The following is a 55,472-nucleotide window of genomic DNA, read 5'->3' as shown; positions in this document are numbered from 1 at the left end:
CAGAGGTCACCGTAGGGGTTGTCCTCGATCAGAGGGATATCCAGTTCTTTGGCCTTTTCCACCAGAGCCTGGCGGCGCGCATCGCTCATAGTGCGGCCGGTGGGGTTCTGGAAGTTGGGCAGCACATAGGCCAGGCGGGCCTTGTCGGCGCCACTGCCGATCTGCCTGGCAAAGTCCTCGATCAGCATGCCTTCGTCGTCACTGTCCACGCCCACGGCCACGGGTTCCATGGGGGTGAAGGCCTGCAAGGCGCCGAGGTAGGTGGGCTTTTCAACCAGCAGACGGCTGCCCTTGTCCAGGAACACCTTGCCAATCAGGTCCAGCGCCTGCTGGCTGCCGGTGGTGATCAGGATCTGCTCGGGATCGACACTCCAGGGCAGGAAGTCGGCAATCGCCTGACGCAGCGGGGCAAAGCCCTCGGTGGTCGAGTACTGCAGGGCTGCGGCACCGTCACGCTGCATCACGGTCTGGCAGGCTTCGGTGAATGCGTCCAGAGGGAAGGCCTTGGGGGAAGGCAGGCCGCCAGCCATGCTGATGATGCCGGGGCGGTCGGTCAGCTTGAGGATCTCGCGGATGGCGGAGGAATTCATCTTGGCAGCACGTTCTGCCAGCGTCCATGTTGTCATAAAACAGTACTCGATCTCTACATTGCCAGCCCGGGCAGGGCTGGCCGGTGTGCATTCTCACGCCGTTGTCGGGCATGTGCCGGCCTGAGCTTGGGGCTCGGGATGCAATCGCTGCGGCGCACAAAGCGCTGCAACCATGCACCAGCAGGTGGGCTTATTGTGTCGCGGCCGGTTTGCCTGTGTGGGCTGGCGGGCAATTGCGACGGTGTGGTCTGAAGTCGGTGAGACCGCAGACCGTGACCATAGCCCTGTGTGGAGGGCGGCCAAGAGAGGTTGATGGACTCAATATACGCTTGAGACCATTACAGTACCTATACAGACAGTCTCACAATTATGGCTTCTGTATTGGTGTCCGCTTCAATACAGTTCGCTGCATATCACCATGTCCATCTCCCTGTCCCGCCAGGCGGCCCTGACCCTGACCCAGCAACTGGCCGAGCGTCTGGCCGAACGCATACGCACCAGGCTGCTGCCCGCAGGCGCGCGCCTGCCTTCGGTGCGTGAATGCGCGCGCCAGCAAGGCGTGAGCCCCTACACGGTGGTGGCTGCCTACGACCTGTTGCAGGCCCAGGGGCTGGTCGAGGCCAGGCCGCAGCGCGGTTTTTATGTGCGCGATATTGTGCAAAATCCGCTTCAAATGCCTGAAGGTAAAGCGCATATAGCTATCAATGAAGGAGCAGTCAATACCCCGGTAGGCATCCCGCCGGGCACGCGTATCAACGCCACCATGCTGATTCGCGGCATGTTTGTGGAGAGCGTGGCCGGCAAACCCCAGCCCGGTGCCGGTGTGCTGCCCGCCGAATGGCTGGATGCCGGCTTTCTGGTGGCCGCCATGCGCAAGGTCACAAGCGGGCAGGCGCTGCGCGAATCACTGGTGCGCTATGGCGAGCCCATGGGCGACAGCCGGCTGCGCGAGGCGCTGGCGCGGCGCCTGCAGCGCATAGGCATTGCGGTGGGGACTGGCCAGATCATCACCACCCTGGGGGCGACCCAGGCGCTGGACATCGTGAGCCGAGCCTTGCTGCAGCCCGGCGATCCGGTGATGGTGGAAGAGCCGGGCTGGGCCGTGGAATATGCGCGCCTGGCCGCCATGGGCATGCGCGTTCTGCCCGTGCCGCGTGGTCCCGAGGGGCCGGACATGGCGGTGATGCAGCGCTATTGCGAGACCATGGCCCCCAAGCTCTATGTGAGTGTCAGCGTGCTGCACAACCCCACGGGCTACAGCCTGAGCGCGGCCAGCGCCCATGAGGTGCTGCAGATGGCGCAGCGCCATGGCTTCTATGTGGTGGAGGACGATAGCTACTGCCATATTGCGCCCGATCACGCTCCGCGAGTGTCGGTACTGGACCGGCTGCAGCGCAGCATCTACATCAGCGGCTTTGCCAAGGTGCTGGTGCCTAACTGGCGTCTGGGCTACCTGGCGGCGCCGCCCGAGCTGGTCGAGAGACTGCTGGACACCAAGCTGCTGTCTACCCTGTCCACGCCGACCCCCATGGAGCAGGCCCTGGCCCTGTGCATGGAGCAAGGCCAGCTGCGCCGCCATGCCGAGCGCCTGCGTCAGCATCTGGCCCAGGCGCGCACGCGCAGCGTGGCGCTGGCCCAGGCAGCCGGTTGCCGTTTTGTGGCCGAGCCTGCGGGCATGTTCGGCTGGGTGGATACCGGTGTGGATACCGAGGTGCTGACTCAGCTGCTGCTGGATCAGGGCTACATGATTGCCCCTGGTGCCATGTTCCATGCCAGCCGGGGCTCCAGCACCTGCATGCGCATCAATTTCGCGACCACGCAGGACGCCGCCTTCTGGCGGGTCTTCGAGCGCGTGGTGACCCAGATGCGGGCCCAGGCACAGAAGCTTTAGCCCAGCTGGACGGAGCCCTGATGGATATGGCAGTCGGTGCGCAGCAGCAGCTCGCCAAAGGCGTCGGACATCAGATAGTCGAACTCCACGGGGCGCTGCCTGCCGATGGCATCGCCCTGCACCACGCAGCGGACTAACCAACTGGCCATCTGTTTGTCATAACTGGCTGTACTGGGGCATCAAAGCCATAGACGCAGGCAAAGCCATGATTCATGGGGATGTCTGAAGGCGCTGCGGTCAGGAGGCGGGCCACCGCTTAGCGGCCGGCGCGGTTGAGCGCGCCCAGAGCATCTCGTGCCGGGTTGCCCGTGTTGCTTGGAGTTTCCGCATCGAGCCTAGCTAGCTGCGTGATAAATGCGTGCGCGCCCCGTCTGCGATGCGCCGCGCAGGCTGCTTTCGTAGGTGCTGTCTTCGGCAGCAGGCACCAGGGCCTTGGTGCGGCGCTGGTTGAGCACGGAAAGCCGCGCCAGCTGGTCGCGGACCAGGGAGATTTCGCGGTCCAAGTGCTGTGCGCGCTCGCGCAGTGCAGGCGTCCAGTCATCGGCCGAGACGCGCTTGACGAGCTGGGAGAACGCCACCATGGCGTCACGCAGGCGGGTGCTGGACTGCTCCAGCGCGGATGAGTCCGGTGACTGCAGCGATGTCGAAACGGTCTGAATCACCGCATCCAGCGAATCGAGCATTTCCTGCAAGGTCATCGGGTCAGCCTTTGTTCGTGAGTTCAGGCGCGGGCGCTTCAGCCGCGCGCGTGAACCAGGAATTCTTCGGTATTGGCCAGCAGCTTGTCTGCCACGGCCTCGGCGTTGACGCGGAAGCTGCCATTGGCGATGGCTTCGCGCATGGCCTTGACGCGATCAGCATCAAAGTCGGTGTTGGTGCGGCTTTGACTATCCAGGGCGCGGGCCGAGGACGAAAAGGACACGGGCACGCCAGCGGCGCGCTCGGACAAGCCTTTGGTCGATTCCTCGGTGGCAACCGTGGTGGCGGATTTCGGGGCCTGCTTGGCGGCTGCAGCGGTCTGCTGCAGGTCCGGTTTATTGCCTATCTTCATGCTGGTTCTCCAATCGCCCTGTATCGGCGTAGGGCGCTGTAGCCTTGCTTTCGACAACGGCGCGTAAAACTTGAGGAATATTTGGCATGGTCTTTAAAGTGAGTGTGCACTCTCTTGTTATTGAACCAGAACCACGCCATTGGCATTGACCGTTCCTGTGACAAGGCGGCCATTATCCATGCGAACCCGTACCTGTTGTCCTTCTCCGGCGGCAGTCATCGCCTTGCCCGAGCCGGCAACGCTGAAACCGCCGCCGTTGACCATCACCTGAACGGGCGATCCCGCCGTGAACAAGGCTGGCGGGCGCACCATGTTCTGGCGCAGAGCCTGCCCCGATGTCAGCGCACGCGCCGCGACCATGCCGATGAAATCCTGAGCATTGGCGAAGACGGGAGCGCTGTCCTCGGCCCAGTCCACTTCTGCGGGGACTGCGTCCTCAGCGCTCAGGGTCTTGCCGGCGGGAATATTGCCTTGCGCCACCCAGGCCGGGCCGTAGGCACGCACGGTGATGGGCAGGAACACGTTCCAGGGCACGCTACCCTGCACGCAGCGCAGACCCAGTCGGGTGCGGCCCCACAGGCGGCTGCCTGCAGGCAGATAGGGTTCGACCTTGGCGCAGGCCGCCAGACGCAGGCGCGAGTCCAGCTGACCCATCTGAACTTCCATGCGCAAAGCCATGCCGTTGCCGGCCTGCACGGTCTCGGGCGATGGCTGGTGCAAAGCGGCGTCGACAAAGCGCTGTCCGATCTGGCTGAGCTGCGCCGCGCCATCCTGGGCTTGTGCGCCGGCCGTCAGCAGCAACGCGCCCAGACCCCATGCCGTAGCCAGGCCCCGAGAGGGGCGAAGGCGCAGAAACAGGGAAAAGCGGCCAGACATGCATTAATCCTTTGAAGTATCCGCAGTCACGAGGCTGCAGACGATGCTGGCAAATATAGGCGTGACATGGCTTGCGCAATGGCTTGAAGTGCCAGCGCAATACCGCTTTCTTCGCGCTTTAGTTTGCGCTGCCGATTTTCATAATCCTCGCATGCCGCAGTCCGTGGGCTCCGGCATCCCCGAATTCTGAAAGCGAGGCCGCAATGCTGAACAAAATGACCGAACGACTGGACTTCCAAAGCGAGGCGCTGCTCTTGCGCGCCGAGCGCCAGCGTGCCATTGCCAGCAATATTGCCAACGCCGACACCCCTGGCTATGTGGCGCGCGACTTCAACTTCCGTGAAGCCTTGATGGCCGCGACCAGCGGGCCCAAGCCCTTGACCCAGGCCAGTGTCACGACGGCGGGTCATATCCCGCTGCAGGCGCAGATGTCGGACGAGGCACTCAAGGCCAAGCTCGGCTATTCGGTCAATTCCCAGCCCAGTCTGGACAACAACACCGTGGACCTGGATCGCGAGCGCGCCAATTTCGTCGATAACTCCGTGCGCTATGAAGCCACGCTGCGCTTCATCAACGGCCAGGCCAAGACCATGCTCAGCGCCATTCAAGGCCAGTAAGCCCAGGAGCTAAACCATGTCCATGTTTTCCATCTTCAATATCTCGGGCAGTGCGGTCAGCGCCCAGTCCCAGCGTCTGAACGTGGTGGCCTCCAATCTGGCCAACGTCGATGCCGTGGCCGGCCCCGACGGCAGCGTCTACAAGGCGCGTCAGGTCGTGTTTCAGACCGTGCCCATGGGCAATGACGGCAGCGCAGGCGTCAAGGTCAATGCCATCAGCGAGGACAACACGCCCGGCCGTCGCATCCACGACCCCAGCAATCCGCTGGCCGATGGCGAGGGCTATGTCACCCACTCCAACGTGAGCGCCGTGGACGAGATGGTCAACATGATCTCGGCCTCGCGCTCCTATCAGAACAACGTGGAAGTCATGAACACGGCCAAGACGCTGCTGCTCAAGACTCTGCAAATGGGCCAGTAAGCCCGGGAACACTCACATGATCTACGGCGCAAGCAGCGTGGACGGCACCACGACCAACACCACCAGCAAGACCAAAAACTCGGTGACGGACCCCAACGAGGCCCAGGACCGTTTCCTCAAGTTGCTGGTGGCCCAGCTCAACAACCAGGATCCCATGAATCCCATGGACAACGCGGAAATGACCTCGCAGATGGCGCAGATCAATACCGTAACTGGCATTCAGCAGCTGAACCAGACCATGGCCTCCATGTCCAGCCAGTTCTCCGCCATGCAGGTGCTGCAAGGCACTTCCATGATCGGCCGCACGGTGCTGACCGAAGGCAACACCTTGGGCGTGGCGGCCAACGGCACACATACCGCGGCCTTCGATCTGGAAAACCAGGCAGCCAGCGTCAAGATCCAGATCACCACGGCCAGCGGCGAGCTGGTGGACACCATCGATCTGGGTGCCGGCGCGGCAGGCCGCAACTACTTCACCTGGGAAGGCAAGGACAAATACAGCGGCGATGCCTCGCAACTGCGCTACAGCGTGGTCGCCACCAATGGAGCGACCGCCGTGGCATCCACACCGCTGGCGCCCCATGCCGTGATCGCGGCCAGCTCGGCCAACGGCGCGCTGTCACTGGAGCTCGATAACGGCGAGAGCGTGGCTTATTCCGGCATCAAGGCCGTTTACTGATTGAGGAGCACATCATGGGTTTTCAACAAGGTCTCTCGGGCTTGAACGCCGCCAGCAAGAATCTGGACGTCATCGGCCACAACATCGCCAACTCCAACACCACGGGCTTCAAGGCTTCGCGCGCCGACTTTGCCGAGATGATCGCCAGCGCCATCGGCTCGGCCAGCGGCCAGAGCAGCGGCATCGGCGTTAACGTGGCCTCCGTGTCCCAGCAGTTCAGGCAGGGCTCCATCACTTCGACGGGCAACAACCTGGACATCGCCATCAACGGCAACGGATTTTTCGTCGTCAAACAAAGCGACGGCAGCATCGCCTACACGCGCGCCGGCAACTTCGGCCTGGACAAGGAGGGCAACCTCAAGACCGTGGACAACGACAATGTCATGGGCTATGTGGTGGATCCTGCGACCGGCAAGATCCAGTCGGGTGCCACGCCTGTGCCGATGAGCTTTCCCACAGGGCAGCCGATTCCCGCCAAGCAGACATCCAAGGTGAATGTGGAGCTGAATCTGGATGCGCGCGCCACGGCGGCCGCCGGCGACGCTACAGCCACGCCTCCTGTTGCTGCCACGCCGCGGGCCACCTATGGCACCTCGCTGAATGTGTATGACACCCAGGGCACGGCGATCCCGGTCAATCTGTATTTCGAGAAAGACGCCACAGGCAACACCTGGAATGTCTACAACTCGCTCGATGCCACGGCCACGCCCATCGGCAAGGCCGTGTTCGACGCGAGCGGCAAGCTCACCAGCGTCACCCCCAATGCACCGACCACAGGTTCGGGCACTACGCTGAATCTGAGCGTCAGCGGCGGCACGGCTAATCCCAACGGCCTGCAGCCCTTCAATGTCGCATTCGATTTCGGCGGTCTGACTCAGTTCGGCACCAAATTTGCCGTCAGCAGCCTCAAGCAGGACGGCTATACCTCGGGCGCACTGACGGGCATCAATGTGGGCCGCGACGGCTCCATCGTGGCCTCCTACTCCAACGGCGTCACGCGCACCGAAGGCCAGATCGCTCTGGCGGCCTTTACCAATACCCAGGGTCTGGGCTCCATCGGCAACAACAAATGGGTTGCCACCTCCGACTCCGGCCCTGCGCTCAATGGTTCGGCCCAGACCGGCACCTTCGGCTCGCTGCAGTCGGGCGCGCTTGAAGAGTCCAACGTGGACCTGACAGCCGAGCTGGTCAACATGATGACGGCGCAACGCTCCTATCAGGCCAACGCCCAGACCATCAAGACGCAGGATCAGGTGTTCTCCACACTGGTGAACTTGCGATAACAGCTAAGCCCCTGAGGCGCTTTGCGCCGGGGCTGCAAAAGCGATTGATTTGACGGAAGGAGGGTCAGCATGGACAAAATTATTTATACGTCGATGACTGGGGCCAATGCGGCAGCCCAGCGTCAGGCCGTGCTGGCTCACAACCTGGCCAATGCGGGCACCAACGGCTTCAGGGCCGAGATGTCCACCTTCCGTTCGGTGCCGCTGCAGGGTTCGGGGGCCGGCACGCGCGTGTTTGCGCTGGAGGCAACCTCTGGCTATCAGGACACCCCCGGCCCTGCCCAGCGCACCGGCCGGGCGCTGGACGCCATGGCCATGGGCCGTGCCTGGTTTGCCGTGCAGGGACTTGACGGTCAGGAAGCCTACACGCGCAACGGCGTGTTCGAGATCTCGCCCGAAGGGCAACTGGTCAACAGCAACGGCCAGGCCGTGCTCTCCGACGGCGGCGCTCCCATCGACATCCCGCCAGAGTCCACGATTTCCCTGGGCTCGGACGGAACGCTGACCGCCAAGATGGGCAATCAGCTGCCCGTGGCCGTGGGGCGCGTCAAGCTGGTCACGCCGCCCGTCGACGAGCCTCTGGTGCGCGGCGATGACGGCTTTTTTCGCGCGGCCCAGGGCGATGCGCTGCCCAACGATGAAACAGCGCGCCTGCTGTCGGGCTCGATCGAGGGATCGAATGTGAACTCCGTCGAAACCATGGTCGGCATGATCGCGGCCTCGCGCCAGTTCGAGCAGCAGATGAAGCTGCTGCAGACCGCTGAAACCAACGATAAATCCGCCAGCCAGCTGCTGAGCTTGAACGGCTGATAGCCAAAGGAATACGTCATGATCAATTCGCTGTTCATTGCCAAGACCGGCATGGAAGCCCAGCAGACGCAGCTGGACGTGATTTCGCACAATCTGGCCAACGTCTCCACCACCGGCTACAAGCGCGCGAATGCGGTCTTCGAGGATCTGATCTATCAGAACCTGCGCCAGTCCGGCTCCCAGACCACCGAGCAAAATCAGCTGCCCACAGGCCTTCACCTGGGCCTGGGCGTGCGCACGGTGGCCACCAGCCGCAACTTTCTGCAGGGCAGCCTGCAGCAATCGAGCAATGCGCTGGATGTGGCCATCAACGGCAACGGCTTCTTCGAAGTCAACATGCCCGACGGCACGATTGCCTATACCCGCGACGGCTCGTTCGAGGTCGATTCTCAGGGCCAGCTGGTGACGTCCAGCGGCCTGCCCGTGGCCAACGGCATCACCATCCCGCAGGGAGCGACCAAGGTGTCGATCAGCCATGATGGTGTGGTCAGTGTCACCATGCCCGGCCAGGCCGCGCCGCAGCAGGTGGGCAATATTGCGATGAGCCAGTTCATCAATGCAGCCGGCCTGGAGCCCCGCGGCCAGAATCTCTATGTCGAGACTGCCTCCTCGGGCCAGCCCCAGCAGGGCACACCCGGCACCAACGGCCTGGGCACGATTCAGCAGGGTTATCTGGAAGCCTCGAATGTGAACGTGGTCCAGGAGCTGGTGACCATGATCCAGACGCAGCGTGCCTACGAAATGAATTCCAAGGCGATCCAGACCTCCGACCAGATGCTGGCCAAGCTGGCACAGCTCTGATTGATCACTATGTATTGAGGAGCGTGCTGCGCCTTATGTGTATGGTTTTCAGATAGATTAAATGCTGATTTCCATGAATAGAAAGCGCTATATGCTCCTATTTAAGTAGCGTGCATTGCGCACGCAAGGGCACAAGGGGCCAAGCGCCTGACTGCCAAGGACTTGCCGCCATGTTCAAAGCCATTGTTTCCCATTGCCCGTCGCTCTGTGCCCTCACTGCGGCCCTGCTGACGTCGGGCTGCGTCACGCTCAATCCGCCGCCGCCCGTGGACATGCCCTCGACGGCCCCCCCCGTGCTGCAGCCGCGCGAGCAGACGGCCCAGAATCCCACCGGCAGCCTGTTCAACGCCAGCCGTTACCGCCCCATGTTCGAGGATCAGCGTGCCCGCATGGTGGGCGACTCGGTGACCGTGCAGATCGTCGAGCGCGTCTCGGCCAGCCAGAGCACGGACTCCAAGGTCGGGCGTGCCAACGAGCTGAGCACGGGCATCACCTCGCTGCCTCTGCTCAGGGGTGGTGCCGAGAAGACGGTTGCCGATGCGCTCACCCTGGGGGCCGAGAGCAAGAACGACTTCAAGGGCTCGGGTGCCACCAGCAGCAACAACACCTTCACGGGCTCGATTGCCACCACCGTGGTCGACGTGCTGCCCAACGGTCATCTGGTGATTGCCGGCGAGAAGCAGATCGGCGTGAACCATAACGTTGATGTGCTGCGCTTCACGGGCACGGTGGACCCGCGCTCGCTGCGTCCGGGCAGCACCGTGGCATCGACCCAGGTGGCCAATTTGCGCGTCGAGTCGCGCAGCCGTGGCCAGGCCGGTGAAGCCCAGTCAATTGGCTGGTTGTCCCGGTTCTTTTTGAACGTTATGCCGTTCTGATTCTTCCGAGAATGGGCAGTATGAAAGTACTGTCCACGCTCCTGTCACTGCGCCCTGCGCACACCGCCTTGCTGGTGGTCGCAGCCCTTGGCGCCAGCGGGCTCACCCTGCCTGCGCATGCCACACGCATCAAGGAGGTTGCCGCCATCCAGGGCGTGCGCAGCAACCAGTTGACAGGCTACGGTCTGGTGGTCGGCCTCGACGGCACGGGCGACCAGACCACGCAGATGCCCTACACCAAGCAGGCGCTGGCCAATTACCTGGAGCAGATGGGCATCGCCCTGCCGGCCACGGGCAATGCGGCCCAGCTGCAGCTCAAGAATGTGGCGGCGGTGATCATCACGGCCGAGCTGCCGGCCTTTGCGCAGCCGGGCCAGGCCATCGACATCAATGTCTCCTCCATGGGCAATGCCAAGTCGCTCAAGGGCGGCACGCTGGTCGCGACACCGCTGCGCGGCGCGGACGGCGAGATCTATGCACTGGCCCAGGGCAATGTGGTGGTCGGCGGTGCCGGGGCTGCGGCCGGCGGCTCCAAGGTGCAGGTCAATCACCTGAACGCGGGCCGCGTGCCGCAGGGTGCGCAGGTGGAGCGTGCAGTGCCCACTCCCGTCAACCAGGGCAACACGATCACGCTGGGCCTGAATCAGACCGATTTCCAGACCGCCGACAAGATGGTGCGCGCCATCAACCAGCGTATGGGTGCGGGCACGGCCATGGCATTGGACGGCCGCACGGTGCAGGTCAATGCCCCCATCGATCCGGGCTCGCGCGTGCGCATGATCGCCGAGATCCAGGAGATGCCCATTGAAACCTCCAAGCCGGCGGCCAAGGTGGTCATCAATGCCCGCACCGGCTCCATCGTGCTCAATCAGGCGGTGACCCTGGGTCCCTGCGCCATTGCGCACGGCAACCTGTCCATCACCATCAGCACCACGCCGGTCATCAGCCAGCCCGCACCGTTCTCGCAAGGGCAGACCGTGGTGGCGCAGAAGTCCGATATCCAGGTCAAGCAGGAGCCCGGCAAGGTCATCAACATGCCCAATTCGCCCCAGCTCACCGATGTGGTGCGGGCGCTGAACTCACTGGGCGCCACGCCGCAGGACCTGCTGGCCATCCTGCAGGCCATCAAGGCCGCAGGTGCCATGGACGCGGAGCTGGAGGTGATATGAGCACGTCGCTGCCCCATTCTTCATCCCTGGCGGCCAGCAATGCCCTGGCCGTCGATGCACGTTCGCTCAATGCGCTCAAGACGGCTGCCGGCGAGAACAGCCCCCAGGCCGCGCGCGAGACGGCCAAGCAGCTCGAGTCGCTGTTCATGCGCGAGATGATCAAGAGCATGCGCGAGGCGACCATGAAGTCCGGTCTGCTCGACAGCGCGCAGGGCAATCTCAGCACCGATCTGCTGGATCAGCAGCTCTCGGTGGCCATGGCGGGCCAGCCGGGCGGCCTCACCGATGCCATCAGCAAGCAGCTGGCGCGCAGCATGGGGGTCGACGCAGCCGAGGACGCCGAAATTGCCGTGCCTTCCACGCTGAGTCTGAGCCGCAATGCCTGGCGCAATGTGGGCAGCAACGGCGCCTGGAGCGGCAGCCGCAGCCAGGCTGCGCAATCGATCAATGCCTATGCACCGGCTCCCAAGGGGCGCGACAACTTCGTGACGGCGCACACCGGCGCGGCGCAGCGTGTGGCCAGCGAGAGCGGCATCCCGGCCCACTACATGATCGGCCAGGCCGGGCATGAGACGGGCTGGGGCAAGAGCGAGATCCGCAACAAGGATGGCAGCAACTCGTTCAATCTGTTCGGCATCAAGGCCGGTGGCAGCTGGACGGGCAAGGTCGCCGAAGTCACGACCACCGAATACATCAATGGCGCGCCCAAGAAGGTGACGGCCAAGTTCCGCGCCTATGACTCCTACGAGGAGTCCTTCCGCGACTACGCACGCCTGATCGGCAGCAATCCGCGCTACGAAAAAGCCATGGCCCAGACCGGCTCTGCCCAGGCCTATGCCAGCGAGCTGCAAAAGGCCGGCTACGCCACCGATCCGGCCTATGCGCAAAAGCTCAGCCGCGCCATCCAGAGCGTGGCCCAGGTCACAGTCGCGAGCGCCAGCAACAGCAGCGCCAATGTCGCAAGCCGTCTGGGCGCCAGCGCCCGTGCAGCCCAGATCAACAAGATCACCGAGAACCAGTCATGAGTCTTCTGAACGTGGGCGCGCGCGCCCTGATGGCCAACCAGATCGCCCTGCAAACCACGGGGCACAACATCGCCAACGTCAACACCGCTGGCTATTCGCGCCAGAGCGTGGCCTTTCAGACCTCGGCGGGCCAGAACATCGGCAATGGCTATATCGGCAATGGCGCCGATGTGACGACCATCTTGCGCAACTTCAGCGAGCTGCTTAACCGTCAGGCCACGGCGGCCACCGCCGCCAGTGCCGCAGACTCCGCGCGCTCGAACTCGCTCAACCAGTTGCAGGAAGTGTTCTCCGGCGGAACCAACGGCCTGGGCGCGGCCATCAACGACATGATGAATGCGTTTGCCGATGTCAGCAGCGCGCCTACCGACTCTTCGGCACGCCAGGTGGTGCTGACGCGCATGAGCGAGCTGGCCGCGCGCTTCCGCTCGGCTTCTGCCCAGCTCGACGAGATGGACTACAGCACGCGCCAGCAGATGAGCAATGACGTGAATGTGGTCAACAGCTTGTCCCAACAGGTGGCTGCGCTCAATGGTCAGATCAGCAGCGCCATCGCCACGGGCCACACGCCCAATGACCTGCTCGATCAGCGCGACCAGCTGGTTCGTGACATCAACAAATACGTGCAGACCTCGCAGGTCGATGCCGGCGATGGCTCCATCAGTCTGTTCGTGGGTGGCAGCCAGCCGCTGGTGCTGGGGCAGAGTGCGGCCAAGCTCAGCCTGCAGGAGTCCACGCAGTACCCCGGCAGCGGCAAGATGAGCCTGTATTTCCAGCAGCAGGGCGGGCAGTCCGTGGAGCTGACTCCAGCCATGGCTGGTGGCGGCGAGATTGCCGGTCTGCTGCAGTTCCAGAACAACGACCTGAGCGAGGGGCGCAACCTGCTGGGGCGCATGGTGATCTCGATCGGCGATACGCTCAATACGCAGAACCAGCTGGGCCTGACCTTGTCGGGTCAGAAAGGCGGGGCGCTGTTCAATATTCCGATGACGACCACGGGCTCCACCACGGGGGCTCAATGGGTACAGCCCGATACGCCCACGGTCACGGTCAAGGACTCGAGCGCGCTCAAGGCTTCGGATTACAAGATCGTTTTCGGCAACGATGCGCCCAAGGGCAAGGTGGTGCGCCTGTCGGATGGCCAGACCACGGCCTTCAACGATCTGACGGACTTGCGCAGCATGACGATTGACGGTCTGCAGTTCGATCTCAAGAACGATGGCCAGGCTGGCCAGTCCGTGCTGTTCAGTCCTGTGGCATCGGCGGCGCACGATATTCAGACCATGGTGCATTCCGGCAACGATCTGGCGGTGGCCAATCCGGTGTCGGCCAAGATCAACTCGCTGGGCGATGCGGCCGTCCGCATGTCCAGCCTGAAGGTGGGAAAGGGCTTCGATGCCTCTGCCTTTCCTGCAGGAACCACCCTGTCTTTCGCTCCTGATGGGGCGGGCGGCATGACCTACACCATCACTCCTGCCCCCAGCGGCGTGGCTGCGACAGGCGCCTATATCTCCGGGCAGGCCATTGAGCTGGCTCCGGGGCTCAAGGTGACGCTCACCGGCACGCCTGCAGTGGATGGTGCCACCAGCGATACCGTGAGCTTCGGCCCCAACAGCTTCTACAGCTCGGATACGGGCAATGCCAGCTCCTTCCTGTCGTTGCGCGACGCCGTGATCTTCGATGGCGCGACCACGCTCAGCGATGGTTTTTCCACCGCCATGGCGCAGATCGGCACACGCACGCAAAGCGCGGCCTACGCAGCCAAGCTGTCCGACTCGATTGCCAAGAATCTGGAGGGCGATCGCACCGCAGTGTCCAGCGTCAATCTGGATGAAGAAGCCGCCAAGCTGCTGCAGTACCAGCAGTCCTACCAGGCCTCGGCCAAGATGCTGCAGGTGGCTCAGGGCATTTTTGACAGCGTGATCCAGGCCGTTGGCCGTTAACCCCCTACAGCCGGAGAACAAGCATGAGCATCAACCGCATTGGCACGGCCAATATGTATGACAGCACCATCAACAACCTGGGCTCGCGTCAGAGCAGCCTGGTGGACCTGATGGAGAAGACCACGGCGGGCAAGCGCGTGCTGCGCGCCAGCGACGATCCCGTGGCTGCGGCCCAGGCCGAGCGTGCGCGCACGCGCATCACCCGTTCCGAAAATGACCAGCGTGTGCTCGGTGCCCAGCGCGATGTGATCGCTCAGGGGGAGTCCGAGCTGGGCAAGGCCTATGGCGCGTTGCAGGATTTTCGGGATCTGCTGCTGGGTGCTGGTAACGGTTCGTATGACTCGGTTGCGCGCGACGCCCTGGTCCAGCAGCTGCAGAGCCTGCGTGACCAGGTTCTCGGTTATGCCAATGCCAAGGACTCCAACGGCTTGCCGATCTTTCGCGGGCTGGGCAGTCCCGATACACCGCTGCTAAGCACGCCTCCGGGCTCGAGCAGCCAGCTCAACCCCGGGCAGAACACCGGCAGTGACAACGGCCTGCCCATCTCCCTGGATGGCCATGCGGCCTGGCTGAACGTGCCTACCGGCAATGGGGTGTTTGTGGTGAACGGCGCTGCCTCCAATTCCGGCAAGGCCTGGGCGGATGCGGGATCGGTCACCGACCCGAGCAAGGTCACAGGCGATAGCTACACCCTGGTATTCACCAAGGATCCGACTACCGGTGAGGTCAGCTACGAGATCAACTCCAGCTCGGCCACGGCGACCAATCCCGTGGTTCCGTCCACGCCCTACAAGGAAGGGCAGGCGATTACCGTCGGCGGTCAGCAGATCAGCATCAAGGGGGCTCCGGCCGACGGCGACAGCTTCACCATGTCTCCAAGCACACGCACCGATATTTTCAGCGTGCTGGATCAGGCCATTGCCACTGTCAAGGGCGGCACGGGGGGATCGACCGCATTGCAGCAGGGTCTGGGGCGCGCCTTGAGCGAACTGGATTCGGGCATGAATCGGGTGCAGGCCATGCGCAGCTATGCTGGCGACCAGCTCAAACGTGCAGACGGCCTGGAGTCCGACATGAAGGATCAGGCACTGACACAGGAAGGAGCGCGTTCGCGTGCCGAAGATATCGATATGATCACGGCGCTGTCGCAAGTGGAGACGCAGAAGGTGGGCTTGCAGGCCGCCCTGCAGTCCTATGCACAGATGCAGAAGCTCTCGCTGTTCAACTACATCGGCTGATTTACGCGGGCCTTGCCTGTCCTGACATCTCGTTGTTTACCTGTCCAAATCCTCCATGACGCAGTCTGCCCTCAGTTCCTTGACTCTTGGTTATCGGCCGCTTTGGGGACGTACGCGACGCCTGGCAGGGATTCAGCTTTATGTCCACGAGGACTCGGGCTCCTGTGCCGACATGGCGCATTTTCTGCGCACGGTGGATGAGATCTGGAGTCGTCAGGCCCCGCCGCTCTTGATATCGCCGCAGTCCCGCCAGGTTCTGTGCAATCTTCTTGAACATGCACCTCAGGGCAGTCCCTGGATAGAGGTGCGCGGCGACTGGCTGCAGCAGGATGAAGGTATCTACGAACTGGTGCAGAAGGCCAAGGCACGCGGGCTGATGCTGGTCTGGGGAGGATCGCTGGCCGATGTGCCAGATGCAGATGCTGCGCGCTGCTTTGCCAGCAGCCTGCTGAGCCTGCCGCCGGAAGGTGCCGCTGGATTGCCCAATGCCGTGCGCTCCGGCCAGCCGACAAAAGATGCGGATAAGGAGAGTGCCTCGGGCTTTTTTGCCACTCAGCCCCTGAGTCTGCTGGACGGCCAGATGTACCAGAGCCTGCAGAGCCTGGAGCTGGCGCGCTCCTGTCTCGACGAGCATGAAGCGGCGGCCGTGGCCGGCTGGCCCGTTGCAGACACCATGCAGGCCTTTCGGCTGCAGCAGCCCCAGCCCTCGCGCGATGCGCTTTTCAGGCTCATGAAAGCCATCGACAAGGAACAGTCCCTGGATGTGATGGAAGAGATCCTGGGCTCGGACCCGGTGCTGGCCTATCGCTTTTTGCTCTATACCAACTCGGCCGCACTGGGCCTGCGTCGCGGCGTGGACTCGCTGCGCCGCGGGCTGGTAATGCTGGGGCTGGGTACGCTGGAGCGCTGGCTGGCCGACCAGCTGCCCCACGCCTGTACCGAACAGGACCTGGTGCCTCTGCGCACGCAGGTTGTGCTGCGCGCCAGACTGGCCGAGCAGTTGATCGAGGCCGGGGTGAGCCTGGACCTGCAGCGCGAGATGTACTTGTGCAGCCTGTTCTCGCAGCTGGATTTGCTGCTGCATGAGCCGGTGGCCACCATCTTGCGACGCACGCCGCTGAACGAGCGCATTTTCGATGCCATCGTCACGCGCTCCGGTCCTTATGCGGCCGTGCTGCAGATGAGCCAGGCTCTGGAGAGTCGTGACCCGGCGCCTATCCGGCAACTGCGCGAGCAGGAGGATTGGGAGGCCGAAGACCTCAACCGGATGCTGCTGCGCATGCTCAGCGAACTCAAGCTGGGCATGCCGCAGGCTCAGAGCTGAGTGTCTCGGTGAAAATTCGCTAAGAAAAGGCTCCATCGCCTGACAGGAAAGCGCAGGCAGCTATCAAATTGCTGGATGTGCCGTGAGGCCGAGTCGTGCATAAGCAGGGCTTGGCTGCCGCTTATCCGCGCATTGCCAGGGCGCCGGATTCGGACAATTGGGATATCCAATCCGTCCGTGCGCCATGTCCGAATCCCAAGACAAAAACCTGCCCGCCACCGAACGCAAGCTGCAGAAGACGCGTGAAGACGGCCAGGGTGCGCGCTCGCGCGATCTGTCGCATCTGGCCATTCTGGGTACGGGCGCATTGCTGATGCTGATGGGCACGCAGCCCATGATCAATCATCTGCGCGAGGCCATGGCCCGGCAACTCGTGTTCAACGCGGCGGCGGCCAAGACTCCGGCGCTGATGCTGGAGCGCTTTCAGTCCATGCTGTTGCTGGGTCTGGGCATTGCCGTGATCTTTGCCCTGGTGACCACCACGGCCTCGGTGCTGTCCGGCGTGGCTGCCGGTGGCTGGATCTTCAGCTTCAAGCCCATTCAGCCGCGCTTTGGCAAGCTCAACCCCTTGTCGGGTCTCAAGAATCTATTTTCCAAGCAGCAGCTGACTACGGTGGTCAAGATGGTGTTCATGACCATCGTGCTGGGCTTTGTGGCCTGGAAGTACATGAGCGCCAATATTGCCGAGATTGCGTCGGTTTCAGCCCAGCCATCGCCCATGGCGCTTGCCATGGTCGGTTCCTGGCTGACCACGGGCATCACCTTGCTGCTGATCGTGGTGCTGCTGGTGGCCCTGATCGACGTGCCGCTGCAGGACTTTCTCTTCAAGTCACGGCTCAAGATGAGTCATGAAGAAGTCAAGCAGGAGCACAAGGAGTCCGAAGGCAATCCGCAGCTCAAGGGCAAGATCCGCCAGAAACAGCGCGAGATTGCCGACCGGGCCAGCGTCTCGGCCGTGCCGAAAGCCGACTTTGTAGTCACCAATCCCACCCACTATGCCGTGGCGCTGCGCTATGACGACGCCTCCATGGCCGCTCCCCAGGTCATTGCCAAGGGCACGGATCTGGTGGCGCTCAAGATTCGCGAAATCGCGGGCGCGCACCAGATACCGGTGCTGGAGTCGCCCATGCTGGCGCGTGCGCTCTATGCGCATGCCGATCTGGATCAGGCCATTCCTGCCGCGCTCTACACCGCTGTGGCCCAGGTGCTGGCCTATGTCTATCGTCTCAAGGCTGCACTGAGCGGCCAGGGGCCCATGCCCGATGCCCTGGGAGAGCCCCCCGTGCCCGTGGAGCTGGATCCGCACCGTGGCCGCACCCAGCCTGCGGCGGTCGATGCTGCTGCGCAGCAAGAAGGTAATCTGTGATGTCGTCGAATCCTCTGCAACTGTTCCAGAAGTGGTCTGGCTCCAATGCCGGTGCCCTGCAAGGGATGACTGCTCCCATTCTGGTGGTGGCCATTCTGGGTCTGATGGTGTTGCCTGTGCCGCCCTGGCTGCTGGACACCTTCTTCACCCTCAACATTGCCGTGGCGCTGATGGTGATGATGGTGGCGGCCTACATGATCAAGCCACTGGATTTCGCGGCCTTCCCTTCGGTGCTGCTGCTGACCACGTTGATGCGTCTGTCGCTCAACGTGGCATCGACGCGTGTGGTGCTGATGGAGGGCCACACCGGCCCCGGCGCCGCGGGCGCGGTGATCGAGGCCTTCGGCCACTTCCTGATCGGCGGCAACTTTGCCGTGGGTCTGATCGTGTTCAGCATTCTGGTGGTCATCAACTTCGTGGTGATTACCAAGGGTGCCGAGCGCATTGCCGAAGTCTCGGCCCGCTTCACGCTGGACGCGATGCCCGGCAAGCAGATGGCCGTGGATGCCGACCTGAACGCCGGGCTGATCGACGAGAAGGAAGCCAAGCGACGCCGCGCCGAAGTGGGCGAGGAAGCCAATTTCTTCGGCTCCATGGACGGTGCCAGCAAGTTTGTGCGTGGCGACGCGATTGCCGGCATTTTGATTCTGGTGATCAACGTCATCGGCGGCCTGATCATCGGCATGGCCCAGCACGGCCTGTCCGCGGGTCAGGCGGCCGACAGCTACATCCTGCTGGCCGTGGGTGACGCGCTGGTGGCTCAGATTCCTGGTCTGCTGATCTCGGTGGCCTCGGCCATGGTGATCTCGCGTGTTGGCAAGGATTCCGACATGGGCCGCCAGATTGTGCAGCAGCTGTTCATGTCGCCCAAGGTGCTGGGCATCACTGCCGGCGTGATGATCTTGCTGGGTCTGATTCCCGGCATGCCGCATCTGGTGTTCATCAGCATGGGCGCCTTGCTGGGCTGGGGTGCCTGGGTGCTGGACAAGAGGGAAAAGGCCCGTCTGGCCGCCCAAAGCAGTGCCCCTGCTCCTCAGCAGCAGGCTGCGCAAAGTGATGGCGAAGCGACCTGGGACGATCTGCAGCCCGTGGACTTGCTGGGCCTGGAGCTGGGCTACCGCCTGATCGCGCTGGTGGACAAGAGCCGCCAGGGCGATCTGCTGACGCGCATCAAGGGCGTGCGCCGCAAGTTTGCGCAGGAGGTCGGCTTTCTGCCGCCGGCCGTGCATGTGCGCGACAACCTGGAGCTCAAGCCCAGCGCCTATCGCATGACGCTGCGTGGCGTCATGGTGGGCGAGGGCGAAGCCTTCCCCGGCATGTTCCTGGCCATCAACCCCGGCGGCATCACCACGCCGCTGATCGGCACGGCCACGACCGATCCGGCCTTTGGTCTGCCCGCGCACTGGATCGACGAGCGGCAAAAGGAAGCGGCACAAATGGCCGGTTTTACCGTCGTTGATTCGGAAACCGTGATGGCGACGCATTTGTCACACTTGATGCAAGTGCACGCGGCCAAGCTGTTGTCTCGTACCGAGACGCAGCAGCTCGTTGACCATGTGGCCAAGCTGGCCCCCAAACTCATCGAAGAAGTCATCCCGAAAATGGTGCCCATCACAACGTTCCAGAAAGTGCTCCAGCTGCTGCTGGAGGACTCTGTGCACATTCGTGATATCCGCACCATCATCGAGACGCTGGCCGAAAACGCCACGCAGACGACCGACCCGGTGGAGCTGGCGCGTCGCGTGCGCATTGCGCTGTCGCCTGCCATCGTGCAGCAGATCTACGGTCCGACCCGCGAGCTCAATGTGATTGCCATCGAGCCCGGCCTGGAGCGTCTGCTGGTGCAGGCACTGTCGAACCCCAATGCGCCATCGCTGGACCCCGGCGTGGCTGAAATCCTCACACAAAAAGCGGTCGATGTGGCCAACCAACAGGAAGAGCTGGGCCTGCCCGCCTGCCTGCTGGTGCCGGACGCGATCCGCAACTCTCTTGCCAAGCTGCTGCGCCGTGTGGCGCCGCGTCTGCAGGTGCTCGCGCACAGCGAGATTCCCGAGACGCACACCATCCGCATCGGCCCGATTCTTAAAGGTGCAACCGCATGAATATCAAACGCTTTTACGCCCCGACCGCCCGTGAGGCCCTGGCCAAGGCGCGCATGGTTTTTGGCGACGGCACCCTGATTCTCTCCAACCGCCAGACGCCGGACGGAGTGGAAGTCATGGCCACGGCCGAAGAGACCCTTCAGGACATGGATGCCGGCATGCAGACCGGCTCGCCCCTGCAAAAGGCTCTGGAGCGCCGCGCAAGCGACGAAGGCATGAGCCTGCGCAAGGGGCACTCGCCTCTGGCCCCCGCAGCGGCCAGACGCAGCCCGGGCGGTGAAGCCATGAGTACGCTGGAGCATGTGCAGGCGCGCCAGACGGCCAAGGAAGAGCAGGCCCGCGAGATGCAGGTTCAGGCCAAGCCGGTCAAGGCCATCAATGAACTGGCCCAGCATTCCGTGCAGGACGATGTGGAGCAACTGTCCATGAGCACGCTGACTTTCCAGGACTATGTGCGTGAACGCATGCTGCGCCGTCGCCATGAGTCGTCGGTGGACAGCAGCGAAGCGCTGCCCACTTTTGCACAGCGCGTGCAGGAGCGCAATAACGAGCGCCCCGCCATGGCAGCCAAGTCTCAGGCGGCCAGCGCTGCGGTGGTTCGCCACAATCCTCTGCGCCCCGAGAAGATTCAGCTCAAGGAAAGCGCCAGGCCCGCCAGCGTGGCTGCGCCTCAGAACTTCATGCAGGAGATGCAGTCCATGAAGGATCTGATCGAGGAGCGCTTCAATACGCTGACTTGGCTGGGCCAGACGCGTCAGAACCCGATCCAGTCCAGCCTGATGCACAAGCTCATCCGCGCCGGATACTCGCCCGCACTTGCGCGTGCACTGATCGAGAAGCTGCCCGAGACGCTCTCCGCCGGCGACGCCGTGCGCTGGCTGATGCAGGTGCTGGAGCGCAATCTGCGCACCGATGCCGCCCAGCCCGCCATCTACGAGCAAGGCGGGGTGTTTGCCCTGGTCGGCGCGACCGGCGTGGGCAAGACCACGACCACGGCCAAGCTGGCTGCGCTGTGTGCGGCCAAGCACGGTCCCGCCTCCGTGGGCCTGATCACGCTGGATACCTACCGCATCGGTGGTCATGACCAGCTGCGAACCTATGCACGCATGCTGGGAATGGTGGCCCATCAGGCCCATGACAAGGCGGCGTTGCAGGACCTGCTGGGCCTGCTGCAAAGCAAGAAGATGGTGCTGATCGACACCACCGGCGTGGCCCCACGCGATCCGCGCAAGGACGAGATCATGGATGTGCTGGCCATTGACGGCGTGCAGCAGTTGCTGGCTGTCAATGCGGCCGCGCAGGGCGATGCGCAGGACGATGTCATGCAGGCCTTCAAGGCGCGCGGCTCGCAACATGCCATCCTCACCAAGGTCGATGAAGCCGTGAAGGTCGGCCCCTCGGTGGATACGCTGATTCGCCATCAGATCCAGCTGCGCGGCGTGACCAATGGCCAGCGCGTGCCCGAAGACTTCGAGCGCGCCAATGCGCAGCTGCTGGTCTCGGCCTCCATGCGCTCGGCTGCCAAGTCGGCCTTTGATCCTCAGTCGCTGGATCTGGACTTCTTCTTTACCCCTTCGTCCGCCAGCGGCGCAGAGGCTGCCCATGCTTGAGCGCCGCTCGCCCCTGCATCAGGGCATGGCTTTGCATATGAGCGATGCCAGCACCGCCGGCTTGCGCGTGCTGGCCGTGCTGCACAGCACGTCGGGTGCGGCTGCCGAGCAGGCCGTGCTCTGGCCGCTGTGCGCCCAGCTGCAGCGCCTGGGCCAGAAGGTGCTGGTGCTCGACGGCAGCCAGGCCGAATCCTTTCACACGCCGGGTCTTGCCCAACTGCTGGCGAAGCATGCCTGGCAGGCTCAGGCAGGACTGCGCACCAGCGTCGGTGATGCCCAGTCGGTGGCCAGCCTGCCGGCGCGGATGGGCCTCAAGCAGCTCAAGGCCTCGGCCGACGAGATGGGGCTTGACGTGCTGACGGCCCTGCAGGCCTATGTGCGCGGCTACACCACCGTGATCATCTATGCGAGCAGCGAAACCTTGACGCCGCTGCTGCAAGGCCAGGGACTGCAGCCGCTGCTGGTAGTGCCGCCCGACTCCGAGCATCTGCTCGAAAGCTACCGTCAGCTCAAGCATCTGGCCGTGTTTGCCGGTGTGGAATGCACGATTGCCGCGCTGGAAGCGCCGCTGACAGCAGACGGCCCACAGAAATACGACTGGAGCCGCAAGCAGAGCAGCTCGCAGACAGCCAAGCAAAACGCTCAGACACGCCTGCAGCGTCTGAATGCGCTGCTACAGTGTTCGCAGCGCCACCTGGGCGATGCCCCGGTGCTCATGCGCCTGCGCTGGCGCCAGGCCGGCGATCTGCATCAGCTCACGCTGCACATGCTCAAGACGGCCTGCATCCTGCCCATGCATGCCCAGCCCACGGCGGCTGCCGCACCTGAATCTCTTGTCTGGAGCCATTGACTGCCATGTACACCGCCAAAGGCCAACTCGACCGCGACGCGCTGATTCGTCAGCATGTGCCGCTTGTGCGTCGGATTGCCTTGCACATGATCGCCAAACTGCCACCAAACGTCGAGCTGGATGATTTGATCCAGGTCGGCATGATCGGTCTGGCCGAAGCGCTGTCGCGCTTCGAGAGCGAGCAAGGCGTGCAATTCGACACCTTCGCCAGCCAGCGCATCCGTGGCGCCATGCTGGATGAACTGCGCGAAGGCGACTGGATGAGCCGTAGCTCGCGCAAAAGCCAGAAGGAAATCGAGCAGGCACTCAATCGCCTGGAGCAGCGTCTGGGCCGGCCCCCGCTGGAGTCGGAAATCGCGGCCGAACTGGGCATGGCTCTGGACGACTATCAGTCACTGCTGGGCAAGGTACGTGGCACGCAGCTGGTCTATCTCGAGGACATCGGCGGCGTTGACGGCGACGATGGCGACGACTATCTGGAGCGGCATGTGGCCGACTCGGGCGCCGACCCCTTTGCCCTGCTGCGCGACCATCGCATGCGCTCCGCGTTGGTAGAGGCCATCAAGGCCCTGCCGGAGCGTGAGCAATATGTGATGGGCATGTACTACGAGCACGATATGAACCTCAAGGAAATCGCCGCCGTGCTTGGCGTGACCGAATCGCGGGTCTGCCAGCTGCACAGCCAGGCCATCGCCCGCCTGCGCACCAAGATGCGCTCGCATTGATCACTGAAACGGCTCGCCAGGCGCGGGCCGTTCACCACAACAGACGCCGCCGCGCTGGCAGATTGCATCTGCCCACGCGGCGGCTTTGCTTTTGTGACGCAGCCTGGCCGCGTTCTGGTGCTTCGCTATCGATAGCTTGTGGCGTTCTGCGGCATTGGGTTCATGGACGTTCTGATCGATCACCTGTCGTCGTTGCAAGCAAAAAGCCCTGTTGCATCGCTGCAGCAGGGCTTTTTGTTGAGTGGTTTTGCAATCAGTGCATCACATGCGGCTGACCGTCGAACATGTGCTCGAAACTTGCAAGCCAGGGCTCGGCCAGCACGCGAATCTGGGCATCGTTGCGCAAGATGCGCTGCATGATCCGCGCCTTTTCCTTGCGCAGTTCGGGCGCCAGCTTTTCATCGCGCGAGCGAAAGCGCAGCTGCTCGATCAGCACGGCACAAGTGCCCTCATAGCGCGCAACACCATCCCAGTCCTTGGCCTGGGCGGCCTGCAGCATCTTGGCACTGCTCTCCTCTATGGCGCGGTAGAAGTCGATCAATGTGTGCTCCATTTTTTAGGCAGCAGCGGGTGCTGGTGCATTGGTTATTTCATTCCAGCCCTGTGCCACCGTGCTCACAAGGCCTGCGACTTCATCGACCATGCTTGCATCGTTGCGGGCATTGGCCAAGGTCAATTGGGTGGTGCAGTACTCATAGAGCGAGGCCAGGTTGCCGGCCAGCTCGCCCCCTTTTTCGCGGTCCAGCGCGCCCAGAAGGCCCTCCTGCAGAATGCGCACCGCCTTGCCGATATGGCGCACTTTCTCACTGATATCGCCGCGCTCGATCGCACCGCGTGCCGCATTGATGGAGGCAAGCAGGCCATCAAACAGCATCTTGATCAACTGCTGAGGCGATGCGCTGTCCACCATGGATTGCACACCCACCTGACGGTAAGCCGACATTGCGCGCGCATTGGCTGGGGAAAACATCACAAAACTCCTTTGTTGCAGTTTCTCAAATTACTGTTCTTCTTATCGGCCGACTCAGGGGGCAATTAAGTCCTTTCTGCAGGCTTCAACGGCTTAGCTGCTGGACTTGTTCCATGTGGCTACTTGCTGGGCGACATAGTTATCCAAGGCTTTCAGGCTGGCCATCTGCGTATCCAGGCGCGAATACTGGGCGCGCACGCGCGCTTCATAGGCTGTCACACGTGCGGTCTGGCGCTCCTGATCGGCCGTATTGCGCTTCAAGGCATTTTTGAGCGTCTCGTCCTTGGTCGAGAAGGTGCCGCCAGTGGCCAGTAGACCGCTTGTGAAGTCCTTCATGCGCACGGCTAGGCCGTCCTGGTTGGCATCGGCAACATCAGCGGTGAAGAACTTGGACATGCTCTCCGGGTCCTTGAGAGCCTTGTCCAGCTTGGTGTCGTCAATCTTGAGGGTGCCGTCTGTCTGAAAGGCAATTCCCATCTGCGACAGGCTGGTGAACGCGCCACCTTCTCCCCCGGGACCTGAGAGCACACGACGCATCGCAGACTGGAGGTTGATGGCGGTTGAATCGCCTTGCAAGGTGCCAGCCGTCTTGCTGTCCTTGTCATACGCAGTCATGGTCTTCAGGGCGTTGCTGAGTGCGTTATAGGACTCCACCAGATTTTTCAGCGCCGCCTTGGCCGTCGCCGTGTCATTGGCAATGGTGATGCGCACCGGGGCTGCATCTTTTGCTGACTTTTGCGCTACCGTCAGCGTCACGCCCGCTGCCACCTCTTCAAACACATTGGTGTGCGAGGCCATGTCGATGCCGTTGATCTTGGCCAGAGTGTCCTGCGCCTCAACGGAACGCTTCATGGTTGCGTCGGTGCCGTTGTAGGCAAATTGCTGCAGCCCAGCGCCTTCGGCCTCCACCGAGAAGGCGGAGTTCACGCCTGTGGTCTTGGATTGCAGTACCAGGCGCTCGCCTGTGTGATCCTTGAGCACGGTGGCGCTGACATCGCCCTTGGCGGCATTGATCTTGGCTGCAATCTTGGCCAGAGAGTCATCTTCTGCAGTGATGTCCACGCTGAAGCTCACATTCTTGCCGTCCTTGGTATTGGGTGTCAGTCCATTGGCACCATAGGTCCCCATGGAAATGGTCAGCTTGCCAGGCCCCAGAGTGGTGCCGCTTGCCACCAGGCCGGAGCCAATGGTCTGGCCTGCCGCCATCTGCGACACTTCCACGTCATAAGTGGCTTGCACGGCGCTGGAGGTTGCCGTGCCTGTCACTTGTGTAGAGTTGGAAGAGGTCAGCGTATTTCCCAGCCAGGTCGCGGGCTTGGTCAGCTTGTCCAGCTGATCCTGCAGATTGGAGATTTGTGACTTGAGCTGGCTAAAGGCCGAGATCTGGGTATTGATGCCAGTGGCCTTGGTCTGCAGCGCCGCAATGGGCTTTGATTCCAGTGCCACCAATTTCGAAACAATGGTTTCGACTTCCAGGCCGCTGCCAATACCTACTGAGCTGATACCCATACAAAACTCCCTCTGCGCAGGACGGAGGGCGTTTGGCACGCCTGGCCTGCGTCATTGAACAAACGGCGCTTCTCGCGCCGTCTTAATGGACAGTACTACGCATTGTGTTTCGGCAGGCCGAAACAGAACTTGAGTACGAAATGCCAAGTGCCGGTATCAGCCTTGCAGCAGCTTGAGCACTTGCTGTGGCAGCTGATTGGCCTGTGCAACCATGGCTGTGCCGGCCTGCTGCAGAATCTGTGTCCGGCTCAGATTGGCGGTTTCTGCGGCAAAGTCGGCATCCATGATGCGGCTGCGAGAGGCAGAGAGATTTTCCGAGTTGACGCTCAGGTTCTCGACGGTGGTTTCAAAACGGCTTTGCACGGCGCCCAGCGTGGCTCGTGCGCCATTGACCGCCTTCAAGGCTGCGTCCATTGCCAGGATGGCGTTATCGGCATACTCCGCATCCAGCACATTGAGGTCGGAAAAGCCATTCTTTCCCGACTCTGCGCCCGCGAATCCGCGTGTCCCGCCAATATGCTGAGGACTGGACTCGTTGGTGGTGCCAACCGACAGGCCGGTTGCTGCTGCGATGGCGGCGGCATCCGTGGCAGGAGTGGTTTGGGGATTGGGAAGACCAATCGCTACGTCACCAGCGGAGGAGGTCAGAGACAGCGCGCCATTCACGATCGATGCCTGCACCTTGGGAGTGGTGCTGGCTGAATTGATCTGGCTCACGAGGTCGTTGATGCGGTTGCTTGCGCTTTCCTGTGCGGGCAGGCTCAATGTCACGCCATTGATTTGCACGCTTGCGGCAGGCATGCCGCCGGAAGTCACGTTCTTTGCGGCATTGACGCTCAATGTTGCGTTGCCCAGGGCAGAGCCGGCAGATGGCGCAACCACGGCACTGGTGGTTGTGTTGTTGACGATCTCGATCTTGCCATTCACCACACTCACGGATACCGCGTTGGCGCCCAGACCATTGGGAGCGGCTGTGTTCAGTGCTGTCTGAATGCTGGTCGCCAAAGTATCTTTGGCGGTAGCTATTTCAGCTGCCGATGCTGGAGGCGCCCCGACGGCGGCGACGGCTGGCACGTTGACAGCGGTGCCGCCATTGATGGTGAGCGTGAAGGCGCCGTAGGAGCCGTCAGTGGCGGGCTCGCTCAGGCTCCAGCTGGTTTTTGAAGGAACCGTCACTGCCGTTGTGCTGCCGGAGATGCTCGATCCGGTCAGCTTCGAGGGAACTGCCACGCTGTCCCAGGTGCCCAATGCATCCACATTGGCATTCACAATCGAGGAAATATCGATGGTCTGACCTTGGTTAGCGCCGACTTGAAAGGCCATATTGGTAAATGAGCCATCGAGCAGATTGGTGCCGTTGAAGCTGGTTTGCTGGGCGACTCGGGTCACTTCGGCTTTGAGCTGCTGCACTTCCACGTCCAGGGCAGCACGGTCTTCCGCCGAGTTGGTGGCATTGCGCGCCTGAACGGCCAGTTCGCGAATGCGTTGCAGATTGCTGCCCAAGGAGCCCAAGGCACCTTCGGCGGTCTGCGCCAGGGAAATGCCGTCATTGGCATTGCGCATGGCAACCGTGAGGCCGCGCACCTGGGTGGTCATGCGCTCGGAAATGGCCAGACCGGCTGCATCATCCTTGGCACTATTGATGCGCAAGCCCGAGGACAGGCGCTGCATGGAGGTAGCCAGCTGGCTTTGGGACGAGCTCAGATTGCGTTGCGCATTGAGCGACTGGATATTGGTATTGATGATGGCTGCCATGGCGTGTGCTCCTGTTTCAAGCCAGTAAACCGGCGACGTACTAGCCGTTTTCACGACCAGCGACGGCGCTGGCCCACGTGACCGGAAACGCGGACGAAGTCTGGTATTCCGGGTACGAGGATTGTTGGAGCAAGCCATGCAGGACATAAGACCGATAAGAGGCCTAAAGTCCTGCCATTTTTACAATTGGCGGTTACATATAGGATGCAGCAGGACAGCAAAAAGGCCTCCCGAAGGAGGCCTGGCAAGGCGTTGACTGCACCGGCGCATGGCTGGCGCAGCTGCTTGATGCAATTAACGCAGCAGGGACAGCACGCCCTGGGGCAGCTGGTTGGCCTGGGCCACCATGGCGGTACCGGCTTGCTGCAGAATCTGCGAGCGGCTCAGATTGGCGGTTTCTGCAGCAAAGTCTGCATCGGTGATGCGGGACTTGGAGGCGGACAGGTTTTCGCTGTTCACGCTCAGGTTGGAGACCACGGATTCAAAGCGGTTCTGAATGGCACCCAGGTCGGCACGTGCGGAGTTCACGGCCTTGAGAGCGGCGTCCATGGCCAGGATGGTGTCATCTGCACCTTCGGCGGTAGCCACAGAGATATCCTTGAAGCCCGTCTGGGCGGAGCCGGCAACGACCTTTGTGGTCGCTACAGCCAAGCCTGTGCCTGTAGTTGTGCCGGTGACTGCAATATCCTTGTCGGACTTCAAGACCAGTGTGCCATTAACGCTGGAGGCAACGACAGATCCATCCTTAAATTGGCTATTGATAGCAGTAGTCAATTGCGCCACACGGTCGGAATCCGAATAGGCGGCATCAACCACAATATCTTTGCCATTGATTTGCAGAGTACCGGTATTAATTGCTGCGTAATTTGATCCAGCAGTGACGTCTGTCTTTGTGACATAGCTGGCGCCAGCAACTGCCAAAGGTTGAGCGGTCAGCGATTCGTTTTTGATAGAAACAGTACCAGTTCCTGTGGCGCCGGCAGTGGCTGTGACGCCCTTGATGCCTGCATCGTTGATCGCTTTCGTGATGTTCGCAGTCAATTGATCTTGTGCTTGAGCTACGGTGCGGGCGGATGCGCCGAGGCCAGTAACATTCAGCTCTGTACCGCCTACAGTAATTTTGAAATCTGCAAATGCGGCAGAAGCTGCAGCGGCGTCTGCAGGTGCTGCAACGGCAAATGAACCTGCACCTGCGGTTTCAGTGCCTCCCAGCGCGCTGCTATACACCGAGGCAGGCTTGTCAACACTTGTCCAGGTACCCAGTTGATCGATCTTGGAGTTCTGGATGCTATCGATATTGATACGCTGGCCTTGATTGGCGCCAACCTGGAAAGCCTGTGATGTGAAGGAGCCATCCAGCAGCTTGGTGCCGTTGAACGAAGTGTCGGTGGCAACGCGATCGATTTCGCTCTTGAGCTGGTCCACTTCCTTTTGCAGGGCTGCACGGTCTTCGGTGGAGTTGGTGGCATTGCGCGATTGCACAGCCAGTTCACGGATACGCTGCAGGTTGCCGCCGATGGTGCTCAGTGCGCCTTCAGCCGTCTGGGCCAGCGAAACGCCATCATTGGCATTGCGCTGTGCCTGGTTCAGGCCGCGAACCTGGGCGCTCATACGCTCGGCAATGGCCAGGCCGGCTGCATCGTCCTTGGCGCTGTTGATGCGCAGGCCCGAAGACAGACGCTGCATGGAGGTCGACAGCGAAGATTGCGAGGTGCCCAGGTTGCGCTGTGCGTTGAGCGACTGGATATTGGTGTTGATGGTCATTGCCATGATGCGAACTCCTTGATGCGATCAAAACGTCGCCGCCACAGTGACCTGAAATATTCAGGGTGGGCGGCGGCGGCAGCCCAATCCAGCACCCCAGCCTGCAGTTCCTTGATATTTGCTGCTGTGGCTCGCTGGTGACAGGGCTTTGTTTCCCTGTTGAAGCTGTTATCGGAGCCATCCCGTAAAAACTTTAGAGAGTTCTGCAAATATTTTTCGGGATGTAACAAATGCGGGAGCTCTGCATTGCTTGCAGGCTGCCTGAGCCTTCAAGTTGTTGCTTGGCTCGGAATTACCCTACATAACGACCGCTAGCTGCCGATCTAGCTTCCAAACGCCCAGCTTTTTGCGCCTATGGCGGGGCTTCTGCAACTTCACAATCGGCACCATGCTTGTTCTCATCGGTTATATCGTCGCCTTCGGCTGCATCTTCGGCATGTATGTGCTGCACGGCGGCAGCGTGGGCGTTCTTGTCAAGGCGCTGCCGTTCGAGATGGTGACCATTGGCGGTGGCGCCCTGGGCGCTTTTATCGTCAGCAACCAGCCCAAGGTGCTCAAGGCCACGGCCAAGGCGATCCCTTCGGCGCTCAAGCCCTCGCGCTATAACAAGGCTCGTTATATGGAAGTGATGGCGCTTCTGTACGAGCTGCTGCAGAAGGCGCGCAAGGAAGGCCTGATGTCGATCGAGTCCGATGTGGAAGATCCGCAGTCATCGACGGTGTTTCAGAACTACCCGCAGCTGATGGCCGACCACCATGTCGTCGAGTTCCTGACCGACTATCTGCGCATGATGGTTTCGGGCAATCTCAATTCGCATGAGATCGAGGCGCTGATGGACAGCGAAATCGAAGCCCATCATGCCGAGGCCCACGCGCCGGTGATGGCTCTGAATCGTCTGGCGGGCGCCTTGCCGGCCTTCGGCATTATTGCGGCCGTGCTGGGTGTGGTGAACACCATGGCTTTCGTGGGGCGAACCCCCTGCGGTGCTGGGCGGCATGATTGCCTCGGCGCTGGTGGGTACCTTTCTCGGGATTTTGCTGGCCTATGCGCTGGTGGAGCCCATGGCAGCGTTGCTGGAGCAGCGTGCCCAGGATGCGGCCAAGGAGTTCGAGTGCATCAAGGCGACGCTGCTGGCCAGCATGCAGGGCTACAACCCGGGCACGGCCATTGAGTTCGGCCGCAAGGTGCTGTTTTCCACCGAGCGCCCAGGCTTTCTGGAGCTGGAGTCGCACGTCAAGGGTAAGAAGTGATGAGTGCCCGCTCTCGCCAGGATGTAGTAATGGAGCGCTGCCATGGCTGACAAAAAGCTGCAGCCCATCATCATCAAGCGCGTCAAGAAGACCGCCCATGCCCACCATGGTGGTGCCTGGAAGATTGCCTATGCCGACTTTGTGACGGCGATGATGGCCTTCTTCCTGCTGATGTGGCTGCTGGGCTCGACCGCTCAGGGCGAGCTGCAGGGGATTGCCGCGTATTTCAATTCGCCGCTGAAGGTGGCCATGTCGGGCGGCAGCGGTGCGGGTAACAGCTCCAGCATCGTGCCGGGCGGCGGCAACGACTTGTCCAAGGTTCACGGCCAGGTGCGCCGCTCCGAGTCCGAAGACAACGCCAACCGTCGCTCCAGCCAGGCCATGGGCCGGGCCGAAGAGTCCGCACGCGATGCACAGCGTCTGCATGCACTCAAGGCCAAGGTGGACAGCATGATTGCCAATAATGCGCGCCTGAACGAGTATCGCTCGCAGATTCGCACGGAGATCACGCATGACGGCCTGATGATTCAGATCGTCGACGACCAGAACCGCCCCATGTTCGATAGCGGCAGTGCCGTAGTCAAGCCCTATATGCGCGACATCCTGCGCGAGATAGGTGCGGCCATGGGCAATGCGGAAAATCGCATCAGCCTCTCAGGCCACACCGATGCCGCCCCCTACGGCAATGCCGATCGCGGCTATAGCAACTGGGAATTGTCGGCCGACCGCGCCAATGCTTCGCGCCGCGAGCTGGTGGCTGCCGGCATGCCGCTGGACAAGCTGGCGCGTGTAGTGGGCATGTCAAGCAGCGACCTGCTGCTGCCCGAGGAGCCGCGCGCGGCGCAGAATCGCCGCATCACGATTACCGTGCTGACCAAGGAGGCCGAGCGCCGTGTGCTGGGCAATGACAAGGAGCGCAGCACGGAGCAGGTGACCAGTGCCGAGGAGGCTGCCAGCACGATCAATCAACCCAAGGCCCGGCGCGCAGTCCCCAGCGCTGCCGACAAGCAGTCTCTGGATGCCAAGGAAGAGTTTGTTGTAACAAACCCTGAAGTTGCCACGGAGACTGTCGAAAAGCCTGACAATGCACGTCCAATGCCGGGAGGTTGACAAATTGTTACCATCACGGCTGAAAACTTGTTCCCACGCACCTATTCCGACCGAAAGGGCCTCTCGTGGCTAATGCCCTGCGATTTTTGATTGTTGACGACTTCTCCACCATGCGCCGCATCGTGCGCAATCTGCTCAAGGAGAGTGGCTTTGCCGATGCCGATGAAGCCGAAGATGGTGTGGTTGCCATCACCAAGCTGCGTGCTAGCAAGTTCGACTTTGTGGTGACCGACATCAACATGCCGAACATGAACGGCTTTCAGCTGCTCACCGAGATCAAGCAGGATGAAAAGCTCAAGCATCTGCCCGTGCTGATGGTGACTGCCGAAGCCCGCAAGGAAGATATCGTGGCAGCCGCCCAGGGCGGCGCGGCCGGCTATATCGTCAAGCCCTTCACCAAGGCCACGCTGGAAGAGAAGGTCAATCTCATCATCAAGAAACTCGATCTCTGAGCCATGAGCAGCGACCAGGCTTCCGCCAACGTCCACTACAAGATTGGCGTACTCACACGCCAGTTGCATAACTCGCTCAATGAGCTGGGCTATGCGGATCGTTTGCGTGGCAGTGCAGGGGAGCTTCCCGATGCGCAAAGCCGTCTGTCCTATATCGCCCGCTTGACGGGCGAAGCGGCCAACAAGGTGCTGGGCCAGGTTGAGGTGACGCAGAACCGCCAGGATGCGCTGGCCGAGCGTACCCGTGCCATGCGTGCGGAACTCATCAAGGATCCTGTGGCTGCGGTGGCCAAGGGGCGCGTGATGAACTATCTGCAGGAGGTGGAAGAGGGTACGGAGCAGACCAATAGCCATCTGACCGAGATCATGATGGCGCAGGACTTCCATGACCTCACCGGTCAGGTGATTGCGCGTGTGGTGGCGCTGGCGGCCGATCTGGAGTCGCAACTGCTGCAGCTGCTGATCCAGACTTCGCCGGATACTGCCCAGATGCCGGCCCTGGCGCCCGTGGAAGCTGCGCAACCCAAGCTGGCCGGCCCGGTGGTGGATCCCGAAAACACCACCGACGTGGTGACTTCGCAGTCCCAGGTTGATGATCTGCTGGCCAGTCTTGGCTTTTAAAAAATATAGCTGATTGCGCTTTGCAGATAAGCGTTTGAGCCCGAAAAGCCCGATCTTTGAATGGATCGGGCTTTTTTATTGGACGCTGCCAGGAAGGCGGAGCGCAAAAAGCCCGCATGTCATCACAACATGCGGGCAAGCCTTGGAGGGCAATCTGCCTTTTGAGCGGTGTGCGGCGTTGCGCCGATCACACCTGCATATTCATTACATCGGAGTAGGCCTGCACCAGGCGGTTGCGCACATGCAGCGTGGCCTGAAAGCCGATCTGCGATTTTTGCATGGCCACCATGGTCTGCTCAAGGCTGACGGCGGGGTTTTCCAGCTGCACTTCGCGCTGCAGCTGGCCGGAATGGTTTTGAGCGGCGCTCACCGATTGCAGTGCATTTTGCAAAGCCTGACCGAAGCCGCCGGCCACGGGCGCAGTGCCGGCGCTGCCGACCTTGGTGAGCTGGTTGCCCAGCTGGGCGGGGTTGATTGCTGGGATCTTCAGGTCCATATATTTATCCAACTGGCTTGGTGAGTTGGAGGTGATCGTAGGTTTTTCGCTTGATCGCAGACGGGCAATAAGTGGGTGAATCGGCTTGCTTATCGGGGGAACGCCACCGGCCCGAGTCCGAATAATCCACTGGACGCTAGACCTCGTGTGGGGTCTGACACCATGGAATCAAGATGTCTGCTGTAGCTGAAGTACCTGTCCCCAATGCCGTGCCCGGTGCCACGTATGCGCCCCGCCCTGCGCTTGCGCAGCGCTGGAATGCGCTCGACCGTGGCCAACGTCTTCGCTGGGGCGCGCTGGCGGCCCTGGTCGCTGTAGGCCTGGTGGCGGCGGCGGTGTTCTATCGCCAGCCTGATTACAAGCTTCTGTTTTCCAACGTCAGCGACAAGGATGGCGGTGCCATCGTGGCGCAGCTGACGCAGATGAACGTGCCCTACAAGTACAGCGAGGGTGGCGGCGCCATTCTCATCCCCGCAGACCGTGTGCACGATGTACGCCTGAAGCTGGCCACGCAAGGCCTGCCCAAGGGCTCGGTGACGGGCTTCGAGCTGATGGAGAACAGCAAGTTCGGCATCACCCAGTTTCAGGAACGCCTCAATTTCCAACGCGGCCTGGAAGGCGAGCTGACCCGCTCCATCCTCGCGCTCAATGCCGTGCAGAGTGCTCGCGTGCATCTGGCCCTGCCCAATCAGAATGGATTTTTTCGCGAGCAGCAAAAGCCTTCGGCTTCCGTGCTGCTGAGCCTGCATCCGGGTCGCATGCTGGACCGTGCGCAGATCGCGGGCATCGTGCATCTGGTGGCTTCCAGCGTGCCCGAGATGGAGCCGTCGGCCGTCAGCGTGGTGGACGACACCGGCAAGCTGCTGTCGCAGTCACCTGACGGCAACGCAGGCGGCGTGGACATGCAGCAGTTCCTCTATACCCAGCAGGTGGAGCAGCAATATGTGCGCCGCATTCTGGACATTCTGGAGCCCGTGGTCGGCAAGAACAATGTGAAGGCCCAGGTTTCGGCCGAGCTGGACTTCAGCCAGACCGAATCGACTTCCGAGCAGCATCGTCCCAATCAGTCCACCGACGGCGGGGCCGTGCGCAGCCAGCAGGTGATGGAAACCAATGGCGAGAAGACCGCCACTCCACCCACCGGCGTGCCTGGCGCGACCAGCAACCAGCCACCGCAGAACTCCACCGCACCCATCAACGGCGCCAATCCTGCGCCGCAGGCCGCTGGTGCAGGCCAGGGCAACGGCCAGGGCAACAAGCGCGAGTCCATCACCAATTACGAAGTGGACAAGACTGTCAAGGTCACACGCGGCAGCACCGGCACCGTCAAGCGCCTGACGGCTGCGGTGGTGGTCAATGCACCGCTGGCCGCTGCGGCAGGTACCGATGCCGCGACAGCGGCTGCGGCAGCCGCTGTCAGCTCTGGCCTGCGTCCGCTGACGGCGCAGCAGCAGGAGCAACTGCTCACGCTGGTGCGTGAAACCGTGGGCTATAGCGCCGACCGAGGCGACTCGGTGAATCTGGTCAGCGCTCCCTTCATGGACAGCGGCGCGGCACCGGCCGAGCTGCCGATGTGGAAGGACCCCGAAATTCAGGCCATGGCCAAGAGCCTGGGCGTGCCGATTGCGCTGGCTCTGTTTGGTGCCCTGGTTCTGCTGGGCCTGGTGCGCCCCTTGCTCAAGGGACGCAATACCGGCCCCGGCGCTCAGCTCAATGCCATTGAAGCCGAGGCGCTGGATAGACCTGCTCTGCCTGCACCTGCGAAGGAGCTGTCGCCGACCAAGGAGCAGGAACGACTGGATCAGGCCCGTCATCTGGCCAAGCAGAACCCGATCGCGGTGGCGAACATCGTGAAGACATGGATTAACGGTGAGGGGTGACGAAGTCGCCCCCTGAGGCGCGTTGCGCCTTCCCCCTCTCTCTTTGGGAGGGGGACGATGCCCTCGCTGCGGGGGCGGCCCTTGCTCGGCATCCCTGGCATGGGACGGTTGAATAACTAGTAGAGAGTTTTGAATATGGACGATAGAGGTCTGAACGACGCTGCCATCTTGCTGGTCTCCCTCGGTGAGGAAGAGGCGGCCGAGGTGTTCAAGCACCTCACGCCCAAGGAAGTGCAGAAGCTGGGCGAGACGATTGCCCGCATGCGTGGCGTGACGCGGGAAAAGGTGGATTTCGTGATCGACCGCTTCACCAGCGATGCTGCGTCGCAGAGTCTGCTGGTCGACGATGCCAGCGACTATGTGCGCTCGGTGCTCAAGCGTGCGCTGGGCGATGACAAGGCGGCGCTGCTGATCGACCGCATCATGCAGGGCGGCGATATCTCGGGCATCGAAAGCCTGAAGTGGATGGATCCGCTGTCGGTGGCCGAGCTGCTGCGCGGCGAGCATCCGCAGATCGTGGCCGCGATTCTGGTGCACCTGGAGTATGAGCAGGCCGCTGCCGTGCTGATGCAGTTCCCCGACCGCGCACGCAGCGAGGTCATGCTGCGCGTGGCCACGCTGGAAGGCATCCAGCCCACGGCACTCAAGGACTTGAACGAAGTGCTGTTCAAGGTGCTGGCGGGGGGCGACAAGGTGCGCAAGACCTCGCTGGGCGGCGTCAAGACCGCAGCCGAAATGCTCAATCAGATGGGCGGCAATGCCGATGTGGCGGTGCTCGATACCATCCGCAACTACGACCCTGAGCTGGCACAGAAGATCATGGACAAGATGTTCGTCTTCGACGATCTGGTCAAGCTCGACGACCGCTCTGTGCAGCTGGTGCTGCGCGAGGTGGTGTCCGAGACGCTGATCGTGGCGCTCAAGGGCGGCTCCATGGAGGTGCGCGACAAGATTCTGGCCAATATGTCCATGCGTGCGGCCGAGTCGCTGCGCGAGGACCTGGAAGGCCGCGGCCCCATGCGTCTGTCCGAAGTGGAAGCCCAGCAGAAGGAAATCCTCAAGGTCGTGCGTCGTCTGGTCGAGGAAGGCCAGGTAACCATCGGCTCTGGCCCGGAGGACAGCTATGTCTAAGGGCCAGCCTCCGCGCTCGCACTCGCGCTTTATCCCGCAGGAAGAGATCGACGACAGCACCGTGGTGCAATGGCGCTTCGGTGCGGTGGACGCGCAGGATCGCGGCGTCTTCGCGCCCGCACAGCAAGCGGCCTTCATACCGGCGGGGGTAGAGCATTTCAACGGTTTTTCCCCCTCTATTGCTCATCAGCCGCAGGCGCAGCCAGAAGTGCAGGCGGTGGAGCCGGTGGAGCCAGCCGAGCCGGCTTTCGACGAAGAGCAGCTGCAGCAGATGCTGGAGCAGGCACGCGCCGAGGGCCATGCACAGGGCCTGGCCGAAGGCCGCACCCAGACGCAGCAGCAATGGCAGCAGCACCTTGACGACCATATCAACGGCGCGGGCCGCGAGAGTGCTCAACGTGTCGACGGTGTGTTGCGGGGCCTGGAAGACAACTTCAAGCAGCTGCAGTCGGGCATGGCCCAGGAGCTGCTGAATCTGGCCTGCGACATCGCACGTCAGGTGGTGCGCCAGGAGCTGCGCAGCCAGCCCCAGGCCTTGCTGCCCGTAATTCGCGAAGCGCTGGACATGCTGGTCGACGAGAGTCGCCCGGTAACCGTGCGTCTGAATCCAGCCGACTTTGAACTGCTCGACGAAGCCCTGCGCGCCGAGCATGGTGCGCACAGCCGTATCCAGTGGCTGGGCGATGCCTCGATTGCCCCTGGCGATGTCAAGGTGGAGTCGGGTGGTGCCGAGATCGACGGCGGCCTGGGCAAGCGCTGGCGTCGTGCCGTGGCGGCTCTGGGCCTGGTCTCCACCTGGTATGACGGAGACAAGGCATGAACCCCTGGCAGCAGTTCATGAGCCAGGCGCGCGCACGCTATGCCGAGCCTGTGCCGCTGGAATGCCAGGGCCGTCTGACCCGGCTGACCGGCATGGTGCTGGAGGCTTCGGGGCTGCGTGTGCCAGTGGGGGCGCAATGCCATATTCATCAGCACGGGCAGGAGCCTGTGCTGGCCGAGGTGGTCGGATTTGCCGGCGAGCGCGCCTTTCTGATGCCTGCGGGCGATATTCAGGGTTTGTCCAGCGGTGCCATGGTGACGCCGGCAGCCCCCTTTGTTCCCGTGCCCCAGCTGGGCGTGGTGGAGACCGAGAAAGTCAGCCAGACCGTGGGTGTGCTGCGTCTGCCCATGGGGGATGGCTTGCTGGGGCGGGTGGTGGATTCGCAAGGCATTCCGCTGGACCATGCGGGCGAGCTGGGCAGCGTGGTGCCCGAGGTGCTGGATCGCAACCCCATCAACGCCATGGATCGGGACCCCGTGCGCGAGTCGCTGGATACCGGTGTCAAGGCGCTGAACGCGCTGCTGACCGTGGGGCGTGGCCAGCGTCTGGGTCTGTTTGCCGGCTCGGGTGTTGGCAAGTCCGTGTTGCTGGGCATGATGGCGCGCTACACCCAGGCCGATGTGATCGTGGTGGGCCTGATCGGCGAGCGTGGCCGCGAGGTCAAGGAGTTCGTCGAGGACATCCTGGGTGCCCAGGACCGCAGCCGTGCGGTGGTGGTGGCCGCCCCCGCTGATGCGCCGCCGCTGCTGCGCATGCAGGGCGCCAGCTACGCCACGGCGATTGCCGAACATTTCCGCGACAAGGGCAAGCATGTGCTGCTGCTCATGGATTCGCTGACCCGCTATGCCATGGCTCAGCGCGAAATCGCCCTGGCCATCGGCGAGCCGCCGGCCACCAAGGGCTATCCGCCCTCTTGCTTTGCCAAGCTGCCCGCGCTGGTGGAGCGCAGCGGCAACGGTCTGCATGGCGTGGGCTCGATCACGGCCTTCTATACCGTGCTGTCCGAAGGTGACGATCAGCAGGATCCGATTGCCGATGCGGCCCGCGCCATTCTCGACGGTCACGTCGTGCTCTCGCGGGCCCTGGCCGAGACCGGGCATTACCCGGCCATCGATATCGAACAGTCGGCTTCGCGCGTCATGCACAACGTTGTTTCGCGCGAGCATTTCGAGTTGGCACGTCGCTTTCGCGCCGTCTATTCGCGCTACCAGAAGGGGCGTGATCTGGTGCAGGTCGGTGCCTATGTGCCGGGATCCGATCCGCAACTGGACGAGGCGATTGCGCTGCAGCCCGCCATGACCGGGTTTCTGCAGCAAAGCATGTTTGAAAGCTCCAGCATGGAGCAAAGCCTTGCCGGCATGGCGCAAGCCATGCAGCAGGGCTGAGCATCAACGGGTTAGCCAGAGGGAGAGTCGCAGATGTCGTCCTTGAATGCCTTGAACGTCGCCATTGAAGCTGCAGAACGCAAGCGTGACGCGGCCCGCACCGCCATGCAGGAGCGCCAGCGCGCCCAGCAGGCGGCGCAGGCCCAGATGGATCAGCTGCAGGGCTATGTCCTTGAGATGCAGGCGCGCTGGGGAGCCCAGGAAGGGCTGGCCGTGCAGCCCGAAGTCATGCATCACCAGTATCAGTTCATGGAGCGCCTGCAGCACGCCATCGGCTTGCAGACCCGGGTCGTGGCCGATCAGGACATTCGCCTGGAGACCTCGCGTCAGGCCCTGCTGGCGGCCGAGCTGCGCGTGACCAGCCTGCAGAAAGTGGTGCAGGCCCGCCGCCGTGATGTGGCACTGGCCCAGATGCGGCGCGAGCAAAAAGATACCGACGAGCGCGCCACCATGGCATTTTTTCGACGCAGCTTCGGTCTGCAGTTCCAGGAGGCCTGAGCATGGCGGAAACCAGAATTGACGGCCCGCGCGGCGGCGAAGCGCGCACCGGCAAGGCCATGGCGCAGTCCATGAGTTCGGCCAAAAGTGCTGCGGCGGCAGGCGAGTCCGGCCAGGGATTTTCATCGCTGCTGGCATCGCTGGACGGATTCGTGACTGCAGGCCTGCCTCAGACGGCGCTGCAGACCGCCGAGGTGTCGGACGCGAAGCTGGCACCAGGCGAGCAGGATGCGCTGCTGATCGCTCAAGGCCATGCGCCGTGGATGAGCCTGGTCGGGCAGACCGCCCAACTGGATGGACAGGGGGACGCAGATCTGCGCCAGGGCGTAGCCACCGACTTTCTTTCAGGCAGAGGCCATGCCGCGCAGCTGGCCCATCGCCAGGCTTTGCAGCCCGGGTCCGAGCAGGCGCATGCTGCATTCATGGGCAAGGATTTGCAATCAAATCAGGCTCAAACGTACACAACACAGGTGCAAGCAGCTATTAATTCTGATGGAGCTGCCTTGCCGCAGCAGCAGGATGCAGCCGCGCAGGGGCAGGACAGCGGGCACAGCGCACTGGCTTCGGTGACTGAAGAGGCACCTGCTGCGCGCGTCGAGCCAGCTGTGCACAAGGCGCAGGCCTTGCCGCAGCAAGGCATCAGCCTGCAGGGCATGACTGCCGTGCAGCCGCAGGCCCTGGAAGGTCTCAAGGATTTGCTGCGTGCGGCCCGCTCGCCCCAGCAGGATGAAGCTGCGCCACAGGGCAAGACGGCGGCAGTGCAGGGCGGGGCCGACCTGCAGGCTGCAGCGGCTGCCGTCGGGGCAGCCATGGGGGCGGCGAGCGCCGGCATGCAGGGCGGCGGCCAGAACAGCTCCGACTTCGGCCAGAGCCTGGCGGGGCAGGATGCCGCACCTACAGAGCGTGAGCAGGAGGTGTCCGAGCAGGTGGCCTTCTGGGTGCATCAGAAAACGCAGAATGCCGCGCTGTCGATCCAGCATGAGGGCAAGGCTATCCAGGTCCAGGTGCAGCTGAACGGCCAGGAGGCTCATGTGCGCTTTGCCGCGGGCGATGAGCAGGCACGCCAGTTGCTGGCCGACGGCCAGGCCCAGCTGCGCGAGCTTTTGCAGGCCCAGGGGCTGAATCTGAGCGGCGTCAGTGTGGATGGGGGCGGTGCAGGCGCCCGGTCCGGGGACGACAGCCAGGGCGAGGACGCACGGCGCGGCCAGGCCAGGGTGGCCCGGGTTTCGGTCAATGCTGCCGAGCTGCCCATGGGAGCGGCCGGTGCGCGCAATGGCGCGCGGCCGGTGCAGTCCGGTGTGGACCTTTTCGTGTAAATGATCAGAGCCGGCTCACGGAAACGGTGAGCCGGACAGGGCGCGAAACCCGGAATGAAGCCGGGTTTCGCGCTTTTATTCGGGCAATGGTCTGCAGGGCGGGCGGCGAATAATTCAGGCGTGGATCTTCCGTGTCGCGGCAATGGCTGCGAGGTGGATGCAGTCCCCCACTCTTGAGGAATACCCGCCGTGTCAGCCAATCCCAATGCCGCCCCTGTTGCACCTGCTCCTGCCAAAAGCAAGAAGCTGATCGTCATCGTGGCCATCGTTGCCGTGCTGGCCATCGTGGCTGCCGCGGCCTATGTGCTGATGATGCAACGCCAGCACAGCAGCGCCGATGGCGAAGAAGAGGTCAGCGCCAAAGCCACAGTGCCCACTTTCCTGCCACTGGACAATATGGTGGCCAATCTGGCTGACCCCGGCGGCGACCGCTTTGTGCAACTGGGCATCACGCTGGAGCTGGCCGACGAAAAGACCGCCTCCACCGTCAAGCAATATCTGCCCAGCATCCGCAACGGCATTCTGATGCTGGTGTCCCAGCGCACGGCCGACGAGCTGCTGGCGCGCGAGGGCAAGGAAAAACTGGCCGCCGACATTCTCACCGAGGTCTCGGCGCCTCTGGGCTTCGGCTCAGGTGCCAAGAAGCGCTCGCGCGACGATGAGGACGCCGACGAAGACGGCCCGCGTGCCAATCGCAAGGGGCCTGTGCGTCGCGTGCTGTTCTCCAGCTTCATCATTCAGTAAGCAGGGAGGGAGTGCATGAGCGATTCTTTTCTCTCTCAGGAAGAGGTTGATGCTCTTCTTGAAGGCGTTACTGGCGAAAGCCAGCGTTCCGAGGTGGTGGAGGTCGATCTCGGCCAGGTCCGCAGCTACGACATCTCCAGCCAGGAACGCATCGTGCGTGGGCGCATGCCCACCATGGAAATTGTCAACGAGCGCTTTGCCCGTAACTTCCGCATCGGCCTGTTCAACTTCATCCGCCGCAGCCCCGAGGTTTCCGTCGGCACGGTGACGGTGCAGCGCTACAGCGCTTTCCTGCGCGAGCTGGCCGTTCCCACCAATTTCAACATCATGGCCATTCGCCCACTGCGCGGCAATGGTCTGATCGTCTGCGATCCCTCGCTGGTGTTTGGCGTGATCGACACGCTGTACGGCGGCACGGGTCGCCTACAGACTCGTATCGAGGGGCGCGACTTCTCGACCACCGAGCAGCGCGTGATCAACCGCATGGTCAATGTGATCTGCGAGGAATACAAAAAAGCCTGGCATGGCATCTATCCGCTGGAGCTGGTTTATCAGCGCTCGGAAATGCAGCCGCAGTTCGCCAACATCGCCACGCCCAGCGAAATCGTGGTCTCCACGGCTTTTCAGCTGGAAATCGGCGATATCTCGGGTTCCATCCACATCTGCATGCCCTATGCAACGCTGGAGCCGATTCGCGATGTGCTGTATTCCTCCACTCAGGGCGATGCCATCGAGGTGGATCGCCGCTGGGTCAAGGTGCTGACGCGGGAGATTCAGGCTGCCGAGGTCACGCTGGTGGCCGAGCTGGCCCGCGCCGATGCCACGGTGGAGCAGCTGCTGGCCATGCGCCCCGGTGACTTTATCGAGCTCGACCGTGAGCCGCTGATTCGCGCCTCCATCGGTGGAGTGCCGGTTTTCGAGTGCCAGTACGGCACGCACAACGACAAATATGCAATCCGCGTGGAACGCAGCCTGCGCGGCGGCGAGACCAGCTGGATGGGAGAGAAGCATGGCAATTGACGATAACAACAAGCCCGCGGGTGACGATCCGTTCTCCGGCTGGGCCGAGGCGCTGGAAGAGCAGCGTCAGCATGACCAGGCCGTCGAAGGCCCCGAGCTGTCCGACCAGGGCGGTCCGCTGGCGGGCGACGCCGCTCGCAGCTATGGCGATGTGCCGGTGCACGATATCAACATGGTGTTGGACATTCCGGTTCAGCTGTCCGTGGAGCTGGGACGCACCAAGGTGCCCATCAAATACATTCTGCAGCTGGCTCAGGGCTCGGTGGTGGAGCTCGATGCTCTGGCCGGCGAACCCATGGATGTGCTGGTCAACGGCTACCTGATCGCCCAGGGCGAGGTGGTGGTGGTCAACGACAAGTTCGGTATCCGCCTGACGGACGTGGTGACACCGTCCGAGCGTCTGCGCCGGGTCAGCCGTGGTTGAGAGCGCGGCCAACTCTGCGGCAGCGACCCCTTCCATGTGGCCCACGCTGCTGCTGGTCATCCTGTTTGTGGCGGTCATGGCGGCGTTGCCCTGGCTGGTGCGTCGTCTGCAGCAAAAAAACCTCCTGCCCCGCGGCATGGGGATGGCCCGTGGTGCCGCCTCAGTTCCGGCGCAGGTGTTGGGCACGCTGGCCATTGGCCCTCAGCAGCGGGTGGTGACCGTGCAGCTGGGTGAAGGGGAGCAGGCCGTGCGCCTGGTGCTGGGCGTGACGGCGCAGCAGATTCAATGCCTGCATGTGCTGCAAGACTCGTCCGCGACTTTGCAATCCGACCGTGCAGCCCATTCACCTGCTGTCTCATCGTTCACCGACTCGCTGATGCGCGCGCAGGCCGACGAAGCGGCCCGGAATTCTGGAAATGTCTAAATTCGTCTCTCGTGCTGCTGCCGCTGTCCTGCTGGCCATGCCCCTGATGGCCGCAGCCCAGGGCGCACCCGCCAGTCTGCCGCTGCTGGTGGGACAGGGCGCGGGCGGCACCAGCTATTCGGTGCCCATCCAGACATTGCTGTTCTTCACGGCGCTGTCGTTCCTGCCCGCCATCTTGCTGTTGATGACGGGCTTTACCCGCATCGTCATCGTGCTGAGCCTGCTGCGCCAGGCTCTGGGCACGCAGTCCGCGCCGCCCAATCAGGTGGTGATCGGTCTGTCGCTGTTTCTCACCATGTTTGTGATGGGGCCTACGCTGGACAAGGTCTATCAGGACGCCTATCTGCCCTACACGCAAAACAGCATCAGCTTCGAGCAAGCCATGGAAAAGGCCGAAGCCCCCATGCGTGGCTTCATGCTTAAGCAGACGCGCCAGTCGGACTTTGCGCTTTTCAAGCGCCTGGCCAAGCTGGATGCGAATGTCACAGCAGAAACGGCACCTCTGCGTGTGCTGGTGCCGGCCTTTGTGACCAGCGAGCTGAAAACGGCTTTTCAGATCGGCTTCATGATCTTCATTCCGTTTCTGGTCATCGACATGGTGGTGTCTTCCATCCTCATGTCGCTGGGCATGATGATGCTCTCGCCCGTGCTGGTGGCCCTGCCTTTCAAGCTCATGCTGTTTGTACTGGCCGATGGCTGGAACCTGATCATCGGCTCTCTGGCGGCGAGCTTTGCTACATGAGATACCCCTGAGGTGCTTGCCTAGGCGGCCCGCGCCTTCCCCCAAGGGGGACGGCATCCTTGCTGCGAGGCGGCTCTTGCTTGATGCCTCTCACTTAGGCTGCGCCAGTTTCAAGTGCGTTTAATCCTGTCGCTAATGTGGGGAGAAAAACAATGACTTCTCAATTTGTTCTGACCTTTGGCCGCGAGGCGCTGACCCTGCTGCTCATGATCTCCATGCCTGTGCTGGGCGTGGTCATGGGCGTGGGTCTGCTGGTGAGCGTCTTTCAGGCCGTGACTCAGGTGCATGAGGCCACGCTGGCCTTTGTGCCCAAGCTCATCGCTGCCGTGCTGGTGTTTGCCGTGGCGGGGCCGTGGATGCTGTCCACGCTGGTGGATTTCATTCGTCGCACCATAGAGAGCATTCCAGGTTCGGTGGGATGATTTCCTTTAGCGAAGCCCAGATCGCCGCCTGGCTCTCGCCGCTGATCTGGCCGTTTGTGCGCGTGCTGGCGCTGTTCACCACAGCGCCTGTGTTTTCTCAGAAAGCCATCCCCATGCGGCTCAAGGTGGGGCTGGCTTTTCTGGTAGCGCTTTGCGCGCAGCCCGTGCTGGGCGAGCAGACGGTGGTCAGCATTGCCTCGGCCCAGGCGCTGGGCACTCTGGTGCAGCAGGTGGTGATCGGCCTGTCCGTGGGCTTTGCCGTGCGCCTGGTGATGGCGGCCATCGAAGTCGCCGGTGAAGTGATTGGCCTGCAGATGGGCCTGAACTTCGCGTCTTTCTTCGATCCGACCAGCAATGCCCAGCTCAGTGCCGTGGCACGCTTCATGGTGCAGATTGCCACCTTGCTGTTCATTGTCATCAACGGCCATCTGCTGGTGCTGATGGCTGTTCTCAAGAGCTTTGAAGCCTTCCCCGTCGATGGCAACTTTCTGCAGGCCATCTCCCAGATGCGGATCCACGAAATGGGCAGCGCCGTCTTTGCCAGCGCTTTCTGGATTGCCCTGCCAATGATTGCCATGCTGCTGTTCGTCAACCTGGTGCTGGGCATCATCTCCCGTGTCGCGCCGCAGATGAATATCTATGCCGTGGGCTTTCCTGTCACCTTGACTGTGGGTCTGCTGGGCCTGACGGCGACTCTGCCCCTGCTGGAGCAGCCCCTGGTGGCCTTGCTGCAAAAAGGCATGGCAGTCTTCGGTGCTTAGCGTGAATGCTATATATTTAATAGCTTAATGCGCTTTGCAGCAAATGAATCAGTCCGTTTTGGGTCTTGAAACAAAGCGCTGCCTCTATGTCGGCGCGCAAGCCAGAAATCGGCAGCCGTGCATGGCCTGCCGCCCGTTTCAGGGCGTATCGATCAGTCCGTTCTTGATGGCATAGGCGGTCAGCTCCGCGTTGCTGCCCATGCCCAGCTTTTCCAGCACCCGTGCACGGTACACGCTCACCGTCTTGGGGCTGAGCATCAACTCCTGCGCAATATCGGTCTGTCGCTGACCGCTGGCAATTTTCAGCAGCGTCTGCATCTCGCGCTCGGACAAGGTTTCATGCGGCACGGGGGCGGCAGGCTGGGCCAGGCTGTCGGCCAGCATCTGGGCCACTTCGGCAGTCAGGTATTTGCGTCCGCTGTGGACGGTGCGCACGGCATCGATCAGCAGCACCGGATCCCCCGCCTTGTTGGCATAGCCGGCCGCGCCGGCCTTGATGCTGCGCAAGGCGTACTGGTCTTCGGGGTACATGGAGACCATGATGACGCGGATCTGCGGATGCGTTTCGCGCACGCTGGCCAGCACTTCCAGGCCGCTGCGGCCCGGCATGTTGATGTCCAGCAGCAGCACATCGCAAGTTGCGTCGCGCAGTTGCTCACGCAGTTCGGCATAGCTGCCCGCTTCCGCCGTGACGCTGATGTCCGTCGCCTCCGCCAGGGTGTCGCGTATGCCCCGGCGCAAAATGGCATGGTCGTCGCAAAGCACCACGTGAATCAAGGTTGCTCTCCCAGGAAGTCAGATGGCGGACCGGGCAAGCGCCTGGTTGGGCGGCTCATGCCTGGATCTCTGCCAGAGGAATGGTGAGAATGATAGAGGTTCCTAGGCCGGGGTGGCTGCTTACATCCAGCCAGCCTTGAATTGTTCGTGCGCGCTCACTTAGTCCTCTGAGTCCGAAAGACTGCGGCTTGTTGCGATCATCCTGGCTCAAGCCTACCCCGTTATCTGTTACTTCCAGTGTCAAAAAACCCTCGTGGTCGGACAAATCCAGCTTCACCTGGCTGGCTTGTGCGTATTTGCTGATATTGGTCAAGGATTCCTGTGCCGTACGGTAGACCACCACCTGCCGCGCGGGTGCGATCTCCATATGCTCACGGCTGGTGTGCAACTGGGCGGGTATGCCTGTGCGGCGCTCGAAGTCCTGGGCCAGCCATTGCACGGCGGCCACCAGTCCCTGGTCCAGAACGGGCGGGCGCAGGTCCTGCATGATGCGCTGGCTGGCACCCAGTGCGTGCTCCAGCATCTCCAGTGCCGATCTGGCATGCTCGCGCTGCTTTCCCTCGGGGCTGTTGCGGATCAGCCAGGCCAGATCGAACTTGACGGCAGTGAGCGAGCCGCCGATGTCATCGTGAATCTCACGCGAGATATTGGCACGCTCCTGCTCGATGCTGGTGTGCAGGTGTTCGGTCAGCTCGGCCAGGCGCTTTTCGGACTCGGCCAGCTGCAGTGCGGCGCGGCGGCGGGCTCGCCTCGCCTCATGGACCTCCACGGCGCGCTTGATGACATGGGGCAGGCCGTTGATCTGGTCCTTGAGAAGATAGTCGCTGATGCCCAGCCGCATGATGTCCACGGCGGCGGATTCGCCGATCGCACCCGACAGCAGCACAAAAGGGGGGGCATCGGCACGGTCGCACACCAGGTCCCAGACGTCGAGAGCCGTGAAGCCGGGCAGATGGTAGTCCGCCAGAATCAGGTCGAAATCCTGTGTCTCCAGGGCGCCCTGTACCTCCTGCAGACTGTCCACGGTCGTGAGCGTGCAGGGCAGCTGCCCGCGCTTGAGACTCAGGCGTGCCAGAGCCTGATCTGCGACAGAGTCTTCAATATGAAGGATTTTCAAGGTCTGATTCCGGAATTGCATATCGCCAAGGACGCTATCATTGGATACATTTTGGAACATCGAGGGCTGTTGTCGTCAGGTCGTGGCAGTGTGTCACGGGGGACGGACTGCTGATCGGTTCATTTCGTGGAGCATGGCGGCAGGGCCGTCATGATGGTTTTACGCAGTTGGAGTAACAATGCAGACGATGCAAAACCCTTCGGGTGTGCCTGCAGTTGCCGTGCCGGTGATGGTGGCTGCGGAGCTGCAGGATGCCTTGCTGGTCACGCTGCGTGATCTGCAGCGTCTTGAAGGGCTGCTGGACCATGCCACGCACAATCTGCTGGAGCGCTTTGAGCAAGTCAACGGGCAATTGTCGCAGCCGGCCTTACCCGATTCTGCAGCACTGGCTACAGCACGTGAGTCGCTGCGGCTGGCGGTGACCGAGCTCCAGTTTCACGATATGTCGTCTCAGCTGATTGCCCATATGGCACATACCTTGCAAGCCTGCGCTTTCAGGCTCGGGGCTGCCGCCATGGGCAGGGACGAGGACGAGGCGGAGTCCGCCATCAGTCTGCCAAACCTGCCCGAAAAGCCCAATCCCGTCACGCAAAGCGAGATGGATGCCGGCTCTGTGGAGCTGTTTTGAACTTCTACCCTGTTTTCCGTTGCCCGTCTGTTGGAGCTGTACATGCGATCGATTCTGGCTGTTGATGATTCCCCCTCGATGCGAAAGATGGTGTCTTTCACATTGAGCAGTGCTGGTTTTAAGGTGGTGGAAGCCGTCGACGGTGTGGATGCGCTGGAAAAAGCGCAGGCGCAGAACATCGATCTGGTGCTGGCCGACCAGAACATGCCGCGCCTGGACGGCATCGGTCTCACGCGCAAACTGCGTGAAAACCCGAAGTTCAAGGGCACGCCCATCCTGATACTGACCACGGAATCCAGCGACCTGATGAAGCAGGCGGGCCGGGCCGCAGGTGCCACGGGCTGGCTGGTCAAGCCCTTCGATCCCAATAGATTGATCGAAGTTATTCAAAAAGTGCTGCGTTAAGCCGATAACAACGAATCACAGCAGGAAACACCATGGCGGATACACACCAGGATGGCGCAGGTTCGGGCGCAGACTTCGACCTTAGCCAGTTCTATCAAATCTTTTTCGAGGAAGCGAGCGAGAACCTCGACCAGATGGAGCAGATGCTGCTCAGCCTGGACCTTTCGGCCGCCAACGATGAAGAGCTCAACGGTATTTTCCGCTGCGCCCACTCCATCAAGGGCGGTGCGGCGACCTTCGGCTTCTCGGATGTGACCGAGCTCACGCACCGCATGGAATCCCTGCTGGACCGCCTGCGTCGGCATGAAATCACGCCCATCCCCGAGATGGTCGATGTGCTGCTGGAGTCGGCGGACGCCAGCCGCAGCCTGTTGGCACGTCACCAGTCCGGTGACGAGGGCGAGCCGGTTTCCACTGCGGAACTGGTGGTGCGTATCGAGGCCCTGGCCCAGGGCCTGACCGAAATCCCCCAGGTCAACCGCAGTGCCGCGGCTGCCGAGCCTGTACAGCCAGCTGCCGCTGTTGCCGCAGTGGTGGCGGATACACCCGCTCAAGCGCCGGCCCCCGTAGCCCAGGCGGCAGAGCCAGGCCCTGTGATTGGTACCGAGCCTCCCGAGGGCGCGCGCGAGCTGACGATCGAGATCGGCCCGCTGTCCCGGCTGGAGCTGGGCGACGCCATCAAGGAGCTGTTCCGCGATATTCCGGGGCTGGGCACGATTCAGGACCAGGTCGGCACCAAGGCCGATCACCGCCTGTTCAAGGTCAGGACGGTGTCCACCGATGACGAGCTGCGCGATCTGTTTGTATTCCATGTCTCCAAGGAGCAGGTGCAGATCAGCGATACGGCCCAGCCGCAGTCCGCAGCCGAGCCTGTGGTCGAGCCTGAAGCTCTGGTTGATGAAGAGGCTGCCATGCCGCCCCACAATCTGCCGGCCGAAGAAGCCTACGGCTTTTTTGCGGGCGCTCCGGGCAGCCCCGAGGCTCAGCAAAATCAGGAGCATGCCGCGCTTGCCGGCGCTGCAGGTGCTGCGCAAAAGGCCGCACCCAAGGCCGCTGCCGCCCACATGGAGTCCACCAGCATCCGCGTGGATGTGAAGAAGGTGGACCAGCTCATCAATCTGGTGGGCGAGCTGGTCATCACCCAGGCCATGCTGGCGCAAAACAGTCAGGGGCTGGATCCGACGACCTATCAGCAGCTGCTGGCCGGTCTGGCCGATCTGGACCGCAACACGCGCGACCTGCAAGAGTCCGTGATGTCGATCCGCATGATTCCCATGTCCACCGTGTTCAGCCGCTTCCCGCGCATGCTGCGCGACCTGGCGGGCAAGCTGGGCAAGAAGATCGATCTGGTCACGCTGGGCGAAGCCACCGAACTGGACAAGGGCCTGGTCGAAAAGATCACCGATCCGCTGACCCATCTGGTGCGCAACAGCGTGGACCACGGCATCGAGATGCCCGAGGACCGCATCGCTGCAGGCAAGTCCGAACATGGCACGCTGACGCTGGCGGCATCCCATCAGGGCGGCTCCATCGTCATCGAGGTGCGCGACGACGGCAAGGGCATGAATCGCGAGAGGATTCTGAACAAGGCCCGCGAGCGCGGCATGGATGTCTCCGACAGCATGCCCGACAGCGATGTCTGGCAGCTGATCTTCGCGCCCGGCTTCTCGACGGCTGACGTGGTCACCGATGTCTCGGGCCGCGGCGTGGGCATGGACGTGGTCAAGCGAAACATCACATCGTTGGGCGGCACGGTGGAGATCGAGTCCGTTGCCGGTGTGGGCATGAAGGTGGCGGTGCGTCTGCCGCTGACGCTGGCCATCATGGACGGCATGTCCGTCGGTGTGGGCGAAGAGGTCTATATCCTGCCGCTGTCTTCGGTGGTCGAGTCCTTCCAGGTCAAGGCCGACGATGTCAATACCGTGGCCAACGGCACGCAGCTGGTCAAGGTGCGTGACGAATACATGCCGGTGATCGCGCTGGAGCGCACTTTCCAGGTGCCGCGCGCCGACGAAAGCCAGACGAGCAACATCATGGTGGTGGTCGAGGCCGAAGGCAGCCGCGTGGCGCTGCTGGTCGACGAGCTGTTGGGCCAGCACCAGGTGGTGGTCAAGAACCTGGAAAGCAATTACCGCAAGGTGCCCAATGTATCGGGTGCCACCATTTTGGGCGATGGATCCGTGGCACTGATTCTGGATACGGGCGCTCTGGTGCGCCGTACCCGCCACTGAGGCAGCCGACCCGAACAACGCAGAGAGAGCCGACATGAACATCATCAACAAGACTGCCGAAGGCGTGGCCACCGGGGCCCGCGAATACCTGACCTTCCGCCTGGGCGAGGAGGAATACGGCATCGACATCCTCAAGGTGCAGGAAATCCGTGGCTACGAGCAGCCCACGCGCATTGCCAACGCGCCCGAGTTCATCAAGGGCGTGGTCAATCTGCGCGGCACCATCGTGCCCATCGTGGACATGCGCCTGCGCTTCAATTGCTCTGAGGTGGAGTACAACGCCTTCACCGTGGTCATCATCCTGAACCTGCGCAACCGCGTGGTCGGCATTGTGGTGGACTCGGTCAGCGATGTGATGGAGCTGCCCGCCGACGCCGTGCGTCCTGCACCCGATATCGAAAGCGCCATCGACAGCGGCTGCATCCTGGGTCTGGGTTCGGTGGGCGAGCGCATGCTGATCCTGCTGGACATCGAGAAGCTCATGGGCAATGTCGACATGGGCCTGGTGGCCTCCGAAGCCTGAGCGCGCCAGAGGTCTGTGTGCTGAACCTGGGACGTAATGCTTCATTCGCAGCCTCTCCTGCCAGGCTTGAGCAGGATGATGAGGTGCTGCCGGGCAGCATGTCCGGCCCGCTGGCGCAAGGGCGCGAGTTCGTCTGGTCCAACCGCGACTTTGCCCGTGTGCAGGCGCTGATCTACAAGCGTGCCGGCATCAGCTTGCATGATGGCAAGCACGCCATGGTCTACAGCCGTTTGTCGCGCCGCCTGCGCGAGACCGGGCATGAGAGCTTTGTCAGCTATCTGGATTGGCTGGAGAGCATCAACGACGGACCCGAATGGCAGGAGTTCGTCAATGCTCTCACCACGAATCTGACCTCGTTTTTCCGTGAGCAGCATCACTTCGACATCCTGGCTCAGCATCTGCGCAGCCATAAACCCGGCGGCAATGGCTGGAAGGTGTGGTGCAGTGCGGCCTCCACGGGAGAGGAGCCTTACTCCATCCTGATGACGGCGGTGGAGAGTCTCGGCGCCTCGGCCAGCTTTCAGCTCATGGCCAGCGACATCGACTCGCGCGTGCTGGAGACCGCCTCGCGCGGCGTCTACCAGGCAGAGAACCTCAAGGGTGTGAGCACCGAGCGGCTGCACCGCTTTTTCCTGCGTGGGCGCTCGGCCAACTCCGGCATGGTGCGGGTCAAGCCGGAGCTGCGCCGCATGGTGGACTTTCTCAACGTCAACCTGATTGCCGGCGATTGGCCGTTCCGGGAGACCTTCGACATCGTCTTCTGCCGCAACGTGATGATTTATTTCGACGCATCGACCCAGCGTCGCGTGCTGGAGCGCATTCATCAGGTGATGCGTCCGGGTGGGCTGCTGTTCGTTGGTCATGCCGAGAACTTCAGCGATTCGCGCGACCTGTTCGCGCTCAAGGGCAAGACCGTCTATGAGCGCCAATGAAGCTGAAGGGCAGGGCTGCAAGTCATGAGGAATCTGAGCTCTCCGCTGGATCTGCCAGGTGCTGGCGCTGCCAGGCCCCTGCGCGGCAACAGCTTCGTGCCCCAGGGCTATCCTGATGCGGCCATGCCGGCGCCGGTCTCATCGCTGGAGCAGCTCAAGCGCCAGCCGCGCCAGCCCGGCGAGGCCTCGTTCTTCTACTACGACCCACACTTCCAGCTCAATTCGGCCAAGGTGCTGCCGGGCGAGTACTTTGTCTCGCGCGACGAGATGGCCATCGTCACCGTGCTGGGCTCCTGCATCGCCGCCTGCCTGTGGGATCGTTTCATGCGCATCGGCGGCATGAACCACTTCATGCTGCCCGATGGCGACAGCAGCGATGTCTCGGGGCGCTATGGCTCCTATGCCATGGAGCTGCTGATCAACGAGATGCTCAAGCTGGGCGCACGGCGCGAATCCATGCAGGCCAAGATTTTTGGCGGCGCCCAGGTCATGGCCAATTTCACGACCATGAATGTGGGTGAGCGCAACACCAGTTTTGTGACTGAGTATCTGCAAACCGAGCGCATTCCCATCGTCTCCGAAGACGTGCTGGATATCTATCCGCGCAAGGTGGTGTTTTTTCCATCCACGGGCAAGGCCATGGTCAAGCGCCTGGCACACGCCCATCCCGAGGCATTGGTGCAGCAGGAAATCACTCGCGGCAACGCGGCTGCGGTTGCGCGCAATACGGCGGGCGGCTCTGTGGATCTGTTTTGAGGAAGGTTGAGCGTTGTTAAAGCCAAAAATCCGGGTGATCGTGGTGGACGACTCTGCGCTGGTGCGCAGTCTTCTGGCCGAGATCATCAATCGCCAGCATGACATGGAGTGCATCGGCTCGGCCAATGATCCCTTGATCGCGCGTGAAATGATCCGCGATCAGAACCCCGACGTCATTACGCTGGATGTGGAAATGCCCCGTATGGACGGCATCGATTTCCTCGGGCGGCTCATGCGCCTGCGTCCCATGCCCGTGGTGATGATCTCCACGCTGACCGAGCGCGGTGCCGAAGTCACCATGCGCGCCCTGGAGCTGGGGGCCATCGACTTTGTGGCCAAGCCCCGCGTCGGTGTGGCCAACGGCCTGCAGGAGCTGGCCAGCCAGATCGTGGACAAGATTCGCGTGGCAGCCGTGGCCCAGGTGCATCGCCTGCCGGTGGTGCCCCACGGTGTGGCAGCGGCAGCGAGTGCGGGCGCCAAGCCTGCTGCGCCCCGTGCGCCGGCGGCACCCAGCCTGCTGGGGCGCATCTCGACCGAAAAAATCATCGCCATCGGAGCCTCCACCGGGGGGACGGAAGCGATTCGTGAGGTGCTCACGCATCTGCCGGCCGACTGCCCGGCCATCGTCATCACCCAGCATATGCCGCCGGGCTTCACCACCAGTTTTGCGGCGCGGCTCAACAGTCTGTGCCAGATGACGGTCAAGGAGGCCACGCACGGCGAGCGTTTGCTGCCCGGCCATGCCTATATCGCTCCTGGCGGCAAGCATTTCTCCATCACACGCAGCGGTGCCAACTATGTGGCCGTGGTCGATGATGCGCCGCCCGTCAACCGTCATAAGCCCTCGGTGGAAGTGCTGTTCAAGTCAGTGGCCGCCAGCGCCGGGCGCAATGCCTACGGCATCATGCTCACCGGCATGGGGGCCGATGGCGCCACCGCCATGCGCGAGATGCGCGATGCCGGCAGCTACAACCTGGTGCAGGACGAGAGCACCTGCATCGTCTTCGGCATGCCCCGCGAAGCCATTGCCCACGGTGCGGCCGATGAGGTGCTGCCTCTGCCGCAGATCGCTCATGCCCTGCTGACCAAGCTACGTGGCGGCTCGGACCAGGTTCATCACCGTATCTGAGATCGCATAAAAAGAGAGCGCCTTACGCTTGTCAGATAATGATTTCAGGCTTCTATAGCTTTGAAATCAATGCCTGACAGGCGAAAGGCGCTCTCTTATTTGATTGCCTGATTATTCAGACAGCAAGGTCCAGCGCTCCAGCGCCTCCATCAGTGCTTCATCGATCTCCGCGTCGCGCTGGTGCATGGCGACGGCCTTGGCGTTGTCGCTGGCAAATAGGCTGCCGTCGGCCAGCGCCTGCTGAATCTGCTTTTGCTCGGTCTCCAGTGCGGCAATCGTGGCCGGCAGGGCTTCCAGCTCGCGCTGATCCTTGTAGCTGAGCTTCTTCTTGGGGCTGGCCGCAGCGTCGGTGCGGCTTGCGACGGGCTTGGGCTCCTCCCTGAGGGCGGACTTGGCCTGTGCGGCTTCGGCCATGGCCTTGCTGCGGCGCGATTGCTCCATCCAGTCCGTCACGCCACCTTCGTATTCACGCCAGTGGCCGGGGCCTTCCCAGGCAATCGTGCTGGTGACCACGTTGTCGAGGAAAGTGCGGTCGTGGCTGACCAGAAAGACCGTGCCGTCATAGCTTTGCAGCAGGTCTTCCAGCATGTCCAGTGTCTCGATGTCCAGGTCGTTGGTCGGCTCGTCCAGCACCAGAACATTGGCCGGTCGCGCAAACAAACGGGCCAGCAGCAGGCGGTTGCGCTCGCCGCCTGACAGCGATCGGACCGGGGAATGCGCACGCGCCGGAGAGAACAGAAAGTCCGCCAGATAGCTCTTGACGTGCTTTTTCTGGTTGCCGATCTCGATCCACTCGCTGCCGGGGCTGATGAAGTCTTCCAGCGTGGCATCCAGATTCACCTGATGACGCATCTGGTCAAAGTAGGCCACTTGCAGATTGCCGCCCAGGTGCACCTGGCCGCTGTCCGGAGCCAGCTCGCCCAGAATCATCTTCAGCAGCGTTGTCTTGCCTGCGCCGTTGGGGCCCAGCAAGCCGACCTTGTCGCCACGCAAAATGGTGCCGCTGAACTTCTCGACGATCTTCTTTTCGCCAAAGGACTTGCTGACATCGGTCAGCTCGGCCACGATCTTGCCCTGATAGCCGTCGCCCTTGCCGGATGCGATATCCATGTTCACGCTGCCGAGCACATCACGGCGCTGGGCACGGCTGGCACGCAATTCCTGCAGACGGCTGATGCGGCTCTGGCTGCGGGTGCGGCGGGCTTCCACGCCCTTGCGGATCCAGACCTCTTCCTGGGCCAGCAGCTTGTCCGCCTTGGCGTTGATGACGGCTTCCTGGCTGAGCTGCTCTTCCTTTTGCAACACATACTGGGAGAAATTGCCCGGGTAGGTGCGCAGAACGCCCCGATCCAGCTCCACGATGCGGGTGGCGATGCGGTCCAGAAAGCTGCGATCGTGGGTGATCGTGATCACGCTGCCCTTGAAGGCAATCAGCAGCTCTTCCAGCCACTCGATGGAGTCTAGGTCCAGGTGGTTGGTCGGCTCGTCGAGCAGCAGGACATCGGGGCGGGCCACCAGAGCCTGGGCCAGCGCCACGCGCTTGCGGGTGCCGCCGGACAGGCTGCCCACCAGGGCATTCGGGTCCAGATGCAGGCGCTGCAATGTTTCCTCTACGCGCTGCTCCCAGTTCCAGGCGTCATAAGCCTCGATCTGTGTCTGCAGCTCGTCCAGATCCTCGCCCTCTCCGCCAGCCAGGTAGCGCTCGCGAATCGCAATCACAGCCGCAATGCCGTCCGACGCCGACTCGAAGATGGTGTGCTCCGGGTTCAGGTCGGGCTCCTGTGCCACATAGGTAATGCGGACTCCGTTCTGCACCTGGAGCTGGCCGTCATCGGCCTTTGCCAGGCCGCCCAGAATCTTGAGCAGCGAAGACTTGCCGGCGCCGTTACGGCCGATCAGGCCGACACGCTCACCGGTCTCCAGGGAAAAATTTGCGTGGTCCAGCAGGGCCACGTGCCCGAACGCCAATTGAGCGTCTAACAAAGTAATCAGTGCCATCGTGCCTGCATTATCGTTGGCCTCCATAGAGACAGCGGCCGTAAGGCCGCTGTCTCTATCTCTGTCTATCGACGCAGCCCAGGCAAAGACCACGCTGGCAGATGAATCTTTTGTGTCAAAAGCGGCGTGGCTAGGGTTTCACCTATGCTATAGTTCAATCCATCGCAGCAAACGACTGCCTCGCAAAAACTCAAAAGTTCTTGCTCGGGGGTGAAAAAGTTGTGATACACTAC

At 62.3% G+C, this 55,472-nt stretch carries 55 protein-coding genes and 1 pseudogene (1 of these 56 running past the window's edge); 42 read left to right on the top strand and 14 right to left on the bottom strand.

The genetic code is table 11. The annotated features are described in order from the left end of the window. Positions 1–626: the 5' portion of an aminotransferase-like domain-containing protein gene (locus tag CTATCC11996_RS15910; protein WP_003077991.1), read on the bottom strand. The gene continues 553 nt to the left of window position 1, outside the view; the window shows 626 of its 1,179 coding nt (coding positions 1–626); it begins with the start codon at positions 624–626; its stop codon lies beyond the left edge, outside the window. A 382-nt stretch (positions 627–1,008) separates the two neighbouring features. Between CTATCC11996_RS15910 and CTATCC11996_RS15905 the strand changes: the two genes are divergently transcribed. After that, positions 1,009–2,481: an aminotransferase-like domain-containing protein gene (locus tag CTATCC11996_RS15905; protein WP_003077990.1), complete on the top strand. Its 1,473-nt coding sequence runs from the start codon at positions 1,009–1,011 to the stop codon at positions 2,479–2,481. Here CTATCC11996_RS15905 and CTATCC11996_RS25905 read toward each other — a convergent pair. From CTATCC11996_RS25905 to flgA, 4 genes are all read right to left on the bottom strand, one after another. Next, positions 2,478–2,630, bottom strand: coding sequence for a hypothetical protein (locus tag CTATCC11996_RS25905; RefSeq protein ID WP_003077989.1), 153 nt, complete (start codon positions 2,628–2,630; stop codon positions 2,478–2,480). The genes CTATCC11996_RS15905 and CTATCC11996_RS25905 overlap by 4 nt on opposite strands. Before the next feature lie 186 nt (positions 2,631–2,816). Continuing rightward, positions 2,817–3,179 (bottom strand): hypothetical protein, encoded by a 363-nt coding sequence (locus CTATCC11996_RS15900; protein WP_003077988.1) that lies wholly within the window; start codon positions 3,177–3,179, stop codon positions 2,817–2,819. A gap of 38 nt (positions 3,180–3,217) precedes the next feature. Next, positions 3,218–3,532 carry a flagellar biosynthesis anti-sigma factor FlgM gene (gene flgM, locus CTATCC11996_RS15895; RefSeq protein ID WP_003065535.1) on the bottom strand — a complete coding sequence of 105 codons (315 nt, stop codon included), beginning with the start codon at positions 3,530–3,532 and terminating at the stop codon, positions 3,218–3,220. Between the two features lie 117 nt (positions 3,533–3,649). Further along, positions 3,650–4,408, bottom strand: a complete 759-nt coding sequence (gene flgA, locus CTATCC11996_RS15890; RefSeq protein WP_003077987.1) for a flagellar basal body P-ring formation chaperone FlgA — start codon at positions 4,406–4,408, stop codon at positions 3,650–3,652. 203 nt (positions 4,409–4,611) lie between these two features. Here flgA and flgB point away from each other — a divergent pair, with 203 nt between their 5' ends. The 17 genes from flgB to CTATCC11996_RS15805 all read left to right on the top strand — a co-directional run bounded on the left by flgB (position 4,612) and on the right by CTATCC11996_RS15805 (position 23,249). After that, the gene (flgB, locus tag CTATCC11996_RS15885; RefSeq protein ID WP_003065531.1) at positions 4,612–5,025 is read left to right on the top strand and encodes a flagellar basal body rod protein FlgB; all 414 of its coding nucleotides are present in this window, start codon (positions 4,612–4,614) and stop codon (positions 5,023–5,025) included. A gap of 16 nt (positions 5,026–5,041) precedes the next feature. Then, positions 5,042–5,446: a flagellar basal body rod protein FlgC gene (gene flgC / locus CTATCC11996_RS15880; RefSeq protein ID WP_003059205.1), complete on the top strand. Its 405-nt coding sequence runs from the start codon at positions 5,042–5,044 to the stop codon at positions 5,444–5,446. 16 nt (positions 5,447–5,462) lie between these two features. After that, the gene (locus CTATCC11996_RS15875) at positions 5,463–6,125 is read left to right on the top strand and encodes a flagellar hook assembly protein FlgD (RefSeq protein WP_003077986.1); all 663 of its coding nucleotides are present in this window, start codon (positions 5,463–5,465) and stop codon (positions 6,123–6,125) included. A 14-nt stretch (positions 6,126–6,139) separates the two neighbouring features. Then, positions 6,140–7,408: a flagellar hook protein FlgE gene (flgE, locus tag CTATCC11996_RS15870; protein ID WP_003077983.1), complete on the top strand. Its 1,269-nt coding sequence runs from the start codon at positions 6,140–6,142 to the stop codon at positions 7,406–7,408. A gap of 69 nt (positions 7,409–7,477) precedes the next feature. After that, complete coding sequence (locus tag CTATCC11996_RS15865; RefSeq protein WP_003077982.1) at positions 7,478–8,218, top strand: flagellar basal body rod protein FlgF; 741 nt, start codon at positions 7,478–7,480, stop codon at positions 8,216–8,218. A gap of 18 nt (positions 8,219–8,236) precedes the next feature. Beyond that, entirely contained in the window at positions 8,237–9,019 is a 783-nt protein-coding gene (gene flgG / locus CTATCC11996_RS15860; RefSeq protein WP_003059201.1) for a flagellar basal-body rod protein FlgG, read from the top strand. 170 nt (positions 9,020–9,189) lie between these two features. After that, positions 9,190–9,897, top strand: a complete 708-nt coding sequence (locus tag CTATCC11996_RS15855; protein WP_003077979.1) for a flagellar basal body L-ring protein FlgH — start codon at positions 9,190–9,192, stop codon at positions 9,895–9,897. Positions 9,898–9,917: 20 nt separating this feature from the next. After that, a complete protein-coding gene (locus tag CTATCC11996_RS15850) occupies positions 9,918–11,066 on the top strand; it encodes a flagellar basal body P-ring protein FlgI (RefSeq protein ID WP_003065520.1) in 1,149 nt (382 codons plus the stop codon). Continuing rightward, positions 11,063–12,091 carry a flagellar assembly peptidoglycan hydrolase FlgJ gene (flgJ, locus tag CTATCC11996_RS15845; protein WP_003077977.1) on the top strand — a complete coding sequence of 343 codons (1,029 nt, stop codon included), beginning with the start codon at positions 11,063–11,065 and terminating at the stop codon, positions 12,089–12,091. Before CTATCC11996_RS15850 ends, flgJ begins: the two co-directional genes overlap by 4 nt. Beyond that, a complete protein-coding gene (gene flgK, locus CTATCC11996_RS15840; protein ID WP_003077976.1) occupies positions 12,088–14,034 on the top strand; it encodes a flagellar hook-associated protein FlgK in 1,947 nt (648 codons plus the stop codon). The genes flgJ and flgK overlap by 4 nt, the downstream gene beginning before the upstream one ends. Before the next feature lie 23 nt (positions 14,035–14,057). Further along, the gene (gene flgL, locus CTATCC11996_RS15835; protein WP_003077974.1) at positions 14,058–15,272 is read left to right on the top strand and encodes a flagellar hook-associated protein FlgL; all 1,215 of its coding nucleotides are present in this window, start codon (positions 14,058–14,060) and stop codon (positions 15,270–15,272) included. A 55-nt stretch (positions 15,273–15,327) separates the two neighbouring features. Further along, positions 15,328–16,596, top strand: coding sequence for an HDOD domain-containing protein (locus CTATCC11996_RS15830; RefSeq protein ID WP_034349396.1), 1,269 nt, complete (start codon positions 15,328–15,330; stop codon positions 16,594–16,596). A 184-nt stretch (positions 16,597–16,780) separates the two neighbouring features. Then, a complete protein-coding gene (gene flhB / locus CTATCC11996_RS15825) occupies positions 16,781–17,962 on the top strand; it encodes a flagellar biosynthesis protein FlhB (protein ID WP_003077971.1) in 1,182 nt (393 codons plus the stop codon). Further along, entirely contained in the window at positions 17,962–20,064 is a 2,103-nt protein-coding gene (gene flhA, locus CTATCC11996_RS15820) for a flagellar biosynthesis protein FlhA (protein WP_003077969.1), read from the top strand. The genes flhB and flhA overlap by 1 nt, the downstream gene beginning before the upstream one ends. Continuing rightward, positions 20,061–21,674, top strand: coding sequence for a flagellar biosynthesis GTPase FlhF (gene flhF, locus CTATCC11996_RS15815; RefSeq protein ID WP_003077966.1), 1,614 nt, complete (start codon positions 20,061–20,063; stop codon positions 21,672–21,674). The genes flhA and flhF overlap by 4 nt, the downstream gene beginning before the upstream one ends. After that, positions 21,667–22,524 (top strand): hypothetical protein, encoded by an 858-nt coding sequence (locus CTATCC11996_RS15810; protein ID WP_003077964.1) that lies wholly within the window; start codon positions 21,667–21,669, stop codon positions 22,522–22,524. The genes flhF and CTATCC11996_RS15810 overlap by 8 nt, the downstream gene beginning before the upstream one ends. A 5-nt stretch (positions 22,525–22,529) precedes the next feature. After that, complete coding sequence (locus CTATCC11996_RS15805; protein ID WP_003077962.1) at positions 22,530–23,249, top strand: RNA polymerase sigma factor FliA; 720 nt, start codon at positions 22,530–22,532, stop codon at positions 23,247–23,249. A gap of 253 nt (positions 23,250–23,502) precedes the next feature. Here CTATCC11996_RS15805 and CTATCC11996_RS15800 read toward each other — a convergent pair whose 3' ends face one another. The 5 genes from CTATCC11996_RS15800 to CTATCC11996_RS15780 all read right to left on the bottom strand — a co-directional run bounded on the left by CTATCC11996_RS15800 (position 23,503) and on the right by CTATCC11996_RS15780 (position 29,253). Then, on the bottom strand, positions 23,503–23,802 hold the full coding sequence (locus CTATCC11996_RS15800; protein WP_003059178.1) for a flagellar protein FliT: 300 nt from the start codon (positions 23,800–23,802) through the stop codon (positions 23,503–23,505). Positions 23,803–23,805: 3 nt separating this feature from the next. After that, positions 23,806–24,219 carry a flagellar export chaperone FliS gene (gene fliS, locus CTATCC11996_RS15795; protein WP_003077960.1) on the bottom strand — a complete coding sequence of 138 codons (414 nt, stop codon included), beginning with the start codon at positions 24,217–24,219 and terminating at the stop codon, positions 23,806–23,808. Between the two features lie 93 nt (positions 24,220–24,312). Further along, positions 24,313–25,728 carry a flagellar filament capping protein FliD gene (gene fliD / locus CTATCC11996_RS15790; protein WP_003077958.1) on the bottom strand — a complete coding sequence of 472 codons (1,416 nt, stop codon included), beginning with the start codon at positions 25,726–25,728 and terminating at the stop codon, positions 24,313–24,315. A gap of 156 nt (positions 25,729–25,884) precedes the next feature. Continuing rightward, the gene (locus CTATCC11996_RS15785; RefSeq protein WP_003077957.1) at positions 25,885–27,483 is read right to left on the bottom strand and encodes a flagellin N-terminal helical domain-containing protein; all 1,599 of its coding nucleotides are present in this window, start codon (positions 27,481–27,483) and stop codon (positions 25,885–25,887) included. 294 nt (positions 27,484–27,777) lie between these two features. Then, positions 27,778–29,253 carry a flagellin N-terminal helical domain-containing protein gene (locus CTATCC11996_RS15780; RefSeq protein ID WP_003077955.1) on the bottom strand — a complete coding sequence of 492 codons (1,476 nt, stop codon included), beginning with the start codon at positions 29,251–29,253 and terminating at the stop codon, positions 27,778–27,780. Between the two features lie 382 nt (positions 29,254–29,635). On the opposite strand from CTATCC11996_RS15780, the pseudogene motA reads away from it, so the two are divergent. The 4 genes and pseudogenes from motA (at position 29,636) to CTATCC11996_RS15760 (ending at position 32,680) form a co-directional block, all read left to right on the top strand. Then, positions 29,636–30,497: pseudogene (gene motA / locus CTATCC11996_RS15775) on the top strand (flagellar motor stator protein MotA). Between the two features lie 42 nt (positions 30,498–30,539). Continuing rightward, positions 30,540–31,607, top strand: coding sequence for a flagellar motor protein MotB (gene motB, locus CTATCC11996_RS15770; protein ID WP_003077950.1), 1,068 nt, complete (start codon positions 30,540–30,542; stop codon positions 31,605–31,607). Between the two features lie 65 nt (positions 31,608–31,672). Further along, complete coding sequence (gene cheY, locus CTATCC11996_RS15765) at positions 31,673–32,059, top strand: chemotaxis response regulator CheY (protein ID WP_003059161.1); 387 nt, start codon at positions 31,673–31,675, stop codon at positions 32,057–32,059. Positions 32,060–32,062: 3 nt separating this feature from the next. Then, positions 32,063–32,680 (top strand): protein phosphatase CheZ, encoded by a 618-nt coding sequence (locus CTATCC11996_RS15760; RefSeq protein WP_003077948.1) that lies wholly within the window; start codon positions 32,063–32,065, stop codon positions 32,678–32,680. Positions 32,681–32,867: 187 nt separating this feature from the next. Here the strand turns inward: CTATCC11996_RS15760 and fliE are convergent, their stop codons facing one another. Next, on the bottom strand, positions 32,868–33,176 hold the full coding sequence (gene fliE / locus CTATCC11996_RS15755; RefSeq protein WP_003065477.1) for a flagellar hook-basal body complex protein FliE: 309 nt from the start codon (positions 33,174–33,176) through the stop codon (positions 32,868–32,870). Between the two features lie 173 nt (positions 33,177–33,349). Between fliE and fliF the strand changes: the two genes are divergently transcribed. The 13 genes from fliF (at position 33,350) to fliR (ending at position 44,743) form a co-directional block, all read left to right on the top strand. Then, complete coding sequence (gene fliF, locus CTATCC11996_RS15750; protein WP_003077946.1) at positions 33,350–35,056, top strand: flagellar basal-body MS-ring/collar protein FliF; 1,707 nt, start codon at positions 33,350–33,352, stop codon at positions 35,054–35,056. 135 nt (positions 35,057–35,191) lie between these two features. Next, entirely contained in the window at positions 35,192–36,187 is a 996-nt protein-coding gene (gene fliG, locus CTATCC11996_RS15745; protein WP_003059149.1) for a flagellar motor switch protein FliG, read from the top strand. Further along, on the top strand, positions 36,180–37,007 hold the full coding sequence (locus CTATCC11996_RS15740; protein ID WP_003077944.1) for a FliH/SctL family protein: 828 nt from the start codon (positions 36,180–36,182) through the stop codon (positions 37,005–37,007). The genes fliG and CTATCC11996_RS15740 overlap by 8 nt, the downstream gene beginning before the upstream one ends. Further along, on the top strand, positions 37,004–38,392 hold the full coding sequence (gene fliI / locus CTATCC11996_RS15735; RefSeq protein ID WP_003077942.1) for a flagellar protein export ATPase FliI: 1,389 nt from the start codon (positions 37,004–37,006) through the stop codon (positions 38,390–38,392). The genes CTATCC11996_RS15740 and fliI overlap by 4 nt, the downstream gene beginning before the upstream one ends. A 33-nt stretch (positions 38,393–38,425) precedes the next feature. Then, positions 38,426–38,890, top strand: a complete 465-nt coding sequence (gene fliJ, locus CTATCC11996_RS15730; RefSeq protein WP_003077940.1) for a flagellar export protein FliJ — start codon at positions 38,426–38,428, stop codon at positions 38,888–38,890. Between the two features lie 2 nt (positions 38,891–38,892). Beyond that, entirely contained in the window at positions 38,893–40,206 is a 1,314-nt protein-coding gene (locus tag CTATCC11996_RS15725) for a flagellar hook-length control protein FliK (protein ID WP_003077938.1), read from the top strand. Between the two features lie 189 nt (positions 40,207–40,395). Then, the gene (locus CTATCC11996_RS15720) at positions 40,396–40,950 is read left to right on the top strand and encodes a flagellar basal body-associated FliL family protein (RefSeq protein ID WP_003077937.1); all 555 of its coding nucleotides are present in this window, start codon (positions 40,396–40,398) and stop codon (positions 40,948–40,950) included. Positions 40,951–40,965: 15 nt separating this feature from the next. Further along, entirely contained in the window at positions 40,966–41,970 is a 1,005-nt protein-coding gene (gene fliM / locus CTATCC11996_RS15715) for a flagellar motor switch protein FliM (protein WP_003077936.1), read from the top strand. Further along, positions 41,960–42,394, top strand: a complete 435-nt coding sequence (gene fliN / locus CTATCC11996_RS15710) for a flagellar motor switch protein FliN (protein ID WP_003077935.1) — start codon at positions 41,960–41,962, stop codon at positions 42,392–42,394. Before fliM ends, fliN begins: the two co-directional genes overlap by 11 nt. A gap of 34 nt (positions 42,395–42,428) precedes the next feature. Beyond that, entirely contained in the window at positions 42,429–42,818 is a 390-nt protein-coding gene (locus CTATCC11996_RS15705) for a FliO/MopB family protein (RefSeq protein WP_003077934.1), read from the top strand. Continuing rightward, positions 42,811–43,560, top strand: a complete 750-nt coding sequence (gene fliP, locus CTATCC11996_RS15700; protein WP_003065455.1) for a flagellar type III secretion system pore protein FliP — start codon at positions 42,811–42,813, stop codon at positions 43,558–43,560. The genes CTATCC11996_RS15705 and fliP overlap by 8 nt, the downstream gene beginning before the upstream one ends. 152 nt (positions 43,561–43,712) lie before the next feature. Continuing rightward, entirely contained in the window at positions 43,713–43,982 is a 270-nt protein-coding gene (fliQ, locus tag CTATCC11996_RS15695) for a flagellar biosynthesis protein FliQ (RefSeq protein ID WP_003059126.1), read from the top strand. Then, a complete protein-coding gene (gene fliR / locus CTATCC11996_RS15690; RefSeq protein WP_003077933.1) occupies positions 43,979–44,743 on the top strand; it encodes a flagellar biosynthetic protein FliR in 765 nt (254 codons plus the stop codon). Before fliQ ends, fliR begins: the two co-directional genes overlap by 4 nt. Before the next feature lie 138 nt (positions 44,744–44,881). On the opposite strand, the gene CTATCC11996_RS15685 is transcribed toward fliR, so the two are convergent. After that, the gene (locus CTATCC11996_RS15685; RefSeq protein WP_003077932.1) at positions 44,882–45,520 is read right to left on the bottom strand and encodes a response regulator; all 639 of its coding nucleotides are present in this window, start codon (positions 45,518–45,520) and stop codon (positions 44,882–44,884) included. 55 nt (positions 45,521–45,575) lie between these two features. Next, positions 45,576–46,697, bottom strand: a complete 1,122-nt coding sequence (locus tag CTATCC11996_RS15680; RefSeq protein ID WP_034349379.1) for a hybrid sensor histidine kinase/response regulator — start codon at positions 46,695–46,697, stop codon at positions 45,576–45,578. A gap of 118 nt (positions 46,698–46,815) precedes the next feature. Here CTATCC11996_RS15680 and CTATCC11996_RS15675 point away from each other — a divergent pair, with 118 nt between their 5' ends. The 7 genes from CTATCC11996_RS15675 to CTATCC11996_RS15645 are packed head-to-tail and all read left to right on the top strand — an operon-like array spanning position 46,816 to position 53,241. Beyond that, positions 46,816–47,265 carry a hypothetical protein gene (locus CTATCC11996_RS15675; protein WP_003065446.1) on the top strand — a complete coding sequence of 150 codons (450 nt, stop codon included), beginning with the start codon at positions 46,816–46,818 and terminating at the stop codon, positions 47,263–47,265. A gap of 42 nt (positions 47,266–47,307) precedes the next feature. Continuing rightward, positions 47,308–47,670 (top strand): response regulator, encoded by a 363-nt coding sequence (locus tag CTATCC11996_RS15670; protein ID WP_003059121.1) that lies wholly within the window; start codon positions 47,308–47,310, stop codon positions 47,668–47,670. A 32-nt stretch (positions 47,671–47,702) separates the two neighbouring features. Beyond that, positions 47,703–49,901, top strand: coding sequence for a chemotaxis protein CheW (locus CTATCC11996_RS15665; protein WP_003077930.1), 2,199 nt, complete (start codon positions 47,703–47,705; stop codon positions 49,899–49,901). 34 nt (positions 49,902–49,935) lie between these two features. Continuing rightward, positions 49,936–50,424 carry a chemotaxis protein CheW gene (locus CTATCC11996_RS15660; RefSeq protein ID WP_003077929.1) on the top strand — a complete coding sequence of 163 codons (489 nt, stop codon included), beginning with the start codon at positions 49,936–49,938 and terminating at the stop codon, positions 50,422–50,424. A 17-nt stretch (positions 50,425–50,441) separates the two neighbouring features. After that, positions 50,442–51,356: a CheR family methyltransferase gene (locus CTATCC11996_RS15655; protein WP_034349377.1), complete on the top strand. Its 915-nt coding sequence runs from the start codon at positions 50,442–50,444 to the stop codon at positions 51,354–51,356. A gap of 24 nt (positions 51,357–51,380) precedes the next feature. Then, positions 51,381–52,112, top strand: a complete 732-nt coding sequence (gene cheD, locus CTATCC11996_RS15650; protein WP_003077926.1) for a chemoreceptor glutamine deamidase CheD — start codon at positions 51,381–51,383, stop codon at positions 52,110–52,112. A gap of 13 nt (positions 52,113–52,125) precedes the next feature. Further along, on the top strand, positions 52,126–53,241 hold the full coding sequence (locus CTATCC11996_RS15645) for a protein-glutamate methylesterase/protein-glutamine glutaminase (RefSeq protein ID WP_201409200.1): 1,116 nt from the start codon (positions 52,126–52,128) through the stop codon (positions 53,239–53,241). Positions 53,242–53,352: 111 nt separating this feature from the next. Here the strand turns inward: CTATCC11996_RS15645 and CTATCC11996_RS15640 are convergent, their stop codons facing one another. Next, on the bottom strand, positions 53,353–55,239 hold the full coding sequence (locus CTATCC11996_RS15640; RefSeq protein WP_003077922.1) for an ATP-binding cassette domain-containing protein: 1,887 nt from the start codon (positions 55,237–55,239) through the stop codon (positions 53,353–53,355). Between the last annotated feature and the right edge of the window lie 233 nt (positions 55,240–55,472).

The sequence above is a fragment of the Comamonas testosteroni ATCC 11996 genome (genome assembly GCF_000241525.1).
GTDB classification, from domain to species: Bacteria; Pseudomonadota; Gammaproteobacteria; order Burkholderiales; family Burkholderiaceae_C; genus Comamonas; species Comamonas testosteroni.
Note: the sequence above shows the minus strand (reverse complement) of the source record. Positions and strands in the feature narration are given on the sequence as shown.

Excerpts from the sequence above, each read along its gene's own strand:
- CTATCC11996_RS15640 (WP_003077922.1), bottom strand. The coding sequence starts at position 55,239 with ATGGCACTGATTACTTTGTTAGACGCTCAATTGGCGTTCGGGCACGTG.
- CTATCC11996_RS15865 (WP_003077982.1), top strand. The coding sequence starts at position 7,478 with ATGGACAAAATTATTTATACGTCGATGACTGGGGCCAATGCGGCAGCC.
- CTATCC11996_RS15810 (WP_003077964.1), top strand. The coding sequence starts at position 21,667 with ATGCTTGAGCGCCGCTCGCCCCTGCATCAGGGCATGGCTTTGCATATG.
- flgJ (WP_003077977.1), top strand. The coding sequence starts at position 11,063 with ATGAGCACGTCGCTGCCCCATTCTTCATCCCTGGCGGCCAGCAATGCC.
- CTATCC11996_RS15760 (WP_003077948.1), top strand. The coding sequence starts at position 32,063 with ATGAGCAGCGACCAGGCTTCCGCCAACGTCCACTACAAGATTGGCGTA.
- CTATCC11996_RS15665 (WP_003077930.1), top strand. The coding sequence starts at position 47,703 with ATGGCGGATACACACCAGGATGGCGCAGGTTCGGGCGCAGACTTCGAC.
- fliF (WP_003077946.1), top strand. The coding sequence starts at position 33,350 with ATGTCTGCTGTAGCTGAAGTACCTGTCCCCAATGCCGTGCCCGGTGCC.
- fliD (WP_003077958.1), bottom strand. The coding sequence starts at position 25,728 with ATGGGTATCAGCTCAGTAGGTATTGGCAGCGGCCTGGAAGTCGAAACC.
- CTATCC11996_RS15900 (WP_003077988.1), bottom strand. The coding sequence starts at position 3,179 with ATGACCTTGCAGGAAATGCTCGATTCGCTGGATGCGGTGATTCAGACC.
- fliP (WP_003065455.1), top strand. The coding sequence starts at position 42,811 with ATGTCTAAATTCGTCTCTCGTGCTGCTGCCGCTGTCCTGCTGGCCATG.
- CTATCC11996_RS15670 (WP_003059121.1), top strand. The coding sequence starts at position 47,308 with ATGCGATCGATTCTGGCTGTTGATGATTCCCCCTCGATGCGAAAGATG.
- fliI (WP_003077942.1), top strand. The coding sequence starts at position 37,004 with ATGAACCCCTGGCAGCAGTTCATGAGCCAGGCGCGCGCACGCTATGCC.
- flgB (WP_003065531.1), top strand. The coding sequence starts at position 4,612 with ATGCTGAACAAAATGACCGAACGACTGGACTTCCAAAGCGAGGCGCTG.
- flgM (WP_003065535.1), bottom strand. The coding sequence starts at position 3,532 with ATGAAGATAGGCAATAAACCGGACCTGCAGCAGACCGCTGCAGCCGCC.
- CTATCC11996_RS15855 (WP_003077979.1), top strand. The coding sequence starts at position 9,190 with ATGTTCAAAGCCATTGTTTCCCATTGCCCGTCGCTCTGTGCCCTCACT.
- fliJ (WP_003077940.1), top strand. The coding sequence starts at position 38,426 with ATGTCGTCCTTGAATGCCTTGAACGTCGCCATTGAAGCTGCAGAACGC.
- CTATCC11996_RS15660 (WP_003077929.1), top strand. The coding sequence starts at position 49,936 with ATGAACATCATCAACAAGACTGCCGAAGGCGTGGCCACCGGGGCCCGC.
- flgA (WP_003077987.1), bottom strand. The coding sequence starts at position 4,408 with ATGTCTGGCCGCTTTTCCCTGTTTCTGCGCCTTCGCCCCTCTCGGGGC.
- flgG (WP_003059201.1), top strand. The coding sequence starts at position 8,237 with ATGATCAATTCGCTGTTCATTGCCAAGACCGGCATGGAAGCCCAGCAG.
- CTATCC11996_RS15680 (WP_034349379.1), bottom strand. The coding sequence starts at position 46,697 with ATGTTCCAAAATGTATCCAATGATAGCGTCCTTGGCGATATGCAATTC.
- fliR (WP_003077933.1), top strand. The coding sequence starts at position 43,979 with ATGATTTCCTTTAGCGAAGCCCAGATCGCCGCCTGGCTCTCGCCGCTG.
- CTATCC11996_RS15725 (WP_003077938.1), top strand. The coding sequence starts at position 38,893 with ATGGCGGAAACCAGAATTGACGGCCCGCGCGGCGGCGAAGCGCGCACC.
- CTATCC11996_RS15905 (WP_003077990.1), top strand. The coding sequence starts at position 1,009 with ATGTCCATCTCCCTGTCCCGCCAGGCGGCCCTGACCCTGACCCAGCAA.
- flhF (WP_003077966.1), top strand. The coding sequence starts at position 20,061 with ATGAATATCAAACGCTTTTACGCCCCGACCGCCCGTGAGGCCCTGGCC.
- flgL (WP_003077974.1), top strand. The coding sequence starts at position 14,058 with ATGAGCATCAACCGCATTGGCACGGCCAATATGTATGACAGCACCATC.
- fliM (WP_003077936.1), top strand. The coding sequence starts at position 40,966 with ATGAGCGATTCTTTTCTCTCTCAGGAAGAGGTTGATGCTCTTCTTGAA.
- CTATCC11996_RS15675 (WP_003065446.1), top strand. The coding sequence starts at position 46,816 with ATGCAGACGATGCAAAACCCTTCGGGTGTGCCTGCAGTTGCCGTGCCG.
- motB (WP_003077950.1), top strand. The coding sequence starts at position 30,540 with ATGGCTGACAAAAAGCTGCAGCCCATCATCATCAAGCGCGTCAAGAAG.
- fliG (WP_003059149.1), top strand. The coding sequence starts at position 35,192 with ATGGACGATAGAGGTCTGAACGACGCTGCCATCTTGCTGGTCTCCCTC.
- cheD (WP_003077926.1), top strand. The coding sequence starts at position 51,381 with ATGAGGAATCTGAGCTCTCCGCTGGATCTGCCAGGTGCTGGCGCTGCC.
- CTATCC11996_RS15830 (WP_034349396.1), top strand. The coding sequence starts at position 15,328 with ATGACGCAGTCTGCCCTCAGTTCCTTGACTCTTGGTTATCGGCCGCTT.
- flhA (WP_003077969.1), top strand. The coding sequence starts at position 17,962 with ATGTCGTCGAATCCTCTGCAACTGTTCCAGAAGTGGTCTGGCTCCAAT.
- fliS (WP_003077960.1), bottom strand. The coding sequence starts at position 24,219 with ATGTTTTCCCCAGCCAATGCGCGCGCAATGTCGGCTTACCGTCAGGTG.
- CTATCC11996_RS15805 (WP_003077962.1), top strand. The coding sequence starts at position 22,530 with ATGTACACCGCCAAAGGCCAACTCGACCGCGACGCGCTGATTCGTCAG.
- flgK (WP_003077976.1), top strand. The coding sequence starts at position 12,088 with ATGAGTCTTCTGAACGTGGGCGCGCGCGCCCTGATGGCCAACCAGATC.
- fliN (WP_003077935.1), top strand. The coding sequence starts at position 41,960 with ATGGCAATTGACGATAACAACAAGCCCGCGGGTGACGATCCGTTCTCC.
- fliQ (WP_003059126.1), top strand. The coding sequence starts at position 43,713 with ATGACTTCTCAATTTGTTCTGACCTTTGGCCGCGAGGCGCTGACCCTG.
- flgE (WP_003077983.1), top strand. The coding sequence starts at position 6,140 with ATGGGTTTTCAACAAGGTCTCTCGGGCTTGAACGCCGCCAGCAAGAAT.
- flgC (WP_003059205.1), top strand. The coding sequence starts at position 5,042 with ATGTCCATGTTTTCCATCTTCAATATCTCGGGCAGTGCGGTCAGCGCC.
- CTATCC11996_RS15785 (WP_003077957.1), bottom strand. The coding sequence starts at position 27,483 with ATGGCAGCCATCATCAATACCAATATCCAGTCGCTCAATGCGCAACGC.
- CTATCC11996_RS15875 (WP_003077986.1), top strand. The coding sequence starts at position 5,463 with ATGATCTACGGCGCAAGCAGCGTGGACGGCACCACGACCAACACCACC.
- CTATCC11996_RS15705 (WP_003077934.1), top strand. The coding sequence starts at position 42,429 with ATGTGGCCCACGCTGCTGCTGGTCATCCTGTTTGTGGCGGTCATGGCG.
- fliE (WP_003065477.1), bottom strand. The coding sequence starts at position 33,176 with ATGGACCTGAAGATCCCAGCAATCAACCCCGCCCAGCTGGGCAACCAG.
- CTATCC11996_RS25905 (WP_003077989.1), bottom strand. The coding sequence starts at position 2,630 with ATGGCCAGTTGGTTAGTCCGCTGCGTGGTGCAGGGCGATGCCATCGGC.
- CTATCC11996_RS15850 (WP_003065520.1), top strand. The coding sequence starts at position 9,918 with ATGAAAGTACTGTCCACGCTCCTGTCACTGCGCCCTGCGCACACCGCC.
- CTATCC11996_RS15740 (WP_003077944.1), top strand. The coding sequence starts at position 36,180 with ATGTCTAAGGGCCAGCCTCCGCGCTCGCACTCGCGCTTTATCCCGCAG.
- CTATCC11996_RS15800 (WP_003059178.1), bottom strand. The coding sequence starts at position 23,802 with ATGGAGCACACATTGATCGACTTCTACCGCGCCATAGAGGAGAGCAGT.
- CTATCC11996_RS15780 (WP_003077955.1), bottom strand. The coding sequence starts at position 29,253 with ATGGCAATGACCATCAACACCAATATCCAGTCGCTCAACGCACAGCGC.
- flhB (WP_003077971.1), top strand. The coding sequence starts at position 16,781 with ATGTCCGAATCCCAAGACAAAAACCTGCCCGCCACCGAACGCAAGCTG.